The sequence below is a fragment of the Nevskia sp. genome, from assembly GCF_021732705.1.
GTDB lineage: Bacteria > Pseudomonadota > Gammaproteobacteria > Nevskiales > Nevskiaceae > Nevskia.
Genome location: NZ_JAKFUM010000001.1, coordinates 1 through 57,671, shown reverse-complemented (window position 1 = coordinate 57,671; position 57,671 = coordinate 1). Strand labels below are relative to the sequence as shown.

The following is a 57,671-nucleotide window of genomic DNA, read 5'->3' as shown; positions in this document are numbered from 1 at the left end:
GTCGAGCCTGTACATCCTGATGCCGATCGTGGCGCTGCTCGGCGCGCTGCTCGGCATCGGCGCGCTGGCGCGCAGCAGCGAACTGACGGCGATGCGCGCGTCCGGCGTGTCGATGCTGCGGATCGGCGGCGCGACGCTGGTGGCTGGCGCGCTGCTCGGCGGCTTCGGCTACGTCCTCGGCGACTGGCTCGGGCCGAGCGGCGAACGGCTGGCCAACGCGCTGCGCGACGATGCCCGCGGCGTGCGCAATGCGCTGGACCGCTCGCTGTGGCTGCGCGATGCCGACAATGTGCTGCGCATCCGCCAGCTGATCGCCGAAGACCACGCGAAGGATGTCACCGTGTTCCGCACCGGGCCGGATGGGCGGCTGGTGCAGGTATCGACGGTCGAGGATGCCCGCTATGTCGGCGACCACTGGCTGATGACCGGCATCAAGCGCACCGAATTCCATGACGAAGGCACCAAGGTCGTCGCGCTGGACCAGATCGAGATCACCGGTTCGATCACGCCGAACGTGCTGAAGCTGTTCATCCTCGAAGGCGACGTGTTGTCGGTGCGCGGCCTGTACAACCTCGTGCGCTATCTCGACGACAACAAGCTCGACGCCACCAAGTACCGGATCTGGCTGTGGCGCAAGCTGGTCGAGCCGCTGACGATCATGGTGATGATGCTGTTCGCCGTGCCGTTCGTGATCGGCACGATGCGCGATGCCGGCGCCGGCCAGCGGCTGCTCGCCGGCGTCATGGTCGGCATCGTGTTCTACGTGCTGAACAAGGTCTCGGTCAGCGTCGGCGACCTGTACCAGTGGCCGGCACCGCTCGCGGCCGGTCTGCCCACCGCGACGCTGGCAATCATCGCGGTCTGGCGTCTGCGCGCCTCGCGCTGATCAATCTCCCCTTCGCCCGAGGCAACAATCGGGGTCAGATACACATTGTTTCGTCGCTGCCGAGACCGCGGACGAACCTGCTGCGGCAGTGCGCGTTTCGATGAACGACTGTACCGTTCGTCGTCCCGGTTTCGCGACTCGCTTGACGGATAATCACACGATCTTTATAAAGATCACACGACGCGACGCACATCCCCAAGCTTTCAATCGCGGCGCCGTACTGATTGGCCGGATTTCCCCCGAATCCGGCGTGTGTCTCCGATGATGTATTCCTTGCCGCCTGCTCAGGCGGCATTTTTTTTGACCGAAACGCTTTGATCGCGCGTTCGATCACAACCTGCCCTCGCCGGCCACGAGCCAACGCAGCCGGCCGCGAACGGCCACGGCGCTCTTGACCTGAGCAATCGGCGAAATCTATAACGCTGTCACGAAGCCAACCTATCCCCTGGGTAGCCTCGTGCAGAACGACCGGAACATCCCTCCGGCACCGACTCCAACCATCATTGCGCCGCTCGCCTGAAGCGGCGTTTTTTATTGGCGATGGCCGAAACAAGGCACCGTCGGCACGACGTGCCGGGCGCCACGATCACTTCCGGCGCTTGCCGCGGCGCCGTGATTCCGGTTCGGGCGCATCGCCAGGTTGATCGGAAACGCGCTCGCGATTGGCCACGCGAACCGGCTTTTCCGCCGGAAACGGATTCATCGGCAGATGCACCACTTCGCTGCCGGCGATCCAGTCATGCGGCAGTCGTCGACGGCCGTCGAGCCGGGCCGCGATCAATGACAGCACCACGACGATGCCGGCGACGGTCGCCGCAGCGCCGGCATGCGGCAGGCGCTCGGACAACGATGCCGACCGGCCGATCAGGCGCGCGGCAATCGGGGTCAGCACCAGGCCCCAGAAGATCAGCATCGCGGTGTAGCGCACGGCGGCAATCGGCAGGCGCAACGAACCGCCCAGCTCACGCCGCACCTGCAGCCGCCACGCCCGCATGCCCAGCGTCTGCCCGCCACGCGTCCAGAACCAGGCAAAGAAGCCGAGGCCGACGACGAACAGCAGCGCCCGCGACAGCGGCCCGCCCGGCGGCTGTGCCAGCAGACGGTTCAGAGGCAGGCTCAGCAGCAGCGTCACCATCCACAGGCCCAGCAGCAGCAGGCCGTCGTAGATCGATGCCGCGAAACGACGCCAGATCGGCGCGGGAACAATGAGCTGCGACAGGGAATCGGACATGCGGACTCGTGGAGATTCAGGAAAAGGGCGTCGATCCGCGCGATGGCAATAGCCGCGACGGCGAAAGAGCGACTAGGATGTTGGCATTCGCCGCCCGGACCACCGGGACGTGCGCCGCGCCGTCGGGACCGATTCCGGCCACCTCACACCCGTCGCGGCATTGTATTCGTTCAAGCTCTGGAGACTCTCGTCATGCGCCACGCCACTCGTACCCTGCTGTTCGCCTCGGCCCTGCTGGGCGCCGCGCTGTCGACGCCTGCCTCGGCGCTGGACTGCGCCACCAGCCCGCTGAACCACGACGAGAAGCGTCTGCTCGGCGGCACCGAGAACCTGTGCAAGACCTATGGCGGCAAGGTCATCCTCGTGGTCAACACCGCCAGCCACTGTGGCTACACGCCGCAGTTCGAAGGCATCGAGAAGCTGTACAAGACCTACAAGGATCAGGGTCTGGTCGTGCTCGGCTTCCCGAGCGATCAGTTCAACCAGGAAAAGCCGGACGACGAAAGCATCGCCAAGTTCTGCACCGCGAACTACGGCGTGACCTTCCCGATGTTCAGCAAGACCCGGGTTGATGGGGCCGATGCCAATCCGTTCTACAAGGACCTGAAGGCGGCCACCAAGAAGGCGCCGGAATGGAACTTCAACAAGTATTTGATCGGCCGCGACGGCAAGATCCTCGCGCACTACCCGAGCAGCGTGACGCCGACCAGCGACAAGCTGGTCGATGCGATCAAGACCGAACTGGCGAAGCCGGGCTCGGCCGCGGCGGCAACGCCGTCGGCGACCGCCTCTCGCTGAAGCACGCCGAGTGCCGACGCGCGGGCAGCCGCGCGTCGGCACCTGACAATCCTGAAACACTCCGCAAGCGTTGCATTTGGCAACAAAGATTCGGGTATATCGTTATTACAATTCCTCGATAGGACCTGCTATCGATTGTTGCGCCAGTGGGGCGTCCCTAGAATTCGCGTCCAGTCAAAGGGGTAGCCCCAAGAAGGATGAATACCGTGTATGACGCGACGCCAGCACCTGTCACCGCCGCTCCTGATGCTCCGGTGACTGCCCCGCTCGGTACAGGCCCGTCCGAAGCCGACGTCGAGGCTTTGAATGCCCGCTACTTGCCGCTGAACTTCGAGGCGCGTCTCAAGCAGCTTTACGAGGATTTCGCACCTTCGCAGGTATTGGTGACCTCGTCGTTCGCGGCAACCTCCGCGTACTTCCTGCACATCGTCTCGACGATCAAGCCGGACCAGACCATCCACTTCATCGACACCGGCTACCACTTCCCGGAAACGGTGCAGTACCGCCAGTACCTGATCGACCTGTTCAAGCTGACGGTCGAGGACGTGCGCGCCGAGGACTGGAAGCACCAGTTCACGATCGACGACAAGACCTACGAGAAGGACCCGGATTTCTGCTGCTCGATCAACAAGGTCGAGCCGCTTGAGGCGATCAAGCCGAACTACAAGGTGTGGATGTCAAGCCTGATGCACTGGCAGACCGACCACCGCGCCGGCCTGCCGGTGTTCGAGCTGCGCCGCGGCGTGCTGAAGTTCAATCCGATGATCGACGTCACCCGCGCCGAGCGCGATGCCTACATCGCCGAGCACCAGCTGCCGTTCCACCCGATGGTGGCGCGCGGCTATTCGTCGATCGGCTGCACCCACTGCACGGTCGCCGGTGAAGGCCGCAGCGGGCGCTGGCTGGGCAAGCCGAAGACCGAATGCGGCCTGCATCTCTGAGCTCTCCCGACGGCCGCCGGCGACACGCACGATGAGCCATCTGCTGATGATCAGTGTGCTGCCGGTACCGGCCGACGATGCCGATGTCTGGGGCGATTTCGACGCCCGCTCCGAAGCATTCGAGCAGCATGGCCAGCCGCCGCATCCGCTGCTGCTGAAGCTCGTCGACCAGCTGACCACGCGCCATCCGTGCATCAGCACGCTGCGCGAAGACCAGCTCGAGAACAGCATCTGGGCCGACGGCCCGCTGCTCGACAACCTGATGCACGACGTGGCGATCCTGACCGTGGTGCCGGCCAAGGTCGCGACCGCCGTGCCGTTCATCCGCGACACTGCGTTGGCGCTCGGGCTCGCCGTCTACGACCCGCAGTCGGAGCAGGTCTGGCGTCCCTGAACCCGCGTGTTGCGGTCGTGCCGCGCGAGGTGCTGCTCGACGCAGCGGTCCGCGCCATCCCTGTCGACATGGCACCGATGTTGCGCTGACACCGGCCCGGCCATCCGTGGCCGGGCGTTCGGAGAATGCGAGCCGTGCTCGCATTCTCCTCACCCCCTTGGATGATGGGTGGCGTGCAGCGCCTTCAGCCGCGCCTTGGCGACGTGGGTGTAGATCTGCGTCGTCGACAGGTCGGAGTGCCCGAGCAGCGTCTGCACCACGCGCAGGTCGGCACCGTTTTCCAGCAGGTGGGTCGCGAACGCATGGCGCAAGGTGTGCGGCGACAGCGGCGCGGAAATGCCGGCCTGCAACGCATAGCGCTTGATCAGCATCCAGAAGTTCTGCCGCGTCATCGGGCCGCCCTGCGCCGTCGGAAAGACCCAGTCGGCGGAATCGGCCGTCGCCAGCATCGGACGGCCGTGGCGCAGCCAGTCACGCACCGCATCCAGCGCAAGTTCGCCGGTGGGCACCAGACGTTCCTTGTTGCCCTTGCCGATCAGACGCACCACACCGTGTTCGAGGTTGATCTCGTCGCGCCGCAGCCGGATCAGCTCGCTGACGCGCAGGCCGGACGCATACAGCAGCTCCAGCATGGCCCGATCGCGCAGGCCCAGCGTCTGCCCGGCATCCGGTGCCGCCAGCAGCTTGTCGACATCGCCGCCGCCGAGTGTCTTCGGCAGGCGCCGGCCGAGGCGCGGCATCTCCAGATGGCTGCTCGGATCGTCGCTGCGGATGCGGTCGCGCAGCAGCCAGCCGTAATAGCGCCGGCAGACGGTGATGAAGCGCGCCTGCGAAGTCGCGCCGAAGCGCTTGCCGGGCTCGATGTCGCCGCTGCGGACCTGCGCCTGCTGGTAGCGATGCGCGAGGTAGGCCTTCAGATCGCCGCTGCCGGCGCTGTCGAGTGCCGCGCCGGCAGTCCGCAGCCAGCGCGCCAGCAGGCTCAGATCGGAGCGGTACGAGGCAAGCGTGTTCTTCGACAGCCCCTGCTCCAGCCACAACTGATCACAGAAGCGCTCGATGCCGGCCGCGTCGTCGCGATGCAGCGCCGTCTTCAGGGATGCAGGCGGCGGAGACAGGGGCGACGTGACCATCCCCCTATAATAGGCGGCTCGCGACCGAATCCACGCATGCTCACGACCCTCCTCCGCAAGTTGCACGGTGCCTATGCGGCGGCCATTTTCGTCGTCGTCGTACTGATGCTGTTCTGTCCGCTGCTGATCGTTGCCCCGACGCTGCCGATGCGTCGCGCGATCGGCCGCACGGCCGTACGTGCCTGGCTGCTGCTGAGTGCCATCCCGTTCCGCGTGCGCGGCCGCGAGCAGTTGCCGGCCGAACCGGTGGTCGTCATCTGCAACCACGCGAGCTATCTCGACGGCATTCTGCTGACCGCCGCCCTGCCCGCGCGCTTCACCTTCCTGGTCCAGCATGGCGCCGGCGAGTGGCCGTACATCGGGCTAGTGCTGCGGCGGATGGGTGTCTGCTTCGTCAACCGCGGATCGACCCGCGAGGCCGCGAAGGCGACCAAGGAACTGATCGACCGGATCAAGGCCGGCGAGTCGTTCGCGATCTTTCCCGAGGGCACCTTCCGTGCCGCACCGCTGCTGCTGCCGTTCCAGTCCGGCGCGTTCCTGATCGCCGCACGCGCCGGGGTGCCGGTGGTGCCGGCCGTGCTGACCGGCACCCGCCGCCTGCTCGGTGAAGGTCGGAGGCTGTTCACCTGGTCGCCGGTCGTGATCCGATTCTTCGAGCCGCTGCGCGCCAGCGACGAAAGCCGCGCCGCGGCGGACACCCTCAGCGCGGTCAGCCGCGCGGTGATCCTCGCGCACTGCGGCGAGGGCGACGGCACGTCCGTGCCGCCGGCGATCCACGAGCGCGCATGACGCCATGGCCCGCCCTCAGGACGATCATCCGCGCATGAGCCTGCCACCCGCTCCGGTGGAGCTGGCGCCGCCGCCGCGCCAGCGCTACGCGGCCGATCTGCTGCGCCCCGGATTCGTCTCGGACCCGGCGCAGGCGCATGCCGTCGACGCGCTGCAGCGGGTCTATGACGAGCTGATCGAGAATCCGCCGCGCCGGCGCTTCGGCTCCAGCCGCCTGACCTGGACCCGCGTGCCGGGCCTGTACCTGTGGGGTGGCGTCGGTCGCGGCAAGACCTACCTGATGGACGCGTTCTTCGATGCGCTGCCGTTCACGCGCAAGCGCCGTACGCACTTCCATCGCTTCATGCTCGACGTGCACGCGCGCCGCAACCGCTTTCCGGACGAATCGGACCCGCTGCTGAAGGTGGCCGAGGAGATCGCCGAGCAGACCCGCGTGCTGTGCTTCGACGAGTTCTTCGTTGCCGACATCGCCGACGCGATGATCCTCGGCCGCCTGTTCGAAGCGCTGTTCAAGCGCAATGTCACCCTCGTCGCCACCAGCAACGTGCCGCCCGACGGGCTGTACAAGGACGGCCTGCAGCGCCAGAACTTCCTGCCGGCGATCGAAGTGCTGAAGAAGAATGTCACCGTCATCAATGTCGACGGCGGCACCGACTACCGCCTGCGGACCCTGCAGGATGCCGAGCTGTACCTGCACCCGAGCGATGCCGCGGCCGACGCGCGACTGATGAAGCATTTCGACGCGCTGGCGCCGTTCGGCAGCCGCAGCCCGGCCGAGGTTCGCCTGAACGACCGGGTGCTGAGTGCGCGCAAGGCCGCGGAAGGCGCGGTCTGGTTCGAGTTCGCCGAGCTCTGTGAAGGCCCGCGTTCGGCCGCCGACTACATCGAGCTCGGCCGTCAGAATCACACCGTGGTGTTGAGCAACGTCCCGCAGATGGCCTCGGATCGCGACGATGCCGCGCGCCGCTTCATGACCCTGGTCGACGAGTTCTACGACCGCGGCGTCAAGCTGCTGATCGGGGCCGCGGTGCCGCCATCCGAGCTGTACGTCGGCAGCCGGCTCAAGTTCGAATTCGCCCGCACCCAGTCCCGACTGCAGGAAATGCAGTCGCAGGAATACCTCGCGCAGGCGCACAAGGCCTGACGCGTCGCGCCGGCGCCGCTCGTGCCGGCGGACGCGTCATCGCGCAGTCGATCACTCGGCTCACCCCTTCCGCCAAGAAAAAACCCCTCGCCCGAAGGCGAGGGGTTGGTCAGGCGCTGCCGCCGTGCGTGCCTCCGCGCGCGTCAGGCCGCGCGCGTCGACCGGCGCACGCGCCGCGCCATGCCCGCGAAGGCCAGCAGCAGCAGGCCGAAGCCGGCCGAACCACCACCACCGCCGCCGCCAATCGGCACGCCGGTGGTTCCGGTCGTGGCACCGCCGGTCGTGCTGCCGGTCGAGCCCCCGGTCGAACCACCCGTCGAACCACCCGTCGAGCTGCCGGTGCTGCCGCCGCCGGTCGTGCCACCCGTCGTGCCACCCGTCGAACCGCCGCCGCCGCTGCCACCCGTGGTGGTCCCGCCGGTCGTCGTGCCGCCCGTCGTGGTTCCGCCCGTGGTCGTGCCGCCTCCGGTGGTCCCGCCGGTGGTCGTGCCGCCGGTGGTGCCGCCGGTCGTGGTTCCGCCACCGACGCAGACGCCGTTTTCGGCGACCACCGTGCTGAACACCGGTGCCGAAGCGCCGGTGATCGAGATGCGGTCGATCGCCCAGCCGGCACCGCCGACGCTGGCATTGGTCGCCGTGCGGAAGCGCAGCCGGACGCTGCGGCCCGCGAGGCGCGTGCCGAAATCGACGATCACGGTTTCCAGCGCGTTGTTGGTGCCGACGAAGCCGCGACGGCTGCCGGCCGGATCCAGCGCCAGCAACTGGCCGTTGTAGCCGCCGCCCTGCGTGATCTGGCCGCCGAAGGTGAGCGCATCGACGTAGCCGCCGCCATCGACCGACACTTCGAGCACGCCGCCGTCGTTGCCGCGGGTCACGCGCTGGCTCGGCAGCAGGCCGGTCGTCGTCGACGGTTCGAACGCGTAGTAGTGGTCGAAGCTCCACTGCACCGAGCCGCCGGCCGGAACCGTGAACAGCGGCGTGACCAGCGAGAAGTCGCTGATCGTCGCCGGATCATTGCCCTGCCAGACGCGGCCGCTGGTCGGTGCTGCCGACAGGCTGCCGAAGCGATAGCTGCCGCCCGAACCGGTCTGGGTCCAGTCGAAGCCGGAGGCACCGGCCTGCTCGAGGTCGTCGATGGTGCGCTGGTTGCGCGACAGGTCGAAGTTGACGAACAGCGAGGTCGCCTGCATCGGCGGCTGGCGGACCGCGGCATCGCCGTCGGACACCGGATCGAACACGAGCGCGATCGGCAGCTCGGCACCGGTCGGCGCACCGGCCGCCAGACTGACGCCGATGGTCGCCGTGTTGCTGTCGCCGACCGCCGTTGCCGGGAAGCTGATTGCTCCATCGTTCGCGAATGTCACGCCCGGAAGGCTCGAGGTCACGCGCGCCAGGATCGGGCCGCGATCCTGATAGGTGCCGTCATTGCGGATGGTCAGACGCAGCGTCGCGCTTTCGCCGCCGTCGAGCACGCCGTCGGCATCGCAGTCGGTCGTGGCATCGACCGACATCTGTGCGGCGGTCAGTGTCAGGGTCGAGATCAGCGCGACGTCGCTTTCGGTGACGCCGACGTTGTCGGTGGAATTGCGCGGCGGTGCCACGGCATCGACACCGGCGCCACGCTTGGCGAAGCCGCGGGCGCAGGCCATGAAGTCATCGCGATTCGCCGCGAGGGCGGCAGCGAGCACGCCGTCACGGGCTTCGAGGATGGTCGGCGCGTTCGGCGTCATCTTCAGGCCGGCGATGAGGTAGTCGCTCATCACGCGGCGGGCGTCGACGAAGCTGTAGCGGCCGCTGTCGAGGATGTTGGTGTAGCACTCGAACAGCATGTTGGCCCAGACCTCGCCGGTGTTGTGCACCTCGGAGTTGGTCGCGCCGTCCTGACCGAACGCGGACGGGGCCGTGGTCGGCAGCGGCGTGCCGTCCTGGATGTGCTGGAAGGTCAGCGAGAACACATTCGGATTGCGCGAGTACGGCTGGCGACGGATGCCGAAGTACTGGTACGCCGCGTTGAACGCCGGCGTGGCGTAGTAGGCCAGCGGGTAGATGCCGCCGAAGCTGCCGTTGCCCGGCACGCCGAGATCTTCCGGGCGCACCGTCAGCAGCAGCGCGGCGAAGTCGCTCCAGCCCTCGCCCATGCCACGACCCTGCGTGTTGCTCAGGCCACTGCCATTGCCGACCAGACGGTTCGACACGTAGTGGAAGAATTCGTGGGCGATGATCTGGTTGTCGAGCGTGCCGTCGAAGTCGCGCGTCGGCAGGCGCTGCACGTGCATCGTCACCGGCGTGCCGGCCGTGATCAGATCGCGCACGCGGGCCGCATCGTCACGGCGGATCATCACCGACGGCGTGCGGTACAGGTTGTCGGTCGAGATCGGGATGTTGACCGGCAGCTGCGGCACATCGGCGTTGCCCATGGTGATCGGGTTGTCGTCGGTGTTCTGCACCACGACCATCGCCAGCGCGCCGCTGGCGCCGGCGAACTGGGCCTTGGTCGTGAACGAGCAGTTGCCGCGGTCGATGAACGCGATGCGGCCGCGCAGGTTGAAGTCCGGGTTGGCCGGCAGCGTGGTGCCGGTCACCGGCAGCGCCGGCGCGGCGCCGCAGCCGTCGGTCGACGACACGCCCTGACCCTCGTTGGCGACAGCCACGGTGCCGGTGATGTCGAACGAGGACGGCCCGAAGCTCGCCGTGGTGAACACGAACGGGCTGAAGCCGGTCGACGGATCGGTGACGGCGACTTCGCCGGCGATCGAGCCATCGAACAGGTACATTTGCATGCGCGGCGAGCCGCCATCGGCCGGCGTCAGCATGTTCGCGTTGTTGCGACCGGACGCGTCCTGACCTTCGGCCAGGATCGGATCGCCTTCGACACCACCGCGGCCAAGATTGCTGGTCTGTGCATTGCCGGCCGCTTCGTTGAAGCCGCGGTCGTAGAACAGGTCGTGCAGCCAGTTGTTGATGTAGAACAGATTGACGATCGACGCCTTCCGCACCGTCAGATCCTGCGGATCGCTGTCGGCGGTGATCGCGTAGTCAAACGTGTTCGCGGCGCTCAGGCCCACGCGCAGGTCGCCGGAATTCGGCTGGAAGCCGTCAGTGACGATCGCCGTGTTGTTGGCGCCGAGGATCAGGCCGGTGTCGAGATAGGCGTCGACATTGTTGCCGGTGGTCGTCGTGGCACCGGCTGGCAGCCACGGATCGCCCGTGGAGATCGGACCGCTGTCCAGCGTCACCAGATTGGTCGTGGCGCTGACGCGCGGGCGCACCACATTCGGATTGGCGCCGGTGAACGGCGCGTAGTCATTGCCGATCGGCGCGTCGAACGGCTGCCGGATGCCGTCGGCATCGGCGAACACGCGGTAGCTGTAGGTCTCGTTGGCGATCAGGTTGCTGCGGAACAGCAGGCTGCCGTCTTCGGCCGACATGACGAAGGCTTCGCCGCGATCGCCGGCCCCGTTGCGCCCGCCGACCAGTTCGACGTACCAGCCCGGCACCAGCCGGTCCGGCATCGGGAACAGCACCGGCTTCACGCGCGGGTCGCGCGACAGGCCCATGGCGCCAGCGGCGGTTGCCGGACGCGAATACCAGTCGTAGCCGGCCGCGCTGCGGCGGACAGTGAACGCACCGGCCGCGGCCGTGCCACCGAAATCGGCGAAGGCGCCGGCGATGGCCTGCGCGGCGGTCAGCGTGAATCTCGGTGCCAGACCATCGGCGGCGAAGCTGTCCGGCGCGAAGTAGCCGGAAGTCGCCACCAGCGCACCGTTGCGATCGAGCATCACGCTGAGATCGCGCTGGAACACTTCGTACCCCGCCACCTGCTGGCGCAGGCGGACGATCTGCGCGCCACGGCCGGTGTCGTGCACGTCGAACACGCGGGCGCTGTCGATCATCGGCCGCGACAGCTTCAGCGCGCCGGCCTGCCGTGCGAGATAGCCGCGGGCGCGGGCTTCGGCCAGTGCTTTCGGTGTCAGTGCGCCGACGGCGATCGGCGTCTTGCCTTCGCTGCTCCACAGGAACGTGGTGGCACCGAGACCGTCATCGTGCTGCGAGCGATAGCCATAGCGGCTCGCGGGCTTGCCGACGATCTGCGCCGCGTAGCTGCGCTCGCGCGCGACCTTGGCGGGAATTGCCCCCTTGGCCGCCGGCCGCAGCGCGGCATTGATATTGGGCCGCTCGACCGTCTGGCCGGCAGACGCCGCGCCCAGACCGACACAGAACGCGGCCGCAGCCGTCATCAGCTTGTTCATCACGAAACCCCGTGGAACGTCATGGAGATCGCGAGACACCGTCGGAGTGATTCCGGAGCGTTCCGTCGCGACCGAGTTGAATGGAATGTCAGCAGATTACGACGAGACGACGGTTTCGTGAAACCGGTTGTTCGTGCCCATCGAAAAGATGTTCGGGAGCAGCAAAAAGCGAGCCGCCTTTGAAATAGACGCCATAAATCACAAATCCCGCAGCACCGGCATGCCGGCACTGCGGGATTCGACGGAAAGGCCGCAGTCGATCATGACTGCGCCCCTCCACGACGGTGGCGCCACGCCGCGTTGCCGCCCCGTGGCCCACCGGTCATCTGTCAGGCGAGAAATCCGCCTGCAATCAAGGTGCGACGTAGCTTTCGGTCACGCCGACATTGGTCGTGCTGTTGCTGCCCGGGCCCACGGCACCGATGCCGGCACCGCGCTTGGCAAAGCCCGCCGCGCAATCGCGGTAGTCCGCTTCCGAACCGGCCATCGCCGCCGCCAGCAGCGCATCGCGCGCCTGCAGGATGGTCGGCGCGTTCGGCGTCATCTTCAGACCGCCGATGAGATAGTCGGTCATCCGGCCGCGGGCGTCGGTGAAGCTGTAACGGCCGCTGTTCAGCAGGTTCGTGTAGCACTCGAACAGCATGTTCGACCAGATTTCACCCGTGTTGTGAACCTCGGCGTTGTTGGCGCCGTTGGCACCGAAGGCAACCGGTGCGGTGGTCGGCAGCGGCGTGCCGTTCTGGATGTGGCGGAACGTCAGCGAGTTGAACGCGAAGCTGCGCGAGTACGGCTGGCGACGGATGCCGAAGTACTGGTACGCGGCGCTGAAGTTCGGCGTCGAGTAGTACGCCAGCGGATACGGGCCGCTGTAGTTGGCATTGCCCGGCGCGTTCAGGTCTTCGGGACGCACGGTCAGCAGCAGCGCCGCGAAGTCGCTCCAGCCTTCACCCATGCCACGACCCTGCTGGTTGCTCAGGCCGCTGGCGTTGCCGACCAGACGGTTCGAGACGTAGTGGAAGAACTCGTGTGTGATGATCTGGTTGTCCAGCGTGCCGTCGAGATCGACGCCGTTGATGCCGTCGAACAGATACATCTGCATGCGCGGCTGGCCGCCGTCGGCCGGGGTCGACATGTTGGCGTTGTTGCGGCCCGAAGCGTCCTGCCCTTCGGCGAGGATGCGGTCGTTGCCGGCGCCGCCGCGGCCGTAGTTGTTCTGCTGGGCGTTGCCGGCCGCTTCATCGAAACCGTGGTCGTAGAAGAAGTCGTGCAGCCAGTTGTTGACGTAGAACAGGTTGACGACGGCGGCATTGCGCGGTGCTGTCGCGGCCGGATTCTGGTCGGCGGCGATCGGGTAGTCGAAGGTGTTGGCCGAGGTCAGCGAAGTGCGCAGGTCGCCGCTGTTGGCGCGGAAACCGTCGGCCAGTGCCGCCGTGCCCGGCAGGCCGAGGAACAGGCCGGAGTCGAGATAGGCGTCGACGTTGTTGCCGGTCGTGGTCGTCGCACCGGCCGGCAGCCACGGATCGTTGGTCGAGATCGGGCCGGCGGTCAGCGTGACCAGATTGGCCACGCCGCTGACGCGCGGCGCCACCGTCTGGAACGTGGCACCGGTGAACGGCGCATAGCCGTTGCCCAGCGGAGCGTCGTACGGCTGGCGAATGCCGGTGTTGTCGGCAAACACGCGATAGGTGTAGGCCTGCTCTTCGATCAGGCTCTTGCGGAACAGCACGCTGCCGTTCTCGGCCGAAATCACCATGCCGTAGTCGGCGCGCTCGCCATCGGCCTGCGCCGCCATCACTTCGACGTAGTACGCGGCAACCAGACGATCCGCCAGCGGGAACAGCACGGACTTCGCACGCGGTTCGCGGGTGAACGCGAGATTGCCGAGCGCACCCGGACGGCTGAACGTCGAATAGCCATCGGCCGTCGCCAGCAGGCTCAGCGCCGACGGCAGCACGGCAGCGCCGATGTTGCGGTAGGCGGCGGAAATCGCCTGGGCCGCGCCGAGGTTGAAGCGCGGCGTGCCGGCGGCGGCGTCCGAGAACGTGCCGGACGTTGCCAGATGCTCGCCATCGCGACTCATCAGCACGTTGACCTGACGGTTGAACACCTCGTAGCCGCCAACCTGCTGCTGCAGGCGGACGATGACGCCGCCCCGGCCGGTGTCGTGCACATCGCGCACGGCCGCGGCATCGACGGCAGTCGACGTCAGGCCCAGCGCAGCACCGCTGCGGCTGGCGAAATCGCGCGCGCGGGCAACGGCCAGCAGGCGTGGCGTCAGCGCGCCGACGGCGGCAGGCGCGCTGCCCTTCGTGGCCCACTGGAAAGCAGGCGCCGAACCGGCCGACGAGGCCAGTGCGACATCGAAATTCGGCAACGCAGCAGCGGCACTGCCCGCCACGGCAAACAGGGCTGCCGCAGCAGCGATCGGCTTGATCATCAGTCATCTCCAAGTTCGCCGGCAGCCACGAATGGCGGCCGCCAGCGATGACGCAAGGGTGGCGTCCGGGCTCGACCATCGACCGGACGTGTAAACAAGATCGGAGTCTGGGTGTTCACTGAACGAGGCGTCATTGAGATGCCTCAGGCCGTCCCTAGATCAAATTGCCTATCTCCCGGATGGCGACGGCAAGGCCGGCGAAGTCGCGCGTGCCGGCGGCCTGCAGTTCCGCGAGGCGTCCCTGCGCGACGTTGACAGCGCGTTCACGCGAAGCGATCCAGCCGTCGATGCGGACATCGGGATCGGCGCCCGGAAATGCCAGCGCGGCCGCCGTCATCTGTCGATGAATGTGCCAGGCGTCGTCACGCAGATTGACTCTCGACAGCGACTGCCACTTGCCGGTCGTCGGCAGATCGTTGATGGCCGCGAACAGCCACAGCAGCCGGAACCGCTCGCCGATGCGGAAATAGACCGCCGCCGTCTGCGCCAGACCGCAGCCGGCGGCCTCGGCCAGTTCGCTGATGTCCAGCGCGCCGCCGAGCACGCGGGAGTTGGCGAGCCGCTGCGACAACGCCGCCGGCACGCCATCGGCCTGCATCGCGGCTTCGGCGCGGTCCCAGTCGTCGCGGTAAGCCGGCGGCAGCAGGCCCGGCAGCAGGGTCATCAGCTCGGCCAGCGGCGCGGTGAAGCGCTCGACGGCCGCCTGCACCGGCTGCGCCGCCCAGCGCGAGCCGGCCAACCAGCCGGTGAAATGCTTCAGCAGGCCGATCGGCAGATTCATCAGCCTGAGCTGCAGCGCCGCCGGCGCCTGATTGTCGAGCGCCTCGATCGCCTGCCACCAGGCATCGCCATCGATGATCTGGTGCGCCGTCGCGTAGGCCTTCAGCACTTCGGCGCGGGTCAGGCCGTGATCGTCCGCCCACAGTTGCGCGAAGCCGGCGCCCATGCGGTTGACCAGCGCGTTCGACAGGATCGTCGCGATGATCTCGCGCTTCAGCCGATGCCGGCTCAGCAGGTCGCGGTAGCGCGCGACCAGCAGCGGCGGAAAGTTCGCCAGCAGGTCGCGCACGAAGAACGGATCGTCCGGCACGGTCGAGGCCAGGATCGCGTCGTACAGCGAGATCTTCGAGTAAGCGATCAGCACCGCCAACTCCGGCCGGGTCAGGCCGGCACCGAGCGTGCGGCGACGCTTGATCTCGTCCTCGTCCGGCAGGCCTTCGAGCGCGCGGTTCAGCAGGCCTTCGCGTTCGAGCATCCGCATCAGCTCGCCGTGGTCGTCGAGCCGGGCTGGCGCGTTCTGATGCAGCAGGCTGATCGCCTGCGACTGCACGTAGTTGTCGCGCAGCACGAAACGGGCGATGTCGTCGGTCATCGCGGCCAGCAGCGGGTCGCGCTGCTCGCGGCTCAGCTCGCCGGCGGTGGTCAGCTCGCTCAGCGCGATCTTGATGTTCACCTCGCGGTCGGACGTGTGCACGCCGGCCGAGTTGTCGATGGCATCGGTGTTGATTCGGCCGCCAGCCCCGCCGGCCCCGATCTGGGCGTACTCGATGCGCCCGGCCTGGGTGCAGCCGAGGTTGCCGCCCTCGCCGATCACCTTGCAGCGCAGTTCGCGGCCGCTGACGCGGATCGCATCGTTGGCGCGGTCGCCGACTTCGGCGTTGTTCTGGTAGCTGGCCTTGACGTAGGTGCCGATGCCGCCGTTCCACAGCAGATCGACCGGCGCGGTCAGGATCGCCTTCATCAGCGCGTTCGGCGTCAGCGCCTCGGCGTGGATGTCGAGCGCGGCCCGCACTTCCGGCGACAGCACGATCGTCTTGGCCGAGCGCGGAAACACGCCGCCGCCAGGAGAGATCAGTGTGGCGTCGTAGTCCTGCCACGACGAGCGCGGCAGCGCGAACAGCCGCTGACGCTCGGCGAGACTCGCAGCCGGATCCGGATTCGGATCGAGGAAGATGTGGCGGTGATCGAACGCGGCCAGCAGGCGCATCGTCGGCGACAGCAGCATGCCGTTGCCGAAGACATCGCCGCTCATGTCGCCGATGCCGACGGCGGTGAACGGCTCGGTCTGGATGTCGATGCCCGGCGCGCCGGCGCGCTCGATCTCGCGGAAATGGCGCTTGACCGATTCCCAGGCGCCGCGCGCGGTGATGCCCATCTTCTTGTGGTCGTAGCCGGCGCTGCCGCCGCTGGCGAATGCATCGCCGAGCCAGAAGCCGTACTCGGCCGAGATGCCGTTGGCGTAGTCGGAAAACGTCGCCGTGCCCTTGTCGGCGGCGACGACGAGATAGGCATCGTCTTCGTCGTAGCGCACGGTGTGGGCCGGCGGCACGATCTCGGTACCGATGCGGTTGTCGGTCAGGTCGAGCAGGCCGCGCAGGAAGGTCTTGTAGCAGGCCACGCCCTGCGCCATCCAGGCTTCGCGATTGCTGCTGTCGACCGGCTTCTTGACCACGAAGCCGCCTTTCGCGCCGACCGGCACGATCACCGTGTTCTTGACCTGCTGCGCCTTCATCAGGCCGAGCACTTCGGTGCGGAAGTCCTGCCGGCGATCGGACCAGCGCAGACCGCCGCGGGCAACCCGGCCGCCGCGCAAGTGCACGCCTTCGACGTCCGGCGAGTAGACCCAGATCTCGAACATCGGACGCGGCAGCGGCAGTTCCGGAATCTTCGACGGATCGAGCTTCAGGCTGAGGCGGTTCTTGACCGTGCCATCGGCTTCGCGCTGCCAGGCATTGGTGCGCAGGGCGGCGCGAATCACCGAGACGAACGCGCGCAGCACGCGGTCGGCATCGAGACTCGCGACCTGATCGAGCGCGGCGTCGAGCGCCTGCCCGACCCGGGCCGCCGCTGCCGCGCGCACCGGCGCGTCAAGCAGCGGATCGAAGCGCGTCTCGAACGCCTGTACCAGCAGGCGGGCGATGTCGGCATGCTCGCCGAGCAGCGTTTCGATGTACGGCTGGCTGTACGGCAGGCCGGTCTGCAGCAGGTATTTGCACAGCGCGCGCAGCATCGTCACCTGACGCGACGACAGGCCGGCGCCCAGCACCAGGCGGTTCAGACCGTCGTTCTCGACCTCGCCGCGCCAGACCGCGAGAAACGCCGCCTCGAAGTACTCGCGCTGCGCGTCCGGCAGCAGCGGGCATCCGGCATGGCTGACATCGAACTGCTGCACCCACAGGCTGCCGCCATCGCGCGGACGGACCTCGGCCGGATCCTGACGGGTGACGCGCAGGCCGAAGTTCTCGAGCGTCGGCAGCACGTCGGACAGGGCCACCGGCGTGCCGTGGGCGAACAGCTTCAGGCCGACGGCCCGGGCCGGACCCTGCTCCGGTGCGCTGACGATGAGCCGCGCCGCCAGCGGCTGATCGGCACTCAGGCCCGCCAGATCGGCGACATCGGCCGCCGCTTCCGCCGGACTCGCGACTTCGGCATACGACAGCGGGAAGGCATCGGCGAAGCGCGCAGCGCGGGTCGCGTCGTCGCGCAGCAGGTCGCGCAACTGATCGCGCCAGGTGCGCGTCGCGACGAACAGCACGCGTTCGATCTCGCCGGCGGTCAGGCTCAGCTGGGTGCCCGGTGCGGTACGGACGATGAACTGCACGCGGGTCAGGTCGCCACGCAGGAATTCGACGGTGCGATCGAGCGACGTGCCGCCGCACAGGGTCAGCAGCGTGCTGCCGACCTCGTCGCGCAGTTCGCGCGAGTAGCGCTCGCGCGGCAGATAGACCAGGAACGAGTAGAAGCGGCCGTAGCGGTCGCGACGCATGAACAGGCGCAGGCCGTGGCGATCCCGCAGGCTGCGGATGCCCATGCACAGCCGGAACAGCTCTTCCTCGTTCGACTGGAACAGCTCGTCGCGCGGCAGCGTGTGCAGGATGTCGCGCAGGTTCTTGCCGGAGTGCGAGTTCTCGGCGAGCCGCGAGCGCGTCATGACGTACTCGGCCTTGCGCCGGATCAGCGGGATGTGGCGCGGCCGGTCGATGTAGACCTCGGACGAGAACAGACCGATCAGCCGCACGGTGCCGGCCAGCTGGCCGTCCGGCCCGAAGCGCTTCACGGAGACCGCGTCGAGCAGTTCGGCGCGGTGGATGGTCGAGCGCAGGTTGGCCTTGGTGACGACGACGACGCGGGTCGAATCCGCGTACTTGTCGAGTTCGGCCACCGGCGCGATCAGTTCCTGCGCCGCCCAGTCGCTGCCGACGCGCAACAATCCGAGGCCGGAGGCGTCGTCGGTCCGGAACCGCGTGCGGCCATCGTCGCTGCGCTCGGCCAGGCTTTCGATGACGCCGAAGAACGTGAAATGGTGGTCGTGCAGGTAGTCGAGAAACGCGCGCGCCTCGTCGAAGTCCGCGGCATTCGCGCCAGCGGGCACGGTCTGCAGGCTGTCGATCAGATTGCGCACCCGCGCCAGCGCCGCCGGATAGTCGTCGACCACCCGCTTGACGTCGGCCAGCACGGTGCGGCAATCGGCTTCGAGCCGGGCGTAGGCCTCGGCCGACGGCAGGGCCTCGAACTCCAGATGAATCAAGGATTCGACCGCCGAACCGGGCTCATCGTCGCGCTCGGCGAGTCCGACGAGCGTGCCGTCCGGCCGTCGCGCCAGGCGCAGCACGGGATGCACGCTCCAGTCGATCGAAGCCCCGGCCGCACGAATCGCGAGGCTCAGCGAATCGACCAGGAACGGCTGGTCGGCGACGACGGTTTCAAGCGTCGCCAGCGCGCTGCCCGGAGCCGGCGGCGTGATTCGCAGGCAGAACTGCTCGGCGCTGCGCTGCTGCGCCAGCAGCCAGTGCTGGCGGGCGGTGGCAACGAGCGCCGCGTCATCGCGCTGGGTCAGCGATTCCGTCGCGGCGGTCTCGTAGTACCGGCGAAGGAAGCTGCGGAAGGCGGCGTCCGCCGCGGTGTTGCTTGCCTCATGCTGCGATACAACGGCATCGAGTCGCGCCAGCAGGTCTTCCTGCGCGCGGTCGAGGCCCGATTCTTGTGGGGCCTTCATGGCTGTCTCCTCGGTCGCGGTCTTGCGCAGCCGCAAAGGGCCACGCGGTGCCGCCTGATGGCGCGAGTATGCCAGTGCCCCCGGAGCCCGCGCCGTCGATTGCCGACGGTCAATCCCGGCTTGCGAAACGGCGGCGCATGGCCCGCGCGCTGCCCCCGCGCGGTCGCGCGTCAGTGGCCTCGGTAGCGCCGGGCGAGCACGTCCGGCATGAACAGGCCGGGCGAGCCGCTGGGGATGATCGTGGTCCAGGTGACGGTGAAGTCGCCGCTGGCATCGACCGCGAGGCTCGGCGCGGACTGCTCGCCTGCCACCGTGGCGTTGACCCGGAGGGCCGCGGTCAACGGCGCGTCGTCGGCTCCGAAGACGCGCGCGAAGACATCGATGCCGTCTGCCGGCGTCTGCGGGCTCTGCCCGTCCCAGGTCACCGTCATCTGGCCGGTCGCGGTCAGAGCCAGCCCGATCGAACGGCCGAACGGGCTGACCGGCAGCGCGTCGCCAAGCGGGCGACCAAGCGCCGAATAGCGACGGGCCACCAGCGCCTGCGGCGCCTCGCCGCTGCGATAGGCGATCGCGAAATCGCCATCCGGTTCCATCGCCACGGCGGGCTGCACGTCGTTCGCGACTTCGCCCGCCCGGTCGTAACGGTCCGGCAACACCACGCGTTCGACCACCGTCGGCAATGGATCGGCACGGCCCGCCGCGGTCACGCGCCGGAACAGGACCGATCGCACCGTGGCACCCGTGCCCGGAATCGCCCCGTACAAGCCGCCGATCACGCCCGCCGACGTGCTGCCGGCCCAGGCGACGACGAAATCGCCGGCATCGTCCATCGCGACCGCAGGGCCTGCCGAGCCGGTCGACAAGGCCGGGGTCGCGACCACCGGGATGGGTTGCAGGTCGAAGCCCGTGCGCCCGCCGACGATCCTCTCCGTCGGGCCGACGCGGCCGCTCGAATCGATCTGCCGGGCGTGAAACGACGTGGTCCACGAACGGGCCGCGTCATTGGGAAGCCCCGAGAAGATGGCGCTTTCCCAGACCAACCACGATGGCGCCACCGCGATTGCTGGCGAGGCTCAGCGAACTCAGCACCGCATCGGGAGATGCCGCCGCACTGACCGGGAACTGAAGGCCGCGCGGCGCGCCGTCCGGTGCGAACCGGCGCGCCTGGATGCTCCGGTTCCGGAAGCCGGGGCCGTTGTCGATCCAGGCGACGGTGAAGCCGCCATCGGGCGCGGTGACCACTTTCGGCGAGCCTTCGGCGTTCGCGTCGCGATCATTGACCTTGAACTCGGCGCCGAGCGGCGTGCCGTCGGCCGCGAAGACCCGGCCGAAGATGTTGTAGCTGCGACCACCGCCGACGTCATTGCGCGACAGGGCCGACCACGTGACCACCTGACGGCCGTCCGCGACCACCGCCACGTGGCTCTCAAACGGAAAGCCGTCCTCGGAGGGACGGCTCGGCACTCGAAACTCCGGACCCAGCGGCGTGCCGATGGCGGCGAGGCCCGCCGGGCTGGCGAGTGCGAAGGTCGAGGCGATCGCGACAGCGAACACCGGGCCGCGGTAGCGAAGGATGCGGGTCATGAGCATGGGGCACCGGGTTCGAGGGCGACCGGGAAGGTCCAGCACGAACACCGCGCGGTGCGTGTGTTCGACGCGGCGTGAGTGTTTCACGGCCACCGCAGGCTACCGCTTGACACCGAGCAAGGCCGTGCCGGCCGCTCGAGCCCCGAGCGCATCCGAGTGCATCCGAGTGCATCCGAGCGCCTCCGAGCGACGGGGGAGCCGTTCGCAACACCGCGAGGCGGCGCGGCGTCGTGGCACTCTAGCGCTCACTGTCCGCCTGTCGATCGAGATGTCCCGGATGACGAAAATCCTGCTCGCTGCCGTGATTGCCGCTGGCCTGTCGCTGCCGCCGCCGCCCGTTGCTGCCGCCAACGTTCTGTCCCCGGCGCAGATCGCCGAGATCGCGATCCCGTCGATCGTGCAGATCAAGGTCGCGAATGGCGTCGGTACCGGGTTTGCCGTGGCCGACGGCGGGCGCATCGTCACCAACGCCCACGTCGTGCGCGGCGCGAAGGAAGCCACCATCGTCACCGCCGACGGCACCAGCCGCGGCAAGGTCGAGGTGCTGGCCTACGACGCGAGCCACGATCTGGCGCTGCTGCGCGTGGCCGATCTCGCGCTGAAGCCGCTGCCGCTGGGCCAGTCGGCCGCCGCGAAGCCGGGCCAGCATGTCGTGGCGATCGGCCACCCGCTGGGCTTCGGCAACACCGTGTCCGATGGTCTGGTCAGCGCCATCCGCACGCTGGAGCAGCGCAAGCAGGTCTATCTGCAGATTTCCGCGCCGATCTCGCCCGGATCGTCCGGCGGCCCGCTGTTCAACGATGCCGGCGAAGTCATCGGCATCTCCACGCTCGTGGTCAACGGCGGCCAGAACCTCAATTTCGCCGTGCCGATCGACGTGCTGAAGCCGCTGCTCGCGAACGAACAGGGCGTGGCGCTGGCGGAATTCGTCGGCTGGGGCGCGTCCGGACGCGAGGTGCCGAAGCACGCCGACAGCCTGCTCGACGATTGCGCCGAGCCGGAACAAAAGGCCGTGCTCAACCTGATCGACCGTGCCATCCGTACCGGCGCGCCGCTCTACAACAAGGGCAACATCGAGGCCTGCTACCGGATCTACGCGGCCGCAGCGCTCGACGCCGACAAGCGGATCAAGGCCTGCCCGGGCCCGAAGCGTGCGCTGCTCGATGGTGTCGGCAAGGCCGATCAGCTCGAAGACTGGGACGGCAAGGCCTGGGCGATGCGCGACGCCTTCGACGGCCTGATCGAGCTGATCCAGCGCCGCAATGCCGCCGCCACGCCCGCCAAGCCCGCCGCGACGGACCCGCGCCAGCCGCGCCATGCGCTGTCGCTGCTCGATGACTGCAGCGACGACGATCTGGCGACGATCAAGGACGAGATCGAATCGGCGATCGACATTGGCTCGCCGCTGTACAACGACGGCAGCATCGAAGCCTGCTACCGAATCTACGAAGGCGCGGTCGACGGCATCGACCGCAAGGTCAGTGCCTGCAGCGCCACCCGTGCCGCGCTGCGCGAAGGCTCGCGCAATGCCGAGCAGCGCAAGCCCTGGGACCAGAAAGCCTGGGCGCTGCGCTGGGCGTTCGACGGTGTGCTCGAGGTCATCGAGCGCCGCAACGCGGCAACGCCCTGATCCTCAGCCGGTGTCGCCCAGCGGCCAGCGCTTGACCACGCGGTAGCCGTCCGCCCGCCCACTGGCGCTGCGCGCCGAGCGCAGCAGCACGAATTCCAGCGCCGGCCAGTACACCGACGGCCGGGCCGCCACGACCGGCGCACGGACATTGCGCTGACAGCTGACATGCGGCACGAACGGCTCTTCGGCCACCGGCAGGCCGTAGCGCAGCAGTTCGCGGTCCAGCTCCGCCTTCAGCCGCGCCAGTTCCGGCGGCAGGCTCGACGGGCCGATCCACAGCACGCCGGCCTGCGCGAAGTGATCGAGCCGGTCGAGCCTGAGCAGGAACTGCCGGCCGCGCACGTCTTCCGCCGCCAGCTTCGCCGCCTCGACCTGTGCGCGGCTCAACTCGCCGAGCCAGGCCAAGGTCAGGTGCAGGCGATCCGGCTTGATCCGGTACGCCGCCGGGCCTTCGCCGATGGGCAGCTGCGCCGCGGCGGATGCCAGCCGCCGCCGCACCGTGTCATCCGGCCACAGCGCGAAGAAATAGCGCGCGCGCCGCCCGCCGGGTTTCGGCGGCGGCGGCAGGTCCGGAAACAGGCCGATCTGATCGCGACGGGCCAAGGGTCAGCGGGGATTCGGAGCGCCAGGCTGCACGTCAGGCTTCACGACAGACCTCACCTCCGGCAGACGACGATCCAGCAGCGCGAGCAGCGCGACGCTTGCGCGCGTGAGCAGCTGCGACTGCGCGGCGACGTACTCGGCCGAACCGCTGGCCACCGGCGTGCTGTCCGAAAATTCGAGCGTGCCCAGCAAAGCGCCGCCGCGCGCGGTGACGACGAAATCGACCATCAGAAGCGCCGTGTCGCCGGAAGCACCCTCGCCCTTTACGCGCTCGAAGCGCTTGAGCGTCGAGCGGATCGTCACATCGGCATCGACCCGTGCCTGCGGCAGGAACGCGGCATCCGCGCCATAGGCCGCGCGCAGGCAATCGACCAGCGCCGTGCCGAGCAGCAGCGACGGCGGCTCGACCCAGCTGCGGCCGATCGCCTGCCGATACGCGCCGCCGGCGTCCCGGATGACCAGCGCGCGGTCGCTGTAAATGCCGCGCGCTTCGAACGGCTCCACCAGCAGCCGCGCCGCCGGCTTCGCGCGCGCCTCGGGCGCGGCGATCGTCGGCCGATAGAAGCGTTCGGCTTCCGGGGGCTTGGAGGCACACCCGGCGGTGGCCAAAACGGCGACCAACACAGCCGCGACGGCTGGCGCGCGCGGCGCACGGGGCCTCGTCGCCACGCCCTTCCCACCATCATTCCCACGCAGGGAATCCAGCGGCCGGGCGACCACGCGAGTGTCGGGCATGGATTCCCGCCTGCGCGGGAATGACGATGAACCCACGCAGAGCCACGACATCATCAGCTTGCCAACGCGGCTCATCGGCCCGCCTCCGCATCCGGATCGATGCCGCTGCCGCGAAGCAGCAGCGCCGGGTTCTGCCGCAGCTGGCGGCTCAGATCCTTGAGGTTGTGCGCGGCGGAATCGAGATTCTGGGTGATCGCGTCCGAATGCCGCGCGAGGCTTTCACTGGTCAGGCGCAGCTCGCGCACGGCGATGCGCAGGTCCTCGCCGCTGTCGCCGCTCAGCGCCTCGAGCGCGGCACTGCTCTTGGCGAGGCTGGCCACGGCCTTGTCGGCGTTGACGATGATGTGGTCGATCGCCGCCAGCCGCTGCGGCGATACCGCGCCATCGAGCTGCTGGCTGACCTTGCTCAGCGAGGCGCTGATGGTCCGGGCATCGTTCAGCAGCGGCGGCACGGTCTTCGCGGCGGCCTCGGCGACGACGTTGGCGTTGGCCACGAGCTTGCGCACGTCGTCGTTCAGCAGGCCACCGACCGTCGTCACCTGCTTGTCGAGATTGCCGAACAGCGGCAGCAGGCCTTCGTTGGTCAGGCGGTCGACATTGCCGGCGGCGCCGGCGACGGTGGAAAACAGGTCGCGGCTCTTGCCGGCGAGGATTTCCGCGCCGGGCTTCAGCATCGTGGCGCTGGAGCCGGCCGCGATGGTCACCGTCTGCGGCGCCAGCAGGCCGGCCGCGGCGGTGCTGGCGATCGAATCCTCCGGAATCTTCCAGCCGCGGGTGATCGCCAGCCGTACCCGGAACTTCACCCGCGCGTCGTCGGTGATCGGTTCGATTTCAACGACCTGCCCAACCGGAAAGCCCTCGTAGAAGACCTGGCTGCCGTACTTGAGACCGCTGACGTTGGGGTAGACGGTGCTGTAGCCGTCGGTGGCGCCGGTGCGGCCGGCGAGCACTGCCAGCGACACGATCAGGCTGACCAGCGCCAGCAGCACGAAGCCGCCGATCACGGCGAAGTTGAGTCGGGAAGAGGTCATGGCTCAGGGCTCGCGGTCGTCGTCTCGTCCGGCGCGGGTCAGGGTGCGCAGGAACTCGTCGGGATTGTGGTTCGTGTGCTCGACGCGCCGCGTCAGCAGCGCCTGCACCCGCTCGTTCGGGCTGGCGCGGACTGCGGCGACGGTATCGCTGATCAGGATGTCGCCACGATCCAGCACCGTGATGCGGTCGGCGATCCGGAACGCGCTGTCCAGTTCGTGCGTGACGACGACGAGGCTGACCCCGGTCGCCTTCAGTTCGAGGATCAGTTCGTCGAGACCGGCCGCGACCACCGGATCGAGGCCCGCGCTCGGCTCGTCGAGGAACACCAGCTTCGGGTCCATGATGATCGCGCGGGCCAGCGCCGCGCGCTTGATCATGCCGCCGGACAACTCGGCCGGCATCAGGTCCTCGGAGCCCGGCAGGTTCACGAAATCGAGCTTCAGCCGCATCATGATCCGCATCGTCGCGGCATCGAGCTTCGCGTGCTCGCGCAGCGGCAGCATGATGTTCTCGCCGACCGTCATCGACGAGAACAGCGCCCCGCTCTGGAACGCCACGCCGATCTTGCGGCGCATCTCCAGCATCTCGCGCTTCTTGCCGCGCACGATATCGACCCCGAGCACCCTGATCGTGCCGGAGGTCGGCGCCTGCAGCCCGAGCAGATGGCGCAGCAGGGTGCTCTTGCCGGAACCGGAGCCCCCCATGATCACCATCACCTCGCCCGGCTCGACGCGGAAGTTGATGTCGCGCAGCACCGGCCGCTCGCCATAGTGGGCGTACAGCTTGTCGACCTCGATGCTGGCAGGAACGGCGCCGGTCATAGCAATACCAGCCACGCGAACAGCATGTCGGTGATGACGATGGCCGAAATGCCCTGCACCACGGCCCGCGTCGTCACGCGGCCGATGCCATCGGCGCCGCCGGTGACGCCGAGACCGTTGTTGACGCCGACCGTCGTGATCAGCACCGCAAAGATCGCGCTCTTGCCGAGGCCGTGCACCAGATCCGCCACCTTCAGCGAAGCCTGCAGATCGGCCAGATAGGCCTGGAAGCTGATGCCGAGCGTGCTGGTCACGTACAGGCCGGCCCCGAACAGGCCGACGACATCGGCGAACCAGGTCAGCAGCGGCAGCATCAGCAGCATCGCCAGCAGCGCCGGCGCCACGAGAAAGCGCACCGGGTTGATGCCCATGACCGTCAGCGCGTCGATTTCCTGATTGATCTTCATCGTGCCGAGCCGCGCGGCCAGCGCCGACCCGCTGCGCCCGGCCACCAGCACGCCGGTGATCAGCGGCGCGAACTCGCGGGTGACCGACAGCGCCACACCGAGCGTGACCTTGCTTTCGGCCCCGAAGATGCGCAGCGAATAGATGCCCTGGATCGCCACCATCGCGCCGATCGCCAGACTCAGCACGGTGACGATCGGCAGCGCGCGGATGCCCATTTCCATCGCCTGCGCCAGCACCGCGCCGACGCGCACCGGCTGCTGGCGCGCGGCGCCGGTGATGGTCCAGTTCAGGGATTCGACCAGCAGCACCGCGGCCTGTCCGAGTTCGGTCAGACCCGCTTCGATGTCGCGTCCGAAATTTTCAGCGAGCTTGCGCATCGGGCGACGGCGGGGCGATGGATCGGGTCGGCCACTAGTTTCCGGGCAAGGCTCGGCTTCGCGCAAATCCCTCACCCGGATGGGAGAGCCATTCGCGCGACCGGCGCTGGTTCCCTGCGCGGCGGGTGCGCTACCCTTCGCGGCCCTTCCCGCCGTCCCCTCCCGCTCCGATGTCGACCTGGTTCAAGAATCTTCAGATCTATTCGCTTGCGCCCGGCTGGACGATGACGGCCGCGCAGGTCGAGGAAGCGCTGGCCAAGCACCCGCTGCTGCCGGTCAACAGCGCCAGCATGCAGAGTCAGGGCTGGGTCGCGCCGTCGCCGGGCGCCTCGCTGGTGTATTCGCAGGGCAAGCAGTTGCTGATCGCGCTCGGCATCGAGCAGCGCATGCTGCCGGGCTCGGTGATCAATCAGGTGCTGAAGCAGAAGGCGGCGGAACTCGAACAGCAGCAAGGGTTTGCGCCCGGCCGCAAGCAGCTTCGCGACCTGAAGGATCTGGTGATCGACGAACTGCGGCCGCGCGCCTTCATCCGCAGCCGCACGGTGCGGGCGTGGCTGGACTTCGAGCACGGCTATTTCATCGTCGACACCTCGTCGCCGAAGCTCGCCGAAGACTTGGGCACCGTGCTGCGCGCCGATCTCGGCGACCTGCCGGCCGTGCCGCTGGACACCCGCGACGCACCGAGCGCCGCGATGACCGCGTGGCTCGCCACCGGCAGCAACCCGCCGATGTTCCTGGTGCAGGACGACTGCGAACTGCTGGCCGACAACCCGACCAAGTCGACCGTGCGCTACGTCCGCCACGGCCTCGACGGCCCCGAACTGAAGAGCCTGATCGGCGGCGGCAAGATCGTCACCCGCGTCGGCCTGTCGTGGCGCGAGCGCCTGAGCCTGGTGCTGACCGACAAGCTCGTGGTCAAGCGCGTGCGCTTCCTCGATGTCAGCGAGGACGACGCCGCCGGCGGCAAGAAGAACGACGCCGACGCCTTCGACGTCGACTTCACGCTGATGACCGGCGAACTGAGCCTGCTGATCGCCGATCTCGTCGCCGCGCTCGGTGGCGCCAAGGCGGCCCAGTAGCGCCGGATGAATGTGTATCTCACCTCCATTGATCTGACCTGATGAGCGAAGCCAAGCCGTTCACGCTGGAAGAGCTGCAGCAGCGGTTCATCACCCAGATTCCGTTCAACGAATTCCTCGGGCTGCGCGTGGTCGGCGCATCCCCCGGTCGGCTGGTGGCGGAACTGCCGTTCAGCGCCGGCCTCGTTGGCGACGCCGACACCAACGCGATGGCCGAGGGGCCGATCACCACGGCGATCGACGCCGTCTGCGGCTCGGTCGCGCTGACCATCTGGCACCACTTCCGGCGCACCGCCACGCTCGACCTGCGGCTGGATTTCCTGCGCGCCCCCGGCGCCGGGCTCGGCGTCACCATCGAAGCCGACAGCATCTCGCTGAACGAGCATCTGTCGATCGTGCGGGGCGTCGCGCATGACGGCGATCCGGCGCGGCCGATCGCCATCGCCACGGCCAGCTTCGCGACGTTTCCGCCGCGGGCGACAGGGCCCGATTCGACACCCGGAGTCGCCTCATGAGCGGCATCAGCGAGCGCAGCGGCCGTCCGGACGCCGGCGAGGTGCAGCAGATTCTCGATGCCGTGCCATTCGTGCGGACGCTCGGCATCCGGGTCTCGATGGTCGATGACCGGCTGACGGTCTGCCTGCCGTACGCGCCGCACATCGTCGGCAACCCGAAGGTGCCGGCGCTGCACGGCGGCGCGCTGGCCTCGCTGCTGCAGATCGCCGCGACCGCCGAACTGATCCGGGTGACGGCCGCCCGCAAGCCGCCGCGGATGTTCAGCCAGACCATCGAATACCTCGCCGGTGCCGGCATGCTCGACACTGTCGCGACGGCGACCGTCGTCTCACGCAGCCGTCGCTACGCCAACGTCCGGGTCGAAGCGCGACAGGGCACGTCGACCCGGCCGGCAGCGGTGGCGACGGTGCAGTTCCTGCTGGTCGAGTGACGCTTGCGGCCGGAGCCGGACACCGTCAGCGCGGATCGCGCGGCCGGAAGATGCGCACGCCGCGCTGCTGCTTGAGGCTTGCCGCGTAGCGCAGCAGGTCCGGCGTCACCACGACTTGCCCCGCGCGCTTCGACGCCTGCGCCAGTTCCAGCCGGCCGTTGGGCCGCGTGACGACGATGCCGACATGGATCACGTCCAGCCCCGGCACATCGGCGACCCAGGCGATCAGATCGCCGGACTGCAACGCGCGCGCGATTTTCGGCAGGCTGGTGCTGCGGATGTACGGCGTGCCGTCATCGCGCGCCGACAGCGCCCGCTCCTGTTCGCGCACGCAGGCCAGCCGGGCCGGAGACTGCGCCAGTGCGGGCGTCGCCGAGGCGTGGCGGCTCAGGTAGTCGAAGCCGTGGGTCAGGCCCAGATTGGCCAGGTTGGCGGGATCTCCGGCGACGCTGACCGTGACCTCGTCGAGCACGGCGGCGGACTGCCGGGTTTCGGCCCAGTCACTGAAGTAGTGGTAGCGGGCGCAGAAGCCGGGCTCGCCATCGCGGTAGCGCAGCGCCGCCAGTTCCGCCGCATATGCCGTGGCGGTGGCCGGGCCGCGTGCCACGGTCCGCGCCAGCGCCAGCACGGTTTCGACATAGGTCACGCAGTCGAAACCATCAAGGCTCGCGCGCAGCGGCTCGTCGGCTTCGCGGCTGCCGCGATCGAGCGGTGCCGCCTCGTACGGCGCGCCGAGCAGCGCCGGGTCGGTCGCGATCTGCTGCAGCAGCGCCGGCCAGCTCGCCGCTTTCGCCGCCGCTGCCCGCGCCGCGATCGGCTCGAACGCGGCCGCCGCGGCGGCGTCCGGCACCGGTCCCGCCGCCATCGCGAAGCCAGCCGCCGCCAGCGGCAGCACGACCCAGGCCGACCGCCACCAGCGCCAGCCGGCGGCCATCGCGCGGGTGGCTGCGCTCACGACGCGCCCAGCGGCCGCAGTTGCGTGCGATAGCGCTGCGCGTTCTGCACGTAATGCTTGGCGCCGTAGGTCATCAGCGCGTACTCGGCCGGCTTCAGTTCGCGCTTGACCACGGCCGGACTGCCGAGGATCAGGACACCGTCCGGATATTCGCGGCCTTCCGGCACCAGACTGCCGGCGCCGACGATCGAATTGCGGCCGATCCGCGCGCCGTTCAGCACGATGCTCTGGATGCCGATCAGCGTGTTGTCGCCGATCTCGCAGCCATGCAGCATCACCTGATGGCCGATGGTGCAGTCACGTCCGATCGTGAGCTTGATGCCGGCGTCCGTATGCAGGATCGAGCCGTCCTGCACGTTGGTGTTCTCGCCAACGGTGATCACGTCGTTGTCGCCACGCAGCACGCAGTTGAACCAGACGCTGCTGTGCGCCTCGAGCACGACCGAGCCGATGACGGTCGCGTTGTCCGCGACCCAGACGCCTTCCTTGAGCATCGGCACGCGGTTTTCGAGCTGGTGGATCATCGCGGTCTCAGCGCAGCACGGCGGCCACGGCGGCGGTCGTCGGCTGCACGATCACGCCGCGCTCGCAGACGATGGCGTCGATCAGCGCCGCCGGCGTCACGTCGAACACCGGGTTGAACGCCTGCATGCCGAGCGGCGCGACGGACTGCCCGCGGAACTCGGTCAGTTCCTTGGCGGTGCGTTCCTCGATCGGAATCCGATCACCGCTGGCCAGACTCAGATCGAAGGTGCCACTCGGCGCGACGACCATGAACTTCGCGCCGAAATGCCGCGCGATCACGGCCAGCGCATGGGTGCCGATCTTGTTCGCGGTATCGCCATTGGCGGTGATGCGGTCGGCGCCGACGATCACCCAGTCGATCTTCTCGACGCTCATCAGGTGCGCGGCCGCGCCGTCGGCGATGAGCTTGCCGGGAATGCCTTCCTGCATCAGCTCCCACGCGGTCAGCCGCGCGCCCTGCAGCCACGGGCGGGTTTCGGTGTTGTAGACCTGCGCCAGCTTGCCCTGCGCCCACGCCGTGCGAATCACGCCGAGCGCGGTGCCGTGACCGCCGGTGGCCAGCGCGCCGGTGTTGCAGTGGGTCAGCACGCGCGAGCCGGGGGCGATGAGATCAGCGCCCAGCGCCGCCATCCGCAGGTTCTGCGCCAGATCCTCGTTGAAGATCGCGATCGCTTCGGCTTCAAGCCGCTCAGCCGTCGGCGTCCTGGCCCAGACGCCGCGCATCCGCTGCAGCGCCCAATGCAGATTGATCGCGGTCGGACGCGAGGCCGCCAGCACGGCTTCGGCTGCATCGAACGAGGCCGCATTCGCCCGCACCGCCACCACCAGGCCGAACGCTGCCGCGATGCCGATGGCCGGCGCGCCACGCACCACCATGTCGTGGATCGCGGCCGCCGTCGCTTCCGCCGTGGTGCAGTCGATGAAACGCGTTTCGAGCGGCAGCACGCGCTGATCGAGCAGCCGCAGCACGCCGTCCTGCCACTGGATCGCCTGCACGGCGGAAGTCGATGGCACGGCGCTGGCTTTGCTTGTCATTCAGGGTTTCCCGGGGTTCAATGACCTCATTCTACCGTCGCCATCGTGACGGTCTCCCCGTTGACAATCAGAGCCCGCGCGCACGCGGCGGCTCCCAGGACAGGCTTTCCATGCAAACCATCGATCTGCTCGTTTTCCCGCGCTGGCTGATCCCGATCGAGCCCGATGGTCTGGTGCTCGAAGACCACGCGCTGGCCGTGGATGCCGGCCGCATCGTCGACGTGCTGCCGGCCGATTTCGCACGCCAGACCTACGCCGCGCGCGACGTCGTGACCCTGCCCGAGCACGCCGTGATGCCGGGCATGGTCAACGGCCACACCCACTCGGCGATGGCGCTGATGCGCGGCATCGCCGACGACCTGCCGCTGATGGACTGGCTGAACAACCACATCTGGCCCGCGGAAGGCCAGCATGTCAGTCGCGCCTACTGTGTCGACGGCGTGCGCCTGGCGGCCGCCGAGATGATTCGCGGCGGCACCACCTGCTTCAACGACATGTACTTCTTCCCGGACGCCACCGCCGAAGTCGCCGCTGCCGTCGGCCTGCGCGCGATGATCGGCTTGCTGGTGATCGACTTCCCGACCGCCTGGGCGAGCGACGCCGAGGACTATCTGCGCAAGGGTCTGGACGTCTACGAGAACGCCATCCGCCGTCAGCCGCTGCTGCGCGCCGCATTCGCGCCGCACGCGCCTTACACCGTGTCCGACGGCCCGCTGCTGAAGATCCGCGAACTGGCGAACGAGCTCGGCCTGCCGATCCACATGCACGTGCACGAGACGGCGGACGAAGTGAATCAGGCGCTGGCCTCGCCGGACGCACGCCGGCCGTGGGACCGACTCAAGGCGCTCGATCTGCTGGGCCCGGACTTCATCGCCGTGCACATGACGCAGCTGACCGATGACGAGATCGCCGATTGCGGCCGGCTCGGTGTGTCGATCGCGCATTGCCCGGAATCGAACCTGAAGCTCGCCAGCGGCATGGCACCGATCGCCAAACTCATCGCCGCGGGCGCCAACGTCATGGTCGGCACCGATGGCGCGGCCAGCAACAATGATCTCGACATGTTCTCGGAACTGCGCACTGCCGCGATTCTCGCGAAAGGCGTGTCCGGCGATCCGCGTGCCGTGCCGGCAGCCACGGCCCTGCGGCTGGCGACGCTGAATGGCGCCAAGGCGCTGGGGCTCGATGCCGAGATCGGCTCGCTGGTGGCCGGCAAGTCGGCCGACTTCATCGCGGTGAACCTCGCGCATGTCTCGACCACGCCGGTCTACGACGTGATTTCGACCCTCGCCTACGCGGTGGGCCGCGATCAGGTGACCGATGTCTACGTCGCTGGCCGTGCGCTGCTGCGCGACCAGCGCCTGATGACCCTCGATGAAGCCGCCGTGCGCGCCAAGGCCGCGGAGTGGCGCGCGAAGATCAAGGGCTGACACCAGCGCCCTTGCGGCGCCGGCGTCGAGGAACGTCAGACGCCGGCGTTGCGCAGCATCAGCTTGACGATCAGCACCAGGGTCAGCACGAAGACCACGGTCAGCACGATCGCCACGGCGATGAACACCATCGGCTTGCCGGACGAGAAGTCGCGCACGCGATTCTCGCGGCTCTGCACGCCGAAGAACGAGGCCAGCACGCTGAAAACGGTGTCCAGCAGGCTCGGCGGCTTGACCGGTGGCGGCGCTGCCGCCGGCGGGTCGTTCTTCGGCGACTCGCTCACGCGTAGTCCTTCAGCAACTGATTGGTCAGCACGACATCGGCCGCCGACTTGCCCTTGATGTCTTCGGCGATGAGCTTTTCCAGCTTCCCGCCCAGCAGCGGAATGTTGCAGACCACATTCCAGGTGAAGGTGTTGGTCGCGGTCTTGTCGCCCGTCACCTTCATGTCGGCCGAAATCTTCAGCGGCACGCCCTTGATCTCGATGTCGAGCCGGCCGACGCCGGTCGCCGTATTCCAGGTGTCCTGCTGGGTGATGTGGTTGTACTCGCCGAGGAACTTCTTCGCGAAATCCGGCAGCGCGGCATTGTCCGAGCGCTGCTGCGAGCGGTGCTTGATGCGGAAGGTCGTGCCCTTCGTCTCGCACTCCAGAATCTCGAAGTCCTTGACGCCGGCGAGCGTCGCGTACTTCTTCTCGAAGTAGGCGCGGTCGCTGTACATCTTCAGGACCGCGGCGGCCGGCTTGTCGAGGCGGTGCTGTTCGTCGAATTTCATTGTCGGTTCTCTTGGTTCGTTCGGGTGGGTGCTGTGACCGGCGCGGATCCGCGCCGGGTCACGCGGGTTCCTGCAGTCCCAGCGCGCGAAACAGCGCGGCCCGGGCGTTCAGTTCGCAATCCAGTGTCGCCAGCATGATGAAGACACCGGCCAGCCGGCGATGCAGGAACACGATTTCGCGCGGCGGCACGCGGAAGTAGCGGGACAGCGCATTGCGCGCCCCGAGGTTCGCGACGCGCATCGGCAGCCGGCTCTGGCCCCAGCGGTACTCGCTCCGGGCATTGCGCAGTTCCGGCGGCGTGCGCGGATCGTCGGCGGTGCGGAACGGCTCGGTGATCAGCTCGCACAGATCGACGAAGTCGTTCTTGACGTTGTCCGGAAACGCCTGCTGCATCAGGCCGATGTCGATCGCGCCGCGCAGTGCCCGCGCCCGGTCGCCGAGTGTCGCGCCCGCCACGAGGTGGCCGTAGGCATCGATGAAGTCGCGCTCGAATTCTCGCGTGGCGCCGAAATCGAGCAGCACGATGCGGTCGTCCTCGGCCTTGTCGCCGAGCCGGAAGCGGTAGTTACCGAAGTTGGGATCGCTCTGCACCAGCCCCCAGTCGAAGAATTCGCGCAGGAACAGGTCCATGAACGCGTGGCCGATCCGGTTGCGCCGCGCCAGCGGCAGGTCATGCACGCTGGCGTCGCGTACCGAAACGCCGGTCTCGTAGGTCGTGGTCAGCACCGCGGCCGACGAGTAGTCGCGCAGCACGCGCGGCACGACGAAACGGCGATCGTCGGCCAGGCGGCGACCGAAGTCTTCGGTGAAATCGGCCTCGGCGAGATAGTCGACCTCGCGCTTGAGCATGTCGCGGACTTCGGCGAAGGTCGGTTCGAGGTCGATTTCCTTCGGCGCCAGCCGGGTCATCATCAGCAGCCGCGACAGGGTGCGGATGTCGCTGTCGATTGACGCGGCAACGCCCGGGTACTGGATCTTGACCACCAGTTCCAGACCATCGGACTTGCGCCGGGCGCGATGCGCCTGCCCAAGGCTGGCCGCGGCGATCGGCTCCGGGTCGATCTCCAGTTCCAGCATGCGCTTGCGGCCGATCCCTGCTTCGAGCGCCGGCGCCACCACGCGCCAGTCCACCGGCGGCGTGTCGTCCTGCAGGCTGGCGAGCACGTCCACCGCCTCCTCGGGCAGGAAGTACTGGCCGAACAGCGACATCATCTGCCCGGCCTTCATCACGCTGCCTTTGAGCTGGCCCAGTTCGTCGGCCAGCACCTGCGCCTGCTTGCGGTAGAACTCGCGGTTGGCGTCGGTCCTTTCGACCTCGCCCCGGAAGATGTTCATGATCGAGTGGGCCACGATCTTCGTGCCGGCCCCGAACCCGAGCTTGGTCAATGCGATGTTGCGTTCCAGCGGCCGCGTCTTCAGCGATGACAGACTCGGCTTCTTCGGATGATCGGAATCCATGGACGCGTGGGATGCCCCAAGAATGGTCGCGCATTCTAACCGGCAGGGCTGAACGGGCAGCACACCGCAGCCTGCCGGGGCGATCCGCGCCGACATCCGGGCAGTTTCGAGCCACTCCGGGCCGCTCCGGGCCACCGCGAGCCCGCTTGCGGCGCCACATCGCACCCGATTCCGGGACCCATCGCTCGCTCATCCGTGCGCTCACCGACGGCGACGATCGGCTCCGCCTTCAATTGGCCCACTGATCCTTGATCCGGCTGCCACCGAGGCGCTGAAGGTCAGCATTGTGCTCAGCCAACCCCTGCTCAACATTCCGGCAAAAACTCGCCATGATTTCCAAGCGGTCCTTGCATGGCCATCACCGCAGTTTGCCCAGTATCGCGACTCGATCATTTTCTGAAGCTTCAAACGGTCTCGGCTTGCGCGTTGGAAGCCATGCGACGCTTCTCCATCGTCGACGTCAGAAAGCTGACCCGCCTCGTTCCCGAAGTATTGAAGCCACGCCATCGCTCGACGCGATTCGCCTCGTGCCTTCCTGCGCGCAGGCCGTCAGTCAGTACCCTTCCGCGAACTCGATTCTCGAAGGTGAATCTTCCGCACTTTTCTGGAATGCGTCGAGAGCCACTTTCAATCGTTGCGCAGCGGCAGGTGAAGTCGCAAACAGGCCAACCCGGTCTTCGGAAATCGTCACTTTCGGTCCTCGATAGACGAGATCACCCACTCTGATCCAGTTATGCGGTCGGTTCGGGAACCAACCGGGATAGACGAATGCAAACTCGACGTGCTTGCGCTCCATGATTGCTTCGACCCAGGCCCCGCTTTTGTCGCTCTGCTGTGCGAGCAGCGCTTCTCGGGACGCAAGCCCGACCAGATCAAGGACATAGTCGTGGCTGGTGTACGCGACCCAGCCCAGGTCGTTCACGGCGATGGGCTCCTTGAGAAACTGGCTCGCGATGACGCCGAGCTGATGCTGCTGGAATCGGATGTTCCGCGCTGCCTCCGGGGTCGCGAACGTCACCGGCCACAGCTCGATGTTGACCACCAGCAGCACCATGGCAATGACCGGCGCTGCGCGATCCATCCGCGACTTGTTCAGAAGCGGGAATCCAATGGCAGCGGCGATGATCAGACAGAACAGCAGGAAGTAAAGCTCGTAGCGTCCGAACCAGCCATTGTGTCCAAGCGTGAACACCAAGGTACTGCTGACTGTCAGGATGACTATCAGCGGAGACAGCCCCTTCCTGAAGAACCCGGCGAAGAAAACCAAGGCGACAAGCACTGCATAAGTGCGCATGGCACTCAGATTGTCGCGCAATGTCATCAGCAATGATCGAATTCGGCCAAATCCATCGAGCGACAGTGTCTGCTGTTTTGCCAGCACTGATGATGGCAGGGCGCCGAGATCGTTGACGTACAGGAACTCGGAGAAGCCGATGATGCCGGCAATCAACGCGGCAGCCGCGATTGCCGCGGACTTGGCCTCACCCGCCGTTGCGCGCCAGATCAACACCGGGACGCTGATGGCGAGACCTTCGTACCGTACCATCGGCAACAGACACAGCGCGATGAACAACCAGTATCGCGGGAGGCTGACACCACCCAGTGTCACCGCGATGATTGCAACCAGCAGGACCTGGAGGTTGTGCTCCATTCCCGTGAACACCACGCCAAACAGGTTCAAGCTGAACACTGATGCGAGCGTCAACAAGACCGCCGGCCTCGGCGACATGTGGATGACAAGAAACCTCAACAACAAGACAGCCGTACCGACGAGGCATGCCGCGTTGATCAGCAGCGGCGCGAACTGTCCGAAGGACGTGCCTGCAAATGGCGCGAGCAGCAATGGCCAGATGATCGACGACGAAGGCGCAGCCATCTCGCCAGAATTTATTCCGTAGTGACCCAGCCAGATATTTTTTGCCAAGGCCAGATGAATATACGGGTCGTCAAGCGAATAACCGAAGGCCCCATCGGTTCGCCAGACCACCGTCGCAACAAGCACGGTGATGATGGCCAAGCTCCAAGCGATGACCTGTCTTTCCGCGTCACGTGTCTGCACCTTAAGCCCCTGGCCCTGAAGCAATTCATAAGAGTTGTATGGCCAACGTGCTGCTTTTTTGAAAAGCGTGCATCACTCTTGACTTGCCGGGATGCTACGGGCTTTCAACAACACCAACGCTCAATCGACAGCCCAAATGTGATCTGAATCTCACATTAATTTTATTAATAAAAACATGTTGTTAACTAAACCTAAGCAGAATTATTTCATACTCATCGATGAAGATCGCTTGACTTATCGTCAAAACGATTGACGCTTTTTTTCGAAACGCTGGTGCTGCATCGTCACGCGTACGGAAAAGCGCTCGATGCATTCAAGCAATCTGCATCGCGCGCGCTGGAAGCAAAGCATTTCGATTTTTCTCGACAACGCTGCAGCGCCATGGCTGGAGCGGCGCGGAAGCCGATATTGTCAAAGCGTGACAAACGGTATGCAGACCGCCTGATCGGTCAAGCGGCTTCGAGCGATCGCCACGATCGACTCAATGGGATTCTGAGAACTGCCGCCTTTCTGCAGCCGCTGGCAACCGGGCCACAGTGCTGGGCCGCGTCGAACCACGCGGTTGTCGTCCGCAGCCGAACGTCATCCGGACACGAAGCTGTGCCGGCATCACAGCCGCTCAACGGCTGTACGTGTTCTTCACCACCGCTGGCAGGAATTCCTGATCGCTCATCTTGACCCCGTACTGGATCGGCGGCGATTCCGAGAACAGGCGCTCGGCGAAGTAGCTGCCGGCCTTGAGGTCGTAGGTCAGGCTTGGGACGGCGTACGCGGCCTGCACGTCGTACAGCGGCAGCAGGTGGCCTTCCTGGAAGCGCCACAGCGTGCCTTTCGGATCGTAGTTCTCGACCAGCACGACGTTCCAGCTGTCTTCGTCGACATAGAACACGCGCTTGCCGAAGCTGTGATTGTTGCCGGGCCGCAGGCTCGCCTCGACCACCCAGACCCGGTGCAGCTCGTAGCGCGTGCCGCTTTGGTTGAAGTGGCCGCGGGTCAGCAGGTCGGCATTCTTGTAGCGGCCGTCGCTCAGGCGGTAGCTGTTGTACGGGACGTAGAGCTCGCGCTTGCCGACGAGCTTCCAGACGTAGCGATCGAACAGGCCGTTGTACATGTCGACCATGTCGATGAACTGGATCGCGTCAGTCTCCGGAAACGGCTGGTCGTAGCCGATCGGCGGCACGCGGAACATCTTGCCGACCTTGGTCAGCAGCACCCAGATGCCGCGCGCCTGCTTCAGCGAATTCGCGGTTTCGTGGAACAGCGCAACGAATTCCGGGCTGCCGCCGACCTTCGAGGCACTGAACGTGCCGTACAGGAGGATGTTCTCGCGTTCGATCTCAGCCGGGTTCTTCAGGCTGGCGTAGCGGAACAGCACGCGGAACATGACATTGCCGAGGCTGCGGATATCGCCGTCCGGCGCCACCACCGCCTGCCGGTACTGCAGCACGGCGCTGTCGCCGCGATAGCGCACGCGGTGGTTCCACAGAACCTCGACACCGGTCTTCGGCTGCGGGAACGGAAAGCCGAGTGCCGCGCCTTCGAGCGAATCCGCGGCCAGTGTCTTAGCGCGGCCATTGTTGGCCTTGGTCGCGTCGTAGATCGCCTGCGGGAACGCGACACTGCGGCGCGTGGCGTAGACCGGCATCGTGTAGTCCGGATACTTCGCGAACAGCGCGCGATGGCCGTCGGACAACTTGCCGCCGTATTGCGCGAGATTGGCCGCGGTGATCGTGAACAGGGGCTTGTCGCCCGGAAACGGATCAGCCAGCCGCTGGCCCGGCTTGTAGGTGGCGGGCCATTGCGAACGTGTCAGCCCGCCGGTCCACGGCGGAATCGTGCCCGCGGCATTGCTGCCCTGTTCGGCACCGACCGGCGTCAGACCAGCGCTGCCGCTGGCGGCACCCGGTGCCACGGCGTCCGGCGCATCGGGCGTGCCGCTCGATGACGTGGACGACGACGCGATCTCGACATCCTGCACGCTGACCGGCCCGCCGAGCAGGCCGGTCGCAAGCTGCGTGGCACCGTCGTCGCCACGCGCACGGCGGTTCGCGAGTGCCGCGATCGCCTGTTCGCGGGCGCGGCCGGAATCGAGGTACTTGACCCACTGCTCGGCCAGCTTGCGGCTTTGCGGATACTCGGCGGCAGCGCGGAACGCCTTCGCCGCACCATCGACATCCGCCTGCTGGTACAGGGCCACGCCGAGGGTCATCAGCGCCGGGCCGGATTTCGCACCGGTCGCGATCGCCTGCTGAAGCGCGGCAATCGCCTGCGGATACTCCTCGCGATCCAGATGCAGCTGACCGAGCTGCAGATACAGGTCGGACGACGGTGCGGCCCGCAGCGCCTCGTTCAGCGCGGTGATCGCCAGCGCCGATTCGCGTGCGGCGATCCACAGGCCCGCCTGCGTGCGCAGGTTCGTGGCGCTGCGCGACACCTGCTTGCCGTCGATCCAGGCCTTCAGCAGCGAGCCGGCCGCGAACGGCGCACCGATCTGCGCGGTCAGGCCGATCAGCTGCAGCCGCTGCTCCTCATTGGTGATGTAGCCGAGACGGCTTGCGACTTCCATCGCCGCCTGCGCCCGCACCGAGTCACCGGCTTTCAGATACAGCGCGGACAATCGGAACCAGTCGTCCTTGGCACTCGGCTGATCGCGGACGACGGTTTCGAGCACCTGCGCCGCCTCGCGCTCCTGCCCGGCGCCGACATATGCGGCGTACAGCGCGCGCCGCCACGAGATATCGGATACCGGCTTCGCCGCGACACCCTTCTGCAGCGGGCCGACGGCCTCGCGGTAGCGCTTCTGCTGCAGATAGGCGGCGCCGAGCGCCACCAACTGTTCCGGCGGCAGCGCCTTGCCGGCCTTGTACAGCGGCTCGATGTTCTTCAGCACGCTGACCGGATCGCCACTGCCGACGCGCAGCTTGCCGAGGGTGGCCTTCATCTGGTCCGCCGCCGGGCCGGACAGCGCGCCGGTGGCGATCGCTTCTTCCAGATACTTCGCGGCCAGATCGAGATCCTTGCGGCTCGCCGCCTGCCCCGCGAGTTCGCGCAGCAACAGCGCCTTGGCGTAGGGATCGGTCGTGTTCTTGAGCTGCGTGTTCAGGTCCTGAGACTGCGTGGCGCTGCCGTCCGGCACGCGCGCCTCGCTCTTGTACTGATCGGCCCGCAGTCCCGCCGACAGCACCAGCGCCAGCACGGCGCCGGCGCGCAGCCACTTCGGCGACGAACGCTTCACCGGAAACGCGCCGTGAACTTCAGCACGAGCGGATTCAGCGCGATCGACAGCACCGCGCCCGCCACGACCAGCCCCTGCGCCTGCGCCGGCAGCAGCCCGAGCGTCAGCCCGAGCCCGACGAGAATGAAGCTGAACTCGCCGATCTGCGCCAGCGCCGCCGAGACGTTCAGCGCCGTGCCGTTCGGCCAACCCAGCGCACGGACGATCGCATACGCCGCCAGCGATTTCCCGATGATGATCACGCCGACCACCGCCAGCAGCGACAGCGGCGCGTCGAGCACGATCGCCGGATCGACCAGCATGCCGACCGAAACGAAGAACAGCGCCGCGAACGCATCCTGGAACGGCCGCAGTTCGTCCGCCGCGCGATGGCTCAGGTCCGATTCGTTGACGACGATGCCGGCGAAGAACGCCCCGAGCGCGAAGCTGACGCCAAACGCTTCCGCCGAGACGAATGCCACGCCCAGCGACAAGGTGACGGCCGCCAGCGTGAACAGCTCGGCCGAGCCGCTCTGCTCGACCCGCGCCAGCAGCCACGGAAACACGCGCTTGCCGACCACCAGCATCAGCACGACGAACAGCATGATCATCGCCAGGGTCAGCGCCAGCGAGCGCAGCAGCGCCGGCACATCGAGCGCTTCTCCGCGCAGCGGTGCCGCGAGTGCCGGCAGCAGCACCAGCGCCAGCACCATCACCAGATCCTCGACGATCAGCCAGCCGACCGCGATGCGGCCATCGTCCGAATGCAGGGTGCCGCGCGCTTCCAGCGCCCGCAGCAGCACCACGGTGCTGGCCACCGACAGCGCCAGCCCGAACACGATGCCGGCGCCGAGCGACCAGCCCCAGAACTCGGCCAGCCCCATGCCGAGCAGGGTCGCGACCGTGATCTGCGCGATCGCGCCGGGTACCGCGATGCGGCGCACGGACATCAGGTCGCGAATCGAGAAATGCAGGCCGACGCCGAACATCAGCAGGATCACGCCGATCTCGGCGAGCTGCGGCGCCAGCGTGGCATCGACGATCAGCCCCGGCGTGAACGGCCCGACGGCGATGCCGGCCATCAGATACCCGAGCAGCGGCGGCAGACCGAGCCGGAACGCGATGAAGCCGCCGATGAACGCGAAACCGAGGCCGATCGCCAGCGTCTCGATCAGCACCACGTCATGCGCCGCATCACCGGCGGCCTGCGCGAGCGACGGCAGCAGCAAGGTGAACGCCAGCAGCGGCGCAAGGCGGGCGAGCGGCATCACTGGTTGTAGTTGTAGGCGCAATCGGCGGGGTCCATCTCGACGCGCTGCTTCACTTCCGCCAACTTGCCGCCTTTCGGATAGATCCAGTTGCCGACGCTTTCGATCGCGGCCGCCTCGTACACACCGCGCGGCTGGGCATCGACGATGCGGACGTTCTCGACCTTGCCGGCGGTGGTGACAACGAACACCACCTCGACCCAGCCCCGGATCTTCTGCTTGCAGGCCCACGGCGGCATCTGCGGGCGCGCGGTCGACAGCGGCACCAGCTCGCGACCGGCGAATGCGCCATTGCCGCGCCCGCCACCGCCCCCTCCGCCGCCGTTGCCATTGCCGTTGCCGCCGCCGCCGGCGAAGCCGCCAAACACGCCGGAGCGGCCCAGCCCCATGCCTTCGCCGAGGTTGACATCGCCGACGCCGATGTTGGCGACGGCTACCGTCGGCGCGGTGATCGGGATCGACGAGGTCGCGATCGCCGGCAGGTTCGGCCGTGCCAGCGATGGCGGCGCATCCGGGGGCGGCGGCGGGGCGAGGTCCGGCAGCTTCGCGGCGTCCTGATCCGGCGGCGTCGGCTTCGGCGCCTCGGCCTTGATGATCTGCGCGGCTTGTATCGCCTCGCCTTCCGGCAGTTCGACATGCGGCGACACGATCATCCAGCGCATCACCAGCACCATCAGCAGCACGATCAGCGCCGCCAGCGGCGGCAGCAGCAGCCAGCGCATCGGGCTGCCCGCTTTCGGATCGCGCGGGACGGCGGCCGTGCTCATGTCAGGGCGTGCCGCCGGCCGACGACGGGGCTGCGGAAATCGCGACATCCGGCGCGCCCGCGAGCCGCGCCTGATCCATCGCTTCGACCACGAGACCGGCGCGGGCATCGCGGTCGGCCTGGATCACGACCGGCGATTTCGGCTTCTGCGCGCGCAGCCGTTCGAGCGTGGCGCGCAGCAGGCGGATATCGACCCGGCCGCGGTCGACGAAGATCTCGCCGCTGGCGGAAATGCCGACGAAGATCGCCGAGTTGTCGAGCTTGACCGCGGTCTGCGCGTTCGGACGGTTGATCTTGAGTCCGGATTCGCTGACGAATGCCGCGCTGATGATGAAGAAAATCAGCAGGTTGAGAAAGAAATCCAGCATCGGTGCGAGGTCGATGTGGGTTTCCTCGCGGGCCTGGCTGTGGCGGCGCACTTTCATGACGATGACTCCACGGGCGTGCTCATTCGGTCACGAAACGGTCCGGCAGGCGGTCCGATTCCCAGCGCACCCGCGCCGTCAATCGCACCGAGAAGAACAGGCCAAGCAGGCTGACGACGAGCCCGGCGAGCGTCGCGACCATCGCATGCGACACGCCGTAGGCCATCGCGCGGACATCGGCCTGACCCGCCGCGGTCATCGCATCGAACACTTCGAGCATCCCGGCGACGGTGCCGAGCAGGCCCAGCAACGGCGCCAGCGGCACCATCACCCGAATCAGCGGCAGGGTCGCGGTCATGCCGACCTTGAGCTCGGACAGCAGCTGATCGCGAATGCGGTGCGCGGTCCACGAGCGGCGATCGTGGCGCCCGCTCCATTCGGCCTTGCGCGCTTCGAGCCGCACCGGGTGGATGCGGCGAAGGTACCAGTAGCGCTCCAGGATCAGGGTCCACATCGCGAGTGCCGCGACCAGGATCACCTGCACCACCCAGCCACCGAGGCGCAGGAAATCCTCGAACGAATCGCGCGGCAGATCGAGCGCCGCGCCGATCAGCACCAGCAGCCCGTCGATCACGTCGACGTCATCCGCTGGTGGCGCGCTTCCAGCCGCCGCGCCAGCAGGCCGGCGGCCTGCTCGTCGAGGATCTGCACCAGCACCCGCGACCGCGCGCCGAGCACGCTGTTGATGAACAGGATCGGGATCGCGATGACCAGACCGAGCACGGTCGCGATCATCGCCTGCGAGATGCCGCCCGCCATCACTTTCGGATCGCCCGCCCCGACTTCGGTGATGACCTGGAAGGTGATGATCATGCCGGTGACGGTGCCGACGAGGCCGAGCAGCGGCCCGGCCGCGACCACCATGCTCAGGAAGCTCTGGAAGCGCTCGATCCGTGGCAGTTCGCGCAGCACCGCTTCGGAAACACGGGTTTCGAGCACTTCCGGGTCGTGATCGCGGCCGTCGTCCTTCAGGCAGGCGAGCACGCGGCCCAGCGGGTTGTCGCTGGCGGGCTGCTCGATCGCCCCCAGCTGGCGGTTCATCCGGCCGCCGACGATCGCGAGATACCAGAGCTGGTACAGCGCCAGCGCCAGACCGGCGATGCCGAGCGCGATGATGACGTAGCCGACTTCCCCGCCCTGATGGATGCGCTCGAGGAAATCCGGCCGCAGCGAGGCCAGCCGCAGCAGATTGCCGCGCGTCGGGTCGATCGCGACGGTGACCCAGTCATCGCCCGGCTTGGCGTCCTGCAGCGACTGGGCCGGGCCGCTCGACAGATCGCTGCGTGGCGGCGTCGACAGCCGGCCGCCCGGCTGCACCGTCAGGTAGTCGCCGTCCGATACCGCGGTGAACGCGCCGACCCGCACCACCGGCCGCTGCTGGGTCGTGCCATCGGCCGCCGAGACCTCGGCCGAAAAGCGCACGACCTTGCCGTTCTCGCTCATCTCCTGCTGCAGCACATACCAGAAGTCTTCGAGCTGCTGATTGCTCGGCAGGCGATTCGGATCGGCCAGCGCATCGAGCAGCTTCAGGCGTTCCGGATACTGCGCGGTGATGTAGGAATCGGCCGCCGCGGCGCGGAACTGCGTCGCCGCTTCGCGCACGGCGGCGTAGACCTGCCCAAGATCGCCGGACTGCGTGGTCAGCTGCGCCTTGAAATCGGTGATTGCCTTCTGGCTGGACTCGTAACGCGCACGGATCGCCGCCGCCTTGGCTTCGGCGACCCGCAGTTCGGCTTCCGCCTGCGCCAACTGCACCTGTTGGTCGGCCTTGTTGCGCAGGAAGCGCGTTTCGCGGTCCTGATTGATCTTGGCGTTCTGCGCGCTGGACTCGCGGATCTGCTTCAGCAGGTCGTCGATGCCGGCCTGCGGCGCTTGCGCATGGGCCGACGCGAACGTCATCGCGATCAGCAGCGCGCCGGCGCACAGCCTGCGAATGCGGCGCAGGGCGTTCATTTCGCCTCCTTCGCGGCAGCGACGACTGGCGGCGGCACCGGCAGCTTGACCACGAGCGGCGCGGCGGTCTCGCGGGCAATGCGAAGCGCTTCGCGCAGTTCGCCGCGGTGTTCGGCCGCCAGACCGAGCCAGGCTTTCTTCGCCGGGTCCCAGTAAAGCGCTTCGCGGCCGTCGAGCGTCAGCCCGTAGAGCGCGGTCCGACCGACTCTCAGCACGTCGATCACCTTCTTGCCGCCGCCTTCGGTCAGTTCCATGCGCTCGGCCCCGAACACGCGGCCGTAGTCGCCCTCGATGCGATACGCCTCGACCACGCGCCGGTACTTCTCGGCCTGTGTCGCGGAAGGATCGGTCATCAGCCGCTTCAGGCCTTCGATGCGCTCGCGCCGCTCCTGCTGCAGGAACGGCAGATCCAGCGCGACGAACTTCTCGAGGCTCCCGATCATCTTCAGCAGCAGCGGCGTCAGGTCGCGGGTGTTCGTCGCGAGGTCGCGCGCCTGTGCGGCAAGCGCGGCGCGCTCGGCTTCCTGCGTCGCGAGCGGCGGTTCGACCTGCTCGGCGTAGACCTTGAGCTGCTGCGTCTGCCAGATCGCCGCGCGGTAGCGTTCCAGCATGTTGCGCGTCTGGTCATCGAGCGCATCGATCCGAGACTGCGCCGCCCGCGCCGCCTGATTGGCCTGCACCGTCGCGTCCACCGCCGGCGATCCGCCCTGTGCATAGGCCAGTCCGACGGCGACCGCGCCCGCGGCCAGCGATGCGACGATGACGGCGCCTGCAAGAGTTCTGTTCATCAATATCCCGTGACGACTTTCGTCGAGTAGCGATTGAGCACCGCCGGCAGCAGCTTGTTCGACCACGCCAGTCCCTTGGTCTGAGCGCCCGGATACCAGTGGACCCGCGGCCACAGCCGCCAGTTCGCGGCTTTCCACACGGCCAGCGCCACGTCCTCGGCCGTGAGATTCACGCCCAGCCGGCCGATGCTCTTCGGCGGCGCGGCCACGTTGTTCACCATCGGCGTGGCGACGAACAGCGGCATCAGGTCCATCACCCGGATGCGATGCTGCGCCCACTCGATGCTCAGCGCCTCGGTCAGACCCTTGACCGCGAACTTGGTCGCACCATACGTCGCGAATGCCGGCGTGCCGTGGATCGCCGACGCCGAGGCCATGTTGATCAGGCACGAGCCGCGGGTCTGCTTCAGGAACGGAAACGCGGCATGGGCGCCGTTGATCACGCCCTTCAGGTTCACGTCGACCAGCAGGTGGTGGCGGGCCAGCGGAATGTCGGCGAAATCGCCAGTGGTGAGGATGCCGGCGCAGTTGAACATCACATCGAGCCGGCCGGTCTTGTTCCAGAAGCGCAGCAGCGCCGCTTCGACCGCGGCGGGATCGGTCACGTCGAGCTGTTCGGCGATCGCCTGCGAGGCGCCGAACTTCTGCCGCAGCCCTTCGACCGCCGACCCGGCCAGGTCATACAGGCCGACGAACCAGCCGCGGGCGGCGTACAGCTCGGCCGTGGCGCGACCGATCCCGGCAGCAGCACCGGTAATGAAGATTGCTGGCTGGCTCATCGTGCGGACGTGCGTTCCCTGAATGTTCATTGGCCTTGCGGCTACGGGTCGGTAATCTAACCCGACATCCCCGCACAAGTCTGGAGCCCCCTCGATGGCCGCATCGCATCCCCCTGCCTTTCTGGCCCTCGTCGACGACGCCAAGACCCGCATCCGCGAAGTGCATGCCCGCGATCTCGCTGCGACCCTGGCCGCGAATCCGGCCGCCAAACTGATCGACGTGCGCGAGGAAAGCGAATACGCCGCGGGCCACGTGAAGGGTGCGGAATGGCTGGGCAAGGGCGTGATCGAGCGCGACATCGAAGCGCGACATCCGGACAAGGCCGAGCCGCTGTACCTGTACTGCGGCGGCGGCTTCCGCTCGGCCCTCGCGGCCGACAACCTGCAGAAGATGGGCTACACGCAGGTCTGGTCGGTCGACGGCGGCTGGCGCACCTTGAAGGACCTCATGCCGCTGGCCTGAACAGCTGCCGATCCCCGATCGCGGCCGCCATGCGTCGCCAGACGTCTGGCCGTTTGATCGACATCCCGACCAACCGTTCATGAATGCCGTTCATCCGGACACGGTGGTGCCGGAATTTTGACGCGGTAATCTGCAGCACGTCAGGGATGTCGCTGACTGCACGCGAAGGATCGCCATCGGCACGCGGTCAGCACCGGCCTGGAAGCCGGGTTCAACGGGGTTCGGAGGTCGGGTTCGCAAGAACCGTCCTCCGAACCTCGAAGAATTCGCTCTCGCCGGCGCCGGCATTCGCGCCACGCGAAGATTTCATCCCAAGCCTCTGAAAAATCGTTGTCCCGCGCGTCCGAACCCCCTACAATCCGCGCCTCGCGTGGCTAGGTAGCTCAGATGGTTAGAGCGCGGCACTCATAATGCTGAGGTCGGCGGTTCGATCCCGCCTCTAGCCACCACTCGATTCGATTCGCTGGACAACACAAAAAAAGCCCTTGGAAACAAGGGCTTTTTTTGTTGCGCTCGATACGAGCCGACAGCACCGTGGGCCCGCCGGTACCGCAGCTTTCTCAGCGCGAGCCGGCAGCGGTCGCGCCGGCGACGGTGGCCGGCGCTTCCGAGCGTGCGCCGGTCGACGCCGGATCGACGAGCAGCGATCGGGCCGCGCGCGAGACGACGACCATCCGCTGCGCCTGGTCGGTATCGGCGTGAAAGCTTTCGAACTCCGTCGGCGCACCGAAATTTCGACCCGCGAAGAACGCGCGCAGCGGAGCCAGCCGTGTCCGGATGCGTTCCACCAGCGCCATGCCGAAGGTCAGCGTCAGCAAGGTCTCGATCTCGGCGCGCAGCGACCAGTTCGCCTCGATCGCACCCGCGAAGTAATAGCGCAGTCCGAGGCCGCGTCGACCCGCGCGAGCGCAGCGTGCCGCGTAGTCGTGACGCAGGAAGGCACGGCGGGTCGATTCCTTCCAGACCCGCGACGTCCGTCGGAACCACTCGAGCGAAGCCGGCAGGCTGTTCGGACTGGTGGTGATGCGTTCGCGCGAGGTGTTGGAATCGGCGATCGCGACCAAGGTCGGATCGAAGTACACCGGAATGCCGGCGTCGGCTGCGCGCAGCACGAAGTCGGTGTCCTGGTGCACCGACAGCGTGCTGTCGAAGCGATGGTTGCGGGCGATGTCGATCGGCATCATGAAGGTGCTGGTCTGAAGCACGCCGCCACGCAGATACAGGTAATCCTGCAGCGGTTCCCCCGGCTCCAGCACCGGATAGTGGCGCAGGAACACGCGATCCTTCTTCGAGAACGCGAGGCCGCCCGCGATGATCCCCGGCTGGGCCATGCCGTGCAGCAGGGCCAGCTGGCGAGCGACCTTGTACGACAGCCAGTAGTCGTCGGAGTCGAGAAAGGCCACGTACTGGCCCACGGCCGCGTCGACGCCGATGTTGCGGGACTCGGCAGCGCCCATGCGCTTGGGGTTGCGAATCAGGCGCACCGGCTTGCCGACGAGGAACTCGGTCAGCGGCGTCAGATCTTCGGTCGAGGCGTCATCGACCACGATGATGTCGAGCGCCTGATGCGGCTGGCGCAGCACGGACATGATCGCGCGCATGGTCAGCGCACAGCGGTTGCGATTCGGAATCACCACGCTGACGACAGGCCCGTTCGAACGACTCCACGGATCGGCCCGGCGGGCGACGACGGGAGCCGGCGGCGGAACGGTCTTCGGGTACCCGACGTCCGGCGGCGCCGGAATCGAGGGACCGGGATCGGTCTGCAGTTGCCATCCAGTCTTCACTTTTTCAGCACTTCCATTTCGTCAAACCCTTCGAGAACTCCGGACCACGGCCGATCCGGTCGCTTGGTCATTCAGGGCGGCTTGCAGTCTGCCCGCTTGCGCGCAGGGCATTGATTTCAACCGACGATCCTCAAGAGGCGGCGGACCGGCGGTGGCGTAGGGTGCGGAAAGATGAAAACAGAACCGTCCGACATTCCGCAAGCCAGAATTCATGAACCGGTAAGAAATTTCGCGCCTGCCCTGCGCTCACTGCACTTCGACAGCAATCCATGGGAAAAATGCCCGGTTCACCTGACGATCCCATGCCTGGAACCGAAGGTGAAACGTCGATTTTTTGTGGTTTTTCGAGCAGGAATATCGAAAAAACGTCACGTAAAAAGCAACGCTCGGCCTTGCGGATTGAAAAAACCAATTACAGGAGGGTCCCATGACGCAAGGCAAGGATATCCTATTCGATGACCGGCAAGGTCTCTCGTCCGTGATGAAGCGGGCACACTCACTGTGGCCGGCCGCGGCAGGCGACTCGCCCGTCGCCGCCCTGCGCGGCCAGCAGGACGGCCCCGCGTCAGCGCTTTGGCGGCTGGAAGCTCAGGGGCTGCTCGTCGGCGGAGGCGGCCTGGGATCGGCTGCAGCCGGTGCACGGCCCGCAGCCCGAATCGCAGCCCGCGGCCACTGTCGGCTTCTCTGCAAGCGGCATTCCAGCCAGACGTCGAACTGTCGACGCGATGCGCCGGTACAGCGCCGGTGTCAGTTCGCGGATTGCCCGCCACAGGCAGGCGAGCACGATGGCGGCGACGACGAGATCCGCGAGGATGCTGTCGAGCGTCATGACAGCGCGCTCGCAATGCGGAAGGTGATGAACGACGCGCCGTAAGCCAGCGCGAACAGGTAGCCGGCGGCAATCGCCACGATCTTCCACGAGCCGGTTTCACGCCGGATCACCGCGAGGGTCGACACGCACTGCGGCGCGAACACGTACCAGACGATCAGGCTCAGCGCGGTCGCCAGCGACCACTGCGCGGCGATCAGCGGCAGCAGCTGGCCGGCGGCATCGTCGGCGGCGGCCGACAGCGCGTAGACCGTGGCCAGCGAGCTCACCGCGACCTCGCGCGCCGCAAGCCCCGGCACCAGCGCAATGCAGATCTGCCAGTTGAAGCCGATCGGCGCGAATACCGCTTCCATCGCGTGACCGATGCGCCCGGCGAAGCTGTAGTCGATGGCCGGCCCGGCGAATCCGACCGGCGCCACCGGGTAGGTCGACAGGAACCACAGCAGCACGGTCAGCGTCAGGATGATGCCGCCGACGCGCTTCAGGAAGATGCTGGCGCGCTCCCACAGGCCGATCAGCACGTCCTGCACGTGCGGCACGCGGTACGACGGCAGTTCCAGCAGCAGCGCGTGCTCGATCGTGTCGCGCCGGATCAGCTTCATCGTGTAGGCCACGGCCAGTGCCGAAACGATGCCGGCGACATACAGCGCGAACAGCACCAGCCCCTGCAGGTTGAAGATGCCGGCGACGGTCTGCTGCGGAATGAACGCGCCGATCAGCAGTGCATAGACCGGCAGCCGCGCCGAGCAGGTCATCAGCGGCGCCACGAGGATCGTCGCCAGCCGGTCGCGCGGGTCCTGGATCGTGCGCGCGGCCATGATGCCGGGCACGGCGCAGGCGAAGCTCGACAGCAGCGGAATGAACGAGCGCCCGGTCAGCCCGGCGCCGACCATCAGCCGGTCCAGCAGGAATGCTGCGCGCGGCAGGTAACCGGATTCCTCAAGAATCAGGATGAACAGGAACAGCAGCAGGATCTGAGGCAGGAACACGATGACGCTGCCTGTGCCGACCAGGACGCCTTCGACCAGCAGGCTGCGCAGCGTGTTGTCCGGCAGCACCGTGCGCAGCCAGTCGGCGGAGCCGTTGATCAGCGTGTCGATGCCATCCTGCAGCGGCGCCGCCCAGGTGAACACGGCCTGGAAAATCAGGAACATGACGACCGACAGGATCGCCAGCCCGAACACCGGATGCAGCGCCCAGCGGTCGAGCGCATCGTCGATCACCGCCGTGCGCCGCGGCATCGACACCGCATCGGCGATCAGGCGACGCACTTCGGCATGCAGATCGCCGGCCGGACGCTTGGACGGCGGCGGCGGCAGCGCGCCATCGATCTGCGACAGCAGCGTGCCGACGCCATCGGCCCGCACCGCCACGGTTTCGACTACCGGTACGCCGAGTGCCGCTTCGAGCTTCGCGCGATCGATCACGATGCCGCGCCGCGCGGCGGCATCGCACATGTTCAGCGCCAGAATCATCGGCAGCCCCAGCGCCCGCACTTCGAGCACGAAGCGCAGGTGCAGACGCAGGTTCGTGGCGTCGGCAACGCAGACGAGCAGGTCCGGCCGCTGTTCGCCGGCCATGCGGCCGAGGCAGACATCGCGGGTGATCGCCTCGTCCGGGCTGGTGGCGCTCAGCGAATAGGCGCCCGGCAGATCGAGCAGCCGCATCAGCCGGCCCGATGCGGTGCGGATGTCGCCGGCCTTGCGCTCGACGGTCACGCCGGCATAGTTCGCCACCTTCTGACGGCTGCCGGTCAGGCGATTGAACAGCGCGGTCTTGCCGCAGTTCGGATTGCCGACGAGGGCGACGTTCAGCACGGCCGCGCTCATGCGGCAGCCCGCACGAAGACCCGCGCCGCTTCGGCCCGGCGCAGCGCGAAGCGCGTGTAGCCCACCAGCACCACCAGCGGATCGCCGCCGATCGGCCCGGTGGCCACCACCTGCACCACTTCGCCGGCCACGAAGCCCAGATCGCGCAGGCGTGCAGCAATCGGATCGGGCGACTGCAGGTCTTCCACGCGATCAACGATCGCTTCGGTTCGCAAGCTCAAGTCGCGCAGCCGCTGGTCCACGGGGTTCGGGTGTTAATGAGAACGATTCCTGATCATACGCCAATCCAGATGCCCTCGGCAGGCGGCTTTGGGCCATGCGCGCGGGCCGATGAAGCCGGCGCCGCACCCGCCCGAGACACCCGAGCGGCGCGACGTTCGGTGCCCGATCCGGCCCCGCGGCTGGCGCCAAGTCCAGCGAATGCCGGCGCGCAGCCGAGCCCGGGCACGGCTGGCAGCGCACGGTCGCTCGTTTCGACGATGCCGCCGGCAGCAGGTTCCATTGCGATGACGGCGCCGGGCCCGCAGCCGTCGCCGCAAACCGAGGCCGAAACCGGTGGCGAACGCGGTATAAGAACGCACCACCTTTCCGATCTGCCGCCATGGCCTTCTTCAATCGCAGCATGCTCCGCCGCCCGCTCGGGCTCGATCGACGCCGACACTCGCCTGATCGCTTCGCCGCGCGACACCGGCACTGAGCCGCGCGATGGCGATCAAGACCCGCGGCAGCGGCGGCCGCACCGGCAAGATCCTCGGCGCCGGCATTCGCACGCTCGGCCGTTCGGTGCTGAACAAGCTGCCCGGCGGTGACCGTGTGCAGCGCACCGCGCAGTACTGGGCCGATGTCGGAGAAGACTGGGCCAAAACACTGGGCGAGCTCCGCGGCGCGGCAATGAAGATGGGGCAGCTCGCCTCGCAGTACGCGGACGTGCTGCCGCCGGCCCTCGGCGAGCAGCTGCGACGCCTGCAGCGCTCGGTCGAGCCCTTGCCGTTCGACGAGATCGAACCGCTGCTGCAGGCGCAATGGACGCCGGCGCAGCGCAAGCGCATCCGGTCGGTCGAACCGGACGCCATCGCCGCGGCCAGCATCGGGCAGGTGCACCGCGCCGTGCTCAGCAATGGCGCACCGGTCGTGATCAAGGTGCGGTATCCGGGCGTTGACGAAGCGGTGGATTCGGATGTCCAGCAGCTTCGCCGGATCATTGGCCTGTCGAAGCTGCTGCCGGTCGACGGCGATTCGATCGATCAGGTGATGGACGAGGTTCGCGCCCGGTTCCGCGAGGAAACCGACTACGCCGCGGAACTGGGCCACCTGCAATACCTCCGCCGCCACGCCGCCCTGCCCGGCATCGTCTACCCGAAGCCCGTCGTCGCCCTGTGCGCGGACGGCATCCTGGTGCTCAGCGAGGAAACCGGAGACACGTTGGAAGCCGCACGCGACTGGCCGCAGCCGCTGCGCGACCAGATCGGCATCGCGCTGTGCCGGTGGGTACTGCACGAAATGTTCGTCGCCCATGCCGTGCATGCCGATCCGCATCCCGGCAACTTCGCGTTCCGCGACAGCGGCGATGTCGTCGTCTACGACTTCGGCTGCGTCAAACGTTTGACGCCCGAAGTTGCGTCGCGCGTCGTCGATCTGCTGAACGCCGCCCAGCGCGGCGACTGGCAAGGCGTGCACGGCGAGCTGGTTTCCCTTGGCGGCATCAGCGAAGGCGTCACTGCGGCACAACTGACCGAGTGCTACGCCGAGCTGGGACATCTGATTCTCGGTCGGCTGTCGCAGGACGAGCATTTCGATTTTGCCGATCCGCGCTTCATCGAGGACATTCGCGGCGCGATCAAGCGCAACCTCGGTTTGTCGTTCAAATTCAAGCCGGTATCGGACCTGCTGTTCGTGCTGCGGGCACTCAGCGGCCTGTACTGGACGCTGCGCGCCCTCGGCTCGCGCGTGCCGGTCATCCAGTTGGTCGCGGTCCACGGCATCGATCTCGGCTGATACCGGCAATTTCTTGCGAAATACCGGGCCTAATCGGACAAAGCACAGTAAATGTGCGCCATGTCTCACTAAACCTGACGTCAGCGGCGTGAAAACGGGTCAAATTCTCCCGTCAAGCGCTTGTTTGGGCTATCGTTTATTGGAACTGCGCCTGGAAACGGCTGCTTTGCACTGCTTTGGAATAAAATTCCGAAATGGTGCGAGCCCGTGATCGATTTTGGGGACTCAAGCCGGTCCGTCGAACGATGAGCCAGATCAAGGAAAGAGACGGATGCCGTCCTGTGTTCAACCGGACGTTCAGGTTCAATTCAGCCACCACAGACAAGGATTTCGGGAACTGGCGTCAGATTTGCAACCCACGAGTTGAACCGTCAGCACCACAACCGTGAACTCAGCCATCGGCCCTCCTGCAAGCCGATGAATGCTCAAGTGACCGCCGATCAGCACCAAGGCAGGCCACCGCTCAGGTCACTACTTATATAGGCGCTCGGGAACACGTCCCGGGTCGGCTGAACATCGTTCAGCGTCAATTGAAGACAAAGTCAATTTTCAGGAATGGGAACCAAGCGAGAATTCGGACCACAACGGGTCCTGGTCACCGGCGGCGCGGGCTTCATCGGCTCGCACCTCTGTGCCCGCCTTCTGGCCGAAGGTCAGGAAGTGCTGTGCGTTGACAACTTCTACACCGGCACGCGGGAAAACCTCGCGCCGATGCTGTCGCACCCGCGTTTCGAACTGCTTCGGCACGACGTCACCATGCCGCTGTTCGTCGAGGTCGATCAGATCTACAACCTCGCCTGCCCGGCCAGCCCGGTGCACTACCAGTTCGATCCGGTCCAGACCACCAAGACCAGCGTTCATGGCGCGATCAACATGCTGGGGCTCGCCAAGCGCCTGAAGTGCAAGGTCCTGCAGGCGTCCACCAGCGAAGTCTATGGCGATCCGGAAGTCCACCCGCAGCGCGAAGACTACTGGGGCCACGTCAATCCGATCGGCTACCGGTCGTGCTACGACGAAGGCAAGCGCTGCGCCGAAACGCTGTTCTTCGACTACTACCGGCAGCACAAGGTCGAGATCAAGGTCGCCCGCATCTTCAACACCTACGGTCCGAACATGCACCCGAACGACGGGCGCGTGGTCTCGAACTTCATCATGCAGGCCCTGCTCGGCCGTCCGATCACGATCTACGGCGAAGGCCAGCAGACGCGCTCGTTCTGCTTCGTCGATGACCTCGTCGACGGCCTGATGCGCCTGATGAACACGCCCGATACCGTGACCGGCCCGATCAACATCGGCAACCCGAACGAGTTCACGATTCGCGAACTGGCCACGCTTGTCATCGAACTGACGAATTCGTCGTCCAAGCTCGAATTCCTGCCGATGCCGCCAGACGACCCCAAGCAGCGCAAGCCCGACATCTCGCTGGCCCGTGCCGAACTGGGCTGGGAACCCCGCATCCAACTCCGCGAAGGCCTCGCGCGCGCCATTCCGTATTTCGAACGGATGGTTCGCGAGCAGCCGCGGCATATCCCCGAATAAACCTGCGACTCAGGGATGACGACGCAACCTACACGCTTGCTGGTCTGTGGCGGTGCCGGCTACATCGGCTCGCACATGTGCAAGCTCCTTTCCGAACATGGCTACCACGTCGCCGTGGTCGACAACCTGTCGACCGGGCACAAGGAAGCCGTGCGCTGGGGGCAGCTGTATGAAGGGGATATCGGCGACTCCGCCTTCCTGAGCCGCGTGTTTGCCGACGTGCAGCCGGAAGGCGTGCTGCACTTCGCCGCCAAGTCGATCGTTTCGGAGTCCGTTTCCCACCCGGCGCTGTACTACCAGAACAATGTGTCGGCCTCGCTCAACCTGTTCGAGCAGGTTCGGCGGATCCCCGGTTGCCCGCTGATCTTTTCGTCCACCGCCGCCATCTTCGGTGTGCCGCGGTCTGAGCGCATCAACGAGGCGCACCCGAAAGACCCGATCAATGCCTACGGGCGCTCGAAGCTCGCCGTCGAACAGGCGCTGCAGGACTACTGGGCGGCCTATGGCATGCCGTCGATGGCATTCCGGTATTTCAACGCCGCCGGAGCCGATCCATCCGCCGTGATTGGCGAAGCCCACGAGCCCGAGACTCACCTGATTCCGAAGGTGTTCCAGTCGATTCTGGGCGATCCGGTGCCACTCAAGATCTTCGGCGATGACTACGAAACGCCTGATGGCACCTGCGTCCGGGACTATGTTCACGTCAACGATTTGTGCATGGCGCACCTGCTGGGCCTTCGCTTCCTGCGCCTGCACCGTGGTGCGCATGCATTCAACCTGGGCAACGGCGCCGGATTTTCAGTGCGCGAAGTCCTGAAAACTGCCGAAAGAATCACCGGCACTGCTGTCAGACACGAGTTGACGGACCGTCGTCCGGGCGACCCTTCCCATCTGGTGGCGGACTCTTCCGCTGCCCGCGAGACCCTGGGATGGGAACCACAGCACATTGGCCTCGAAGACATCATGAGAACGGCGTGGACGTGGCACAGAAATCGCTCTCCAGTCAAGCATGATGGTGCGTGAAGCCAACATGATCCTGACCGCGCGAAGAGATGCGGCCTACCGCAGCAGCAGCACGATATTCGTGCGTGCTGCGCAGGGATCATTCGCGGCAAAACCACCGTCAACGCCGCTGTCGAATGACGCCTCTCAAAGCCCGTTCGTCACAGCTTGGTCACCAAGACCTTGTTGAATATCGAAAATGTCCTCACTCCCCAAAATTGATCGCTCACGGATGACCATCAAGACCCAAGCTGCCTCGATCGCCTCGCGCATGCCAATGCCGGCGAGCCTGCGTGTTCAGGAATCAACGCTGCGGCTGGTATCGGACCATTCGAAAACGACGGATACACCGCCAAACGTCAGCGAATTGACGAATCGCACGCTCGATATCGCGTTTGCCGTTGCGCTCGGCGCCGTTTTCTCGCCGGTGTTCGTGGTGGCTTCCGCGGTACTGCTGGCCACCGACGGGCCGGTCTTCTTCAGCCAGACCCGCATTGGCCGCGGTGGCAAGCCATTCAAGGTCTACAAGTTCCGCACGATGGTGAACAACGCGCCAGACGTGCTGCAGAAGCTGCTGGACGAGAACCCCGACCTCCGCGCCGAATGGGAGCGTGACTTCAAGCTCAAGAACGACCCGAGAGTCACGCCGATTGGCCGCTTCCTGCGCAAGACCAGCCTCGACGAACTGCCGCAGCTGCTGAACATCCTCAAGGGTGAGATGAGCCTGGTCGGGCCGCGCCCGATCGAGCCGTTCGAGATCACCAAGTACGGCCGCTTTGCCAAGCATTACTTCGCTCAGCGCCCGGGCCTGACCGGACTGTGGCAGGTCTCCGGCCGCAGTGATTCCAGTTACGAGCGGCGCGTGATCCTTGACGCCTATTATTCGAAGAACCGCAGCCTGATGCTGAATCTCAGCATCATCGCCAAAACGGTCCGCGTCGTGCTAAAGGGCAGCGGAGCGTACTAATCGCGCTAACATCCCGTCTCGTGCGGGATTCGCCGCCTGATCGATCAACCATTCGCGATGACTCCGCTGGTCTCCGGCCATCTCGGCTTTGGTGGAACCTACATCATGGACGGCAGCCCGGCGCATGGGCTGGTCGATGCTGCGGGTCAAGCGATCAACCTGCTGGACCGTGAAGCCGTTCGAGAAGCCGTTCAGCGGCTCAGGCCAACGGCTGTCATCCACCTCGACGCACAGAGCTTTGTGCCCGAGGCATTCAAGGACCCGATCACCACGTACGAATCAAACTTCATCGGCACGCAGATCTTGCTGGAAGCTGGGTTCAGCGGCCGATTCCTGCTTGTCAGCAGTGCAGATGTCTATCGATCGCTCGATGCATCCGAGCTACCTGAAACCGAACAATCCGCCGTCAAGCCGAACAATCCTTACGCCCTCAGCAAGATTGCCGCAGAAACCTTGTGCAGCTACTGGCACCGAACGGAAGGCATGCAGATCAACATTGCCCGGCCGTTCAATCACATCGAGCCAGGCCAAAGCACACGATTTGCCCTCGCCGACCTTATCGAGAAAGCCGCCAGCATAAAGGGCGCCGTAGAAACCTCGTACTCAAGATTGGCGATCAAGCGGCTAACTTCCAGTTTGAAACCGAAGACAGCGTATTCCCAAGCTACTCGGCAATGCAACAGCGAATTGAACCTGACAAACATGCAAAAGCAGCCCCATCACCGAGAGTTCATTCGGAAACCTCGTAGAACTGCGGACCGATCATTAAGCAAACATATACCTCTCTACCCAATTCGCATCTTACCTATGCCCAACCTGAATCACATCCGAAATATCCAGCGACCCAATTCGCCGTCATGTCCATAAATCGCGGCGATATAATAAGTATTTAATTATCAATACGAGCAATGATACCCGACAATGTATCCATCGTCATCCTGACCTACAACGCAGCTGCATGGGCCCCACGGCAAATCACCGGCTTGAAACTAACAGGGGTACAACCTCGCCAAGTGCTAGTCGTCGATTCCACATCGAGCGATGAAACGGTTGCGCTCTATCGGAAGTTTGGCGCTGAAGTTGTAGTGATTCCTCAATCGTCGTTTAACCATGGCAGCACGCGTCGTTTCGCTGCAAAGCTACTCTCAGACCGCGAATTGCTAATTTTTTTGACGCAAGACGCTATACCGGCAGATACGAATAGCTTTGCTGCAATCATCCGCGCATTCGATGACCCGATGGTTGGGATGGCATATGGACGCCAATTACCAAGACTTGAAGCTAATGCGATCGAGGCTCATGCGCGTTTATTTAATTATTCGGAGCGTAGCGACTCAGTAAGGCTGACAGATTGCAAGCGACTTGGTTCAAAAGCCACGTTTGCATCGGATAGCTTTGCTGCATATCGAAGCAGTACTCTTCACAATATTGGCAGTTTTCCGGAGGATGTTTTTTTTGCAGAAGACCAAATCGTTGCTGCAAAAATGTTATTGAGCCGGCATTGAAATATTGAACTGATGGTGCCGCGTAGAGTCGGAGTTTGCATGGACAAAATCGACTCTCGAACGCTGCCGGTGGAGGCGCTCAACGAGCGGCGCCGCCGGGCGGTGAAGAT

48 protein-coding genes, 1 tRNA gene and 1 pseudogene (1 of these 50 running past the window's edge) are annotated in these 57,671 nt (G+C 66.6%); 19 read left to right on the top strand and 31 right to left on the bottom strand.

Annotated features, from left to right (window positions below; translation table 11 throughout):
• Window positions 1-886 carry the 3' portion of an LPS export ABC transporter permease LptG gene (gene lptG, locus QZ951_RS00250; RefSeq protein ID WP_292997314.1) on the top strand. The gene continues 173 nt to the left of window position 1, outside the view, so the window shows 886 of its 1,059 coding nt (coding positions 174-1,059); the start codon falls outside the window, past its left edge; it ends in the stop codon at window positions 884-886.
• A gap of 586 nt (window positions 887-1,472) precedes the next feature.
• On the opposite strand, the gene QZ951_RS00245 is transcribed toward lptG, so the two are convergent.
• Entirely contained in the window at window positions 1,473-2,117 is a 645-nt protein-coding gene (locus QZ951_RS00245; protein ID WP_292997312.1) for an RDD family protein, read from the bottom strand.
• A 192-nt stretch (window positions 2,118-2,309) separates the two neighbouring features.
• Here QZ951_RS00245 and QZ951_RS00240 point away from each other — a divergent pair, with 192 nt between their 5' ends.
• The 3 genes from QZ951_RS00240 (at window position 2,310) to QZ951_RS00230 (ending at window position 4,250) form a co-directional block, all read left to right on the top strand.
• Entirely contained in the window at window positions 2,310-2,915 is a 606-nt protein-coding gene (locus tag QZ951_RS00240) for a glutathione peroxidase (protein WP_292997310.1), read from the top strand.
• A 254-nt stretch (window positions 2,916-3,169) separates the two neighbouring features.
• The gene (locus tag QZ951_RS00235; protein WP_292997308.1) at window positions 3,170-3,856 is read left to right on the top strand and encodes a phosphoadenylyl-sulfate reductase; all 687 of its coding nucleotides are present in this window, start codon (window positions 3,170-3,172) and stop codon (window positions 3,854-3,856) included.
• 31 nt (window positions 3,857-3,887) lie between these two features.
• Window positions 3,888-4,250 (top strand): hypothetical protein, encoded by a 363-nt coding sequence (locus QZ951_RS00230; protein ID WP_292997306.1) that lies wholly within the window; start codon window positions 3,888-3,890, stop codon window positions 4,248-4,250.
• A gap of 149 nt (window positions 4,251-4,399) precedes the next feature.
• On the opposite strand, the gene xerD is transcribed toward QZ951_RS00230, so the two are convergent.
• Window positions 4,400-5,380: a site-specific tyrosine recombinase XerD gene (gene xerD / locus QZ951_RS00225; protein WP_292997304.1), complete on the bottom strand. Its 981-nt coding sequence runs from the start codon at window positions 5,378-5,380 to the stop codon at window positions 4,400-4,402.
• Between the two features lie 36 nt (window positions 5,381-5,416).
• Here xerD and QZ951_RS00220 point away from each other — a divergent pair, with 36 nt between their 5' ends.
• Window positions 5,417-6,169: a lysophospholipid acyltransferase family protein gene (locus tag QZ951_RS00220; protein ID WP_292997302.1), complete on the top strand. Its 753-nt coding sequence runs from the start codon at window positions 5,417-5,419 to the stop codon at window positions 6,167-6,169.
• Between the two features lie 34 nt (window positions 6,170-6,203).
• Complete coding sequence (gene zapE / locus QZ951_RS00215) at window positions 6,204-7,313, top strand: cell division protein ZapE (protein ID WP_366943755.1); 1,110 nt, start codon at window positions 6,204-6,206, stop codon at window positions 7,311-7,313.
• A gap of 143 nt (window positions 7,314-7,456) precedes the next feature.
• On the opposite strand, the gene QZ951_RS00210 is transcribed toward zapE, so the two are convergent.
• The 5 genes from QZ951_RS00210 to QZ951_RS00190 all read right to left on the bottom strand — a co-directional run bounded on the left by QZ951_RS00210 (window position 7,457) and on the right by QZ951_RS00190 (window position 20,631).
• Entirely contained in the window at window positions 7,457-11,563 is a 4,107-nt protein-coding gene (locus tag QZ951_RS00210; RefSeq protein ID WP_292997298.1) for a M36 family metallopeptidase, read from the bottom strand.
• 352 nt (window positions 11,564-11,915) lie between these two features.
• On the bottom strand, window positions 11,916-14,000 hold the full coding sequence (locus QZ951_RS00205; protein ID WP_292997296.1) for a M36 family metallopeptidase: 2,085 nt from the start codon (window positions 13,998-14,000) through the stop codon (window positions 11,916-11,918).
• A gap of 154 nt (window positions 14,001-14,154) precedes the next feature.
• A complete protein-coding gene (locus QZ951_RS00200) occupies window positions 14,155-18,996 on the bottom strand; it encodes an NAD-glutamate dehydrogenase (protein WP_292997294.1) in 4,842 nt (1,613 codons plus the stop codon).
• A 170-nt stretch (window positions 18,997-19,166) separates the two neighbouring features.
• The gene (locus QZ951_RS00195) at window positions 19,167-19,877 is read right to left on the bottom strand and encodes a hypothetical protein (protein ID WP_292997292.1); all 711 of its coding nucleotides are present in this window, start codon (window positions 19,875-19,877) and stop codon (window positions 19,167-19,169) included.
• A 118-nt stretch (window positions 19,878-19,995) separates the two neighbouring features.
• A complete protein-coding gene (locus QZ951_RS00190; protein WP_292997290.1) occupies window positions 19,996-20,631 on the bottom strand; it encodes a hypothetical protein in 636 nt (211 codons plus the stop codon).
• Between the two features lie 229 nt (window positions 20,632-20,860).
• Between QZ951_RS00190 and QZ951_RS00185 the strand changes: the two genes are divergently transcribed.
• The gene (locus QZ951_RS00185; protein WP_292997288.1) at window positions 20,861-22,213 is read left to right on the top strand and encodes a trypsin-like peptidase domain-containing protein; all 1,353 of its coding nucleotides are present in this window, start codon (window positions 20,861-20,863) and stop codon (window positions 22,211-22,213) included.
• Between the two features lie 3 nt (window positions 22,214-22,216).
• On the opposite strand, the gene thpR is transcribed toward QZ951_RS00185, so the two are convergent.
• Genes thpR through QZ951_RS00160 form a run of 5 tightly spaced genes read right to left on the bottom strand, consistent with a single transcriptional unit; the run spans window position 22,217 to window position 26,189 of the window.
• Window positions 22,217-22,816 carry an RNA 2',3'-cyclic phosphodiesterase gene (gene thpR, locus QZ951_RS00180; protein ID WP_292997286.1) on the bottom strand — a complete coding sequence of 200 codons (600 nt, stop codon included), beginning with the start codon at window positions 22,814-22,816 and terminating at the stop codon, window positions 22,217-22,219.
• Between the two features lie 3 nt (window positions 22,817-22,819).
• Entirely contained in the window at window positions 22,820-23,626 is an 807-nt protein-coding gene (locus QZ951_RS00175) for an ABC-type transport auxiliary lipoprotein family protein (RefSeq protein WP_292997284.1), read from the bottom strand.
• Window positions 23,623-24,582 carry an MlaD family protein gene (locus QZ951_RS00170; RefSeq protein ID WP_292997282.1) on the bottom strand — a complete coding sequence of 320 codons (960 nt, stop codon included), beginning with the start codon at window positions 24,580-24,582 and terminating at the stop codon, window positions 23,623-23,625. The genes QZ951_RS00175 and QZ951_RS00170 overlap by 4 nt, the downstream gene beginning before the upstream one ends.
• Window positions 24,583-24,585: 3 nt before the next feature.
• Window positions 24,586-25,404 carry an ATP-binding cassette domain-containing protein gene (locus QZ951_RS00165; protein ID WP_292997280.1) on the bottom strand — a complete coding sequence of 273 codons (819 nt, stop codon included), beginning with the start codon at window positions 25,402-25,404 and terminating at the stop codon, window positions 24,586-24,588.
• The gene (locus QZ951_RS00160) at window positions 25,401-26,189 is read right to left on the bottom strand and encodes an ABC transporter permease (protein ID WP_292997278.1); all 789 of its coding nucleotides are present in this window, start codon (window positions 26,187-26,189) and stop codon (window positions 25,401-25,403) included. Before QZ951_RS00160 ends, QZ951_RS00165 begins: the two co-directional genes overlap by 4 nt.
• 170 nt (window positions 26,190-26,359) lie before the next feature.
• Here QZ951_RS00160 and QZ951_RS00155 point away from each other — a divergent pair, with 170 nt between their 5' ends.
• The 3 genes from QZ951_RS00155 to QZ951_RS00145 are packed head-to-tail and all read left to right on the top strand — an operon-like array spanning window position 26,360 to window position 28,214.
• Window positions 26,360-27,268 (top strand): recombination-associated protein RdgC, encoded by a 909-nt coding sequence (locus QZ951_RS00155; RefSeq protein ID WP_292997276.1) that lies wholly within the window; start codon window positions 26,360-26,362, stop codon window positions 27,266-27,268.
• Window positions 27,269-27,309: 41 nt separating this feature from the next.
• A complete protein-coding gene (locus tag QZ951_RS00150) occupies window positions 27,310-27,783 on the top strand; it encodes a PaaI family thioesterase (protein WP_292997274.1) in 474 nt (157 codons plus the stop codon).
• On the top strand, window positions 27,780-28,214 hold the full coding sequence (locus tag QZ951_RS00145; protein WP_292997272.1) for a PaaI family thioesterase: 435 nt from the start codon (window positions 27,780-27,782) through the stop codon (window positions 28,212-28,214). The genes QZ951_RS00150 and QZ951_RS00145 overlap by 4 nt, the downstream gene beginning before the upstream one ends.
• A 25-nt stretch (window positions 28,215-28,239) precedes the next feature.
• Here the strand turns inward: QZ951_RS00145 and QZ951_RS00140 are convergent, their stop codons facing one another.
• The 3 genes from QZ951_RS00140 to mtnA are packed head-to-tail and all read right to left on the bottom strand — an operon-like array spanning window position 28,240 to window position 30,729.
• Window positions 28,240-29,169, bottom strand: coding sequence for an N-acetylmuramoyl-L-alanine amidase-like domain-containing protein (locus QZ951_RS00140; RefSeq protein ID WP_292997270.1), 930 nt, complete (start codon window positions 29,167-29,169; stop codon window positions 28,240-28,242).
• Window positions 29,166-29,693, bottom strand: a complete 528-nt coding sequence (locus QZ951_RS00135; RefSeq protein WP_292997268.1) for a gamma carbonic anhydrase family protein — start codon at window positions 29,691-29,693, stop codon at window positions 29,166-29,168. Before QZ951_RS00135 ends, QZ951_RS00140 begins: the two co-directional genes overlap by 4 nt.
• Before the next feature lie 7 nt (window positions 29,694-29,700).
• Window positions 29,701-30,729, bottom strand: a complete 1,029-nt coding sequence (mtnA, locus tag QZ951_RS00130; RefSeq protein WP_292997266.1) for an S-methyl-5-thioribose-1-phosphate isomerase — start codon at window positions 30,727-30,729, stop codon at window positions 29,701-29,703.
• Between the two features lie 110 nt (window positions 30,730-30,839).
• Between mtnA and QZ951_RS00125 the strand changes: the two genes are divergently transcribed.
• On the top strand, window positions 30,840-32,159 hold the full coding sequence (locus QZ951_RS00125; RefSeq protein ID WP_292997264.1) for a TRZ/ATZ family hydrolase: 1,320 nt from the start codon (window positions 30,840-30,842) through the stop codon (window positions 32,157-32,159).
• A gap of 35 nt (window positions 32,160-32,194) precedes the next feature.
• On the opposite strand, the gene QZ951_RS00120 is transcribed toward QZ951_RS00125, so the two are convergent.
• From QZ951_RS00120 to QZ951_RS00065, 12 genes and pseudogenes are all read right to left on the bottom strand, one after another.
• Window positions 32,195-32,443, bottom strand: coding sequence for a DUF2970 domain-containing protein (locus QZ951_RS00120; RefSeq protein WP_292997262.1), 249 nt, complete (start codon window positions 32,441-32,443; stop codon window positions 32,195-32,197).
• The gene (locus tag QZ951_RS00115; RefSeq protein ID WP_292997260.1) at window positions 32,440-32,934 is read right to left on the bottom strand and encodes a DUF2505 domain-containing protein; all 495 of its coding nucleotides are present in this window, start codon (window positions 32,932-32,934) and stop codon (window positions 32,440-32,442) included. Before QZ951_RS00115 ends, QZ951_RS00120 begins: the two co-directional genes overlap by 4 nt.
• 58 nt (window positions 32,935-32,992) lie before the next feature.
• On the bottom strand, window positions 32,993-34,393 hold the full coding sequence (locus QZ951_RS00110) for an AarF/ABC1/UbiB kinase family protein (RefSeq protein ID WP_292997247.1): 1,401 nt from the start codon (window positions 34,391-34,393) through the stop codon (window positions 32,993-32,995).
• 553 nt (window positions 34,394-34,946) lie between these two features.
• Entirely contained in the window at window positions 34,947-36,410 is a 1,464-nt protein-coding gene (locus tag QZ951_RS00105) for a hypothetical protein (protein WP_292997245.1), read from the bottom strand.
• Between the two features lie 661 nt (window positions 36,411-37,071).
• Window positions 37,072-39,687, bottom strand: coding sequence for a DUF1329 domain-containing protein (locus QZ951_RS00100; protein WP_292997243.1), 2,616 nt, complete (start codon window positions 39,685-39,687; stop codon window positions 37,072-37,074).
• A gap of 26 nt (window positions 39,688-39,713) precedes the next feature.
• Window positions 39,714-40,847, bottom strand: a pseudogene (locus tag QZ951_RS00095) (cation:proton antiporter); the annotation flags it as partial.
• A gap of 86 nt (window positions 40,848-40,933) precedes the next feature.
• Window positions 40,934-41,701 (bottom strand): TonB family protein, encoded by a 768-nt coding sequence (locus tag QZ951_RS00090; protein ID WP_292997239.1) that lies wholly within the window; start codon window positions 41,699-41,701, stop codon window positions 40,934-40,936.
• 1 nt (window position 41,702) lies between these two features.
• Window positions 41,703-42,125 (bottom strand): biopolymer transporter ExbD, encoded by a 423-nt coding sequence (locus QZ951_RS00085; RefSeq protein ID WP_292997237.1) that lies wholly within the window; start codon window positions 42,123-42,125, stop codon window positions 41,703-41,705.
• 22 nt (window positions 42,126-42,147) lie between these two features.
• Entirely contained in the window at window positions 42,148-42,699 is a 552-nt protein-coding gene (locus QZ951_RS00080; protein ID WP_292997235.1) for a MotA/TolQ/ExbB proton channel family protein, read from the bottom strand.
• Entirely contained in the window at window positions 42,696-44,078 is a 1,383-nt protein-coding gene (locus QZ951_RS00075) for a MotA/TolQ/ExbB proton channel family protein (RefSeq protein WP_292997233.1), read from the bottom strand. The genes QZ951_RS00080 and QZ951_RS00075 overlap by 4 nt, the downstream gene beginning before the upstream one ends.
• Window positions 44,075-44,866 (bottom strand): DUF3450 domain-containing protein, encoded by a 792-nt coding sequence (locus QZ951_RS00070; RefSeq protein ID WP_292997231.1) that lies wholly within the window; start codon window positions 44,864-44,866, stop codon window positions 44,075-44,077. The genes QZ951_RS00075 and QZ951_RS00070 overlap by 4 nt, the downstream gene beginning before the upstream one ends.
• Window positions 44,866-45,645: an SDR family oxidoreductase gene (locus QZ951_RS00065; protein WP_292997229.1), complete on the bottom strand. Its 780-nt coding sequence runs from the start codon at window positions 45,643-45,645 to the stop codon at window positions 44,866-44,868. The genes QZ951_RS00070 and QZ951_RS00065 overlap by 1 nt, the downstream gene beginning before the upstream one ends.
• A 94-nt stretch (window positions 45,646-45,739) precedes the next feature.
• Between QZ951_RS00065 and QZ951_RS00060 the strand changes: the two genes are divergently transcribed.
• Both QZ951_RS00060 and QZ951_RS00055 read left to right on the top strand, forming a co-directional pair.
• A complete protein-coding gene (locus tag QZ951_RS00060; RefSeq protein WP_292997227.1) occupies window positions 45,740-46,108 on the top strand; it encodes a rhodanese-like domain-containing protein in 369 nt (122 codons plus the stop codon).
• Window positions 46,109-46,480: 372 nt separating this feature from the next.
• A tRNA-Met gene (locus QZ951_RS00055) sits at window positions 46,481-46,557 on the top strand.
• Window positions 46,558-46,668: 111 nt separating this feature from the next.
• Here QZ951_RS00055 and QZ951_RS00050 read toward each other — a convergent pair.
• The 4 genes from QZ951_RS00050 to QZ951_RS00035 form a co-directional block, all read right to left on the bottom strand.
• Window positions 46,669-47,895, bottom strand: a complete 1,227-nt coding sequence (locus tag QZ951_RS00050; protein WP_292997225.1) for a glycosyltransferase — start codon at window positions 47,893-47,895, stop codon at window positions 46,669-46,671.
• A 565-nt stretch (window positions 47,896-48,460) separates the two neighbouring features.
• Window positions 48,461-48,724 carry a hypothetical protein gene (locus QZ951_RS00045; RefSeq protein ID WP_292997223.1) on the bottom strand — a complete coding sequence of 88 codons (264 nt, stop codon included), beginning with the start codon at window positions 48,722-48,724 and terminating at the stop codon, window positions 48,461-48,463.
• Window positions 48,721-50,553 carry a ferrous iron transporter B gene (locus tag QZ951_RS00040; protein ID WP_292997221.1) on the bottom strand — a complete coding sequence of 611 codons (1,833 nt, stop codon included), beginning with the start codon at window positions 50,551-50,553 and terminating at the stop codon, window positions 48,721-48,723. The genes QZ951_RS00045 and QZ951_RS00040 overlap by 4 nt, the downstream gene beginning before the upstream one ends.
• Window positions 50,550-50,795 carry a FeoA domain-containing protein gene (locus QZ951_RS00035; RefSeq protein ID WP_292997219.1) on the bottom strand — a complete coding sequence of 82 codons (246 nt, stop codon included), beginning with the start codon at window positions 50,793-50,795 and terminating at the stop codon, window positions 50,550-50,552. The genes QZ951_RS00040 and QZ951_RS00035 overlap by 4 nt, the downstream gene beginning before the upstream one ends.
• Window positions 50,796-51,258: 463 nt before the next feature.
• Here QZ951_RS00035 and QZ951_RS00030 point away from each other — a divergent pair, with 463 nt between their 5' ends.
• The 6 genes from QZ951_RS00030 (at window position 51,259) to QZ951_RS00005 (ending at window position 57,561) form a co-directional block, all read left to right on the top strand.
• Window positions 51,259-52,548 carry an AarF/ABC1/UbiB kinase family protein gene (locus tag QZ951_RS00030; RefSeq protein ID WP_292997217.1) on the top strand — a complete coding sequence of 430 codons (1,290 nt, stop codon included), beginning with the start codon at window positions 51,259-51,261 and terminating at the stop codon, window positions 52,546-52,548.
• A gap of 555 nt (window positions 52,549-53,103) precedes the next feature.
• Window positions 53,104-54,087: a UDP-glucuronic acid decarboxylase family protein gene (locus QZ951_RS00025; protein ID WP_292997215.1), complete on the top strand. Its 984-nt coding sequence runs from the start codon at window positions 53,104-53,106 to the stop codon at window positions 54,085-54,087.
• A gap of 15 nt (window positions 54,088-54,102) precedes the next feature.
• Window positions 54,103-55,110 (top strand): UDP-glucose 4-epimerase GalE, encoded by a 1,008-nt coding sequence (gene galE / locus QZ951_RS00020; RefSeq protein ID WP_292997213.1) that lies wholly within the window; start codon window positions 54,103-54,105, stop codon window positions 55,108-55,110.
• 178 nt (window positions 55,111-55,288) lie between these two features.
• On the top strand, window positions 55,289-56,056 hold the full coding sequence (locus QZ951_RS00015; protein WP_366943750.1) for a sugar transferase: 768 nt from the start codon (window positions 55,289-55,291) through the stop codon (window positions 56,054-56,056).
• A 57-nt stretch (window positions 56,057-56,113) separates the two neighbouring features.
• The gene (locus tag QZ951_RS00010) at window positions 56,114-56,923 is read left to right on the top strand and encodes a GDP-mannose 4,6-dehydratase (RefSeq protein WP_292997209.1); all 810 of its coding nucleotides are present in this window, start codon (window positions 56,114-56,116) and stop codon (window positions 56,921-56,923) included.
• A 41-nt stretch (window positions 56,924-56,964) separates the two neighbouring features.
• Entirely contained in the window at window positions 56,965-57,561 is a 597-nt protein-coding gene (locus QZ951_RS00005; protein WP_292997207.1) for a glycosyltransferase, read from the top strand.
• The last annotated feature ends 110 nt before the right edge of the window (window positions 57,562-57,671 follow it).

Coding starts and splice junctions, on each gene's coding strand:
- QZ951_RS00245 (WP_292997312.1), bottom strand. CDS start 2,117: ATGTCCGATTCCCTGTCGCAGCTCATTGTTCCCGCGCCGATCTGGCGT.
- QZ951_RS00240 (WP_292997310.1), top strand. CDS start 2,310: ATGCGCCACGCCACTCGTACCCTGCTGTTCGCCTCGGCCCTGCTGGGC.
- QZ951_RS00230 (WP_292997306.1), top strand. CDS start 3,888: ATGAGCCATCTGCTGATGATCAGTGTGCTGCCGGTACCGGCCGACGAT.
- xerD (WP_292997304.1), bottom strand. CDS start 5,380: ATGGTCACGTCGCCCCTGTCTCCGCCGCCTGCATCCCTGAAGACGGCG.
- QZ951_RS00220 (WP_292997302.1), top strand. CDS start 5,417: ATGCTCACGACCCTCCTCCGCAAGTTGCACGGTGCCTATGCGGCGGCC.
- zapE (WP_366943755.1), top strand. CDS start 6,204: ATGAGCCTGCCACCCGCTCCGGTGGAGCTGGCGCCGCCGCCGCGCCAG.
- QZ951_RS00210 (WP_292997298.1), bottom strand. CDS start 11,563: ATGAACAAGCTGATGACGGCTGCGGCCGCGTTCTGTGTCGGTCTGGGC.
- QZ951_RS00205 (WP_292997296.1), bottom strand. CDS start 14,000: ATGATCAAGCCGATCGCTGCTGCGGCAGCCCTGTTTGCCGTGGCGGGC.
- QZ951_RS00200 (WP_292997294.1), bottom strand. CDS start 18,996: ATGAAGGCCCCACAAGAATCGGGCCTCGACCGCGCGCAGGAAGACCTG.
- QZ951_RS00185 (WP_292997288.1), top strand. CDS start 20,861: ATGACGAAAATCCTGCTCGCTGCCGTGATTGCCGCTGGCCTGTCGCTG.
- QZ951_RS00175 (WP_292997284.1), bottom strand. CDS start 23,626: ATGAGCCGCGTTGGCAAGCTGATGATGTCGTGGCTCTGCGTGGGTTCA.
- QZ951_RS00170 (WP_292997282.1), bottom strand. CDS start 24,582: ATGACCTCTTCCCGACTCAACTTCGCCGTGATCGGCGGCTTCGTGCTG.
- QZ951_RS00165 (WP_292997280.1), bottom strand. CDS start 25,404: ATGACCGGCGCCGTTCCTGCCAGCATCGAGGTCGACAAGCTGTACGCC.
- QZ951_RS00160 (WP_292997278.1), bottom strand. CDS start 26,189: ATGCGCAAGCTCGCTGAAAATTTCGGACGCGACATCGAAGCGGGTCTG.
- QZ951_RS00155 (WP_292997276.1), top strand. CDS start 26,360: ATGTCGACCTGGTTCAAGAATCTTCAGATCTATTCGCTTGCGCCCGGC.
- QZ951_RS00150 (WP_292997274.1), top strand. CDS start 27,310: ATGAGCGAAGCCAAGCCGTTCACGCTGGAAGAGCTGCAGCAGCGGTTC.
- QZ951_RS00145 (WP_292997272.1), top strand. CDS start 27,780: ATGAGCGGCATCAGCGAGCGCAGCGGCCGTCCGGACGCCGGCGAGGTG.
- QZ951_RS00135 (WP_292997268.1), bottom strand. CDS start 29,693: ATGATCCACCAGCTCGAAAACCGCGTGCCGATGCTCAAGGAAGGCGTC.
- mtnA (WP_292997266.1), bottom strand. CDS start 30,729: ATGACAAGCAAAGCCAGCGCCGTGCCATCGACTTCCGCCGTGCAGGCG.
- QZ951_RS00125 (WP_292997264.1), top strand. CDS start 30,840: ATGCAAACCATCGATCTGCTCGTTTTCCCGCGCTGGCTGATCCCGATC.
- QZ951_RS00115 (WP_292997260.1), bottom strand. CDS start 32,934: ATGAAATTCGACGAACAGCACCGCCTCGACAAGCCGGCCGCCGCGGTC.
- QZ951_RS00110 (WP_292997247.1), bottom strand. CDS start 34,393: ATGGATTCCGATCATCCGAAGAAGCCGAGTCTGTCATCGCTGAAGACG.
- QZ951_RS00090 (WP_292997239.1), bottom strand. CDS start 41,701: ATGAGCACGGCCGCCGTCCCGCGCGATCCGAAAGCGGGCAGCCCGATG.
- QZ951_RS00085 (WP_292997237.1), bottom strand. CDS start 42,125: ATGAAAGTGCGCCGCCACAGCCAGGCCCGCGAGGAAACCCACATCGAC.
- QZ951_RS00075 (WP_292997233.1), bottom strand. CDS start 44,078: ATGAACGCCCTGCGCCGCATTCGCAGGCTGTGCGCCGGCGCGCTGCTG.
- QZ951_RS00070 (WP_292997231.1), bottom strand. CDS start 44,866: ATGAACAGAACTCTTGCAGGCGCCGTCATCGTCGCATCGCTGGCCGCG.
- QZ951_RS00065 (WP_292997229.1), bottom strand. CDS start 45,645: ATGAGCCAGCCAGCAATCTTCATTACCGGTGCTGCTGCCGGGATCGGT.
- QZ951_RS00060 (WP_292997227.1), top strand. CDS start 45,740: ATGGCCGCATCGCATCCCCCTGCCTTTCTGGCCCTCGTCGACGACGCC.
- QZ951_RS00045 (WP_292997223.1), bottom strand. CDS start 48,724: ATGACGCTCGACAGCATCCTCGCGGATCTCGTCGTCGCCGCCATCGTG.
- QZ951_RS00040 (WP_292997221.1), bottom strand. CDS start 50,553: ATGAGCGCGGCCGTGCTGAACGTCGCCCTCGTCGGCAATCCGAACTGC.
- QZ951_RS00030 (WP_292997217.1), top strand. CDS start 51,259: ATGGCGATCAAGACCCGCGGCAGCGGCGGCCGCACCGGCAAGATCCTC.
- QZ951_RS00025 (WP_292997215.1), top strand. CDS start 53,104: ATGGGAACCAAGCGAGAATTCGGACCACAACGGGTCCTGGTCACCGGC.
- galE (WP_292997213.1), top strand. CDS start 54,103: ATGACGACGCAACCTACACGCTTGCTGGTCTGTGGCGGTGCCGGCTAC.
- QZ951_RS00015 (WP_366943750.1), top strand. CDS start 55,289: ATGTCCTCACTCCCCAAAATTGATCGCTCACGGATGACCATCAAGACC.
- QZ951_RS00010 (WP_292997209.1), top strand. CDS start 56,114: ATGACTCCGCTGGTCTCCGGCCATCTCGGCTTTGGTGGAACCTACATC.
- QZ951_RS00005 (WP_292997207.1), top strand. CDS start 56,965: ATGATACCCGACAATGTATCCATCGTCATCCTGACCTACAACGCAGCT.